The sequence below is a fragment of the Citrobacter sp. Cb028 genome (assembly GCF_030336705.1).
GTDB classification, from domain to species: domain Bacteria; phylum Pseudomonadota; class Gammaproteobacteria; order Enterobacterales; family Enterobacteriaceae; genus Citrobacter; species Citrobacter braakii.
Map to the genome: position 1 here is coordinate 974,423 of NZ_JAOWCZ010000034.1, position 57,671 is coordinate 1,032,093.

Annotated in this window: 51 protein-coding genes and 1 pseudogene (1 of these 52 cut by a window edge); 30 read left to right on the forward strand and 22 right to left on the reverse strand. The window is 50.4% G+C overall.

Going from position 1 to position 57,671, the window contains the following annotated elements; all coding sequences use genetic code 11:
- Positions 1 to 132: 132 nt before the first annotated feature.
- The 8 genes from hinT to OGV75_RS14350 all read left to right on the forward strand — a co-directional run bounded on the left by hinT (position 133) and on the right by OGV75_RS14350 (position 6,177).
- Positions 133 to 492 carry a purine nucleoside phosphoramidase gene (gene hinT / locus OGV75_RS14315; RefSeq protein WP_016156204.1) on the forward strand — a complete coding sequence of 120 codons (360 nt, stop codon included), beginning with the start codon at positions 133 to 135 and terminating at the stop codon, positions 490 to 492.
- Between the two features lie 2 nt (positions 493 to 494).
- Positions 495 to 869, forward strand: coding sequence for a YcfL family putative periplasmic lipoprotein (locus OGV75_RS14320; protein ID WP_019076489.1), 375 nt, complete (start codon positions 495 to 497; stop codon positions 867 to 869).
- A gap of 13 nt (positions 870 to 882) precedes the next feature.
- On the forward strand, positions 883 to 1,524 hold the full coding sequence (gene lpoB, locus OGV75_RS14325) for a penicillin-binding protein activator LpoB (RefSeq protein ID WP_016152673.1): 642 nt from the start codon (positions 883 to 885) through the stop codon (positions 1,522 to 1,524).
- Positions 1,505 to 2,329, forward strand: coding sequence for a thiamine kinase (thiK, locus tag OGV75_RS14330; protein ID WP_053390188.1), 825 nt, complete (start codon positions 1,505 to 1,507; stop codon positions 2,327 to 2,329). The genes lpoB and thiK overlap by 20 nt, the downstream gene beginning before the upstream one ends.
- 10 nt (positions 2,330 to 2,339) lie before the next feature.
- Complete coding sequence (gene nagZ / locus OGV75_RS14335) at positions 2,340 to 3,365, forward strand: beta-N-acetylhexosaminidase (protein WP_286480822.1); 1,026 nt, start codon at positions 2,340 to 2,342, stop codon at positions 3,363 to 3,365.
- A 21-nt stretch (positions 3,366 to 3,386) separates the two neighbouring features.
- Complete coding sequence (ycfP, locus tag OGV75_RS14340) at positions 3,387 to 3,929, forward strand: alpha/beta hydrolase YcfP (protein ID WP_003030817.1); 543 nt, start codon at positions 3,387 to 3,389, stop codon at positions 3,927 to 3,929.
- A 236-nt stretch (positions 3,930 to 4,165) separates the two neighbouring features.
- On the forward strand, positions 4,166 to 5,470 hold the full coding sequence (ndh, locus tag OGV75_RS14345) for an NADH-quinone dehydrogenase (RefSeq protein ID WP_016152676.1): 1,305 nt from the start codon (positions 4,166 to 4,168) through the stop codon (positions 5,468 to 5,470).
- Between the two features lie 167 nt (positions 5,471 to 5,637).
- The gene (locus tag OGV75_RS14350; RefSeq protein ID WP_003030814.1) at positions 5,638 to 6,177 is read left to right on the forward strand and encodes a glycine zipper 2TM domain-containing protein; all 540 of its coding nucleotides are present in this window, start codon (positions 5,638 to 5,640) and stop codon (positions 6,175 to 6,177) included.
- 57 nt (positions 6,178 to 6,234) lie between these two features.
- Here OGV75_RS14350 and OGV75_RS14355 read toward each other — a convergent pair whose 3' ends face one another.
- Complete coding sequence (locus tag OGV75_RS14355; RefSeq protein WP_019076496.1) at positions 6,235 to 8,415, reverse strand: TonB-dependent siderophore receptor; 2,181 nt, start codon at positions 8,413 to 8,415, stop codon at positions 6,235 to 6,237.
- Positions 8,416 to 8,670: 255 nt separating this feature from the next.
- Positions 8,671 to 9,306 (reverse strand): TetR family copper-responsive transcriptional repressor ComR, encoded by a 636-nt coding sequence (gene comR / locus OGV75_RS14360; RefSeq protein ID WP_016156207.1) that lies wholly within the window; start codon positions 9,304 to 9,306, stop codon positions 8,671 to 8,673.
- Positions 9,307 to 9,549: 243 nt separating this feature from the next.
- On the opposite strand from comR, the gene bhsA reads away from it, so the two are divergent.
- Entirely contained in the window at positions 9,550 to 9,807 is a 258-nt protein-coding gene (bhsA, locus tag OGV75_RS14365; RefSeq protein ID WP_029139491.1) for a multiple stress resistance protein BhsA, read from the forward strand.
- An 85-nt stretch (positions 9,808 to 9,892) separates the two neighbouring features.
- Here bhsA and ldtC read toward each other — a convergent pair whose 3' ends face one another.
- The 3 genes from ldtC to OGV75_RS14380 form a co-directional block, all read right to left on the reverse strand.
- The gene (ldtC, locus tag OGV75_RS14370; protein WP_049041343.1) at positions 9,893 to 10,858 is read right to left on the reverse strand and encodes a L,D-transpeptidase LdtC; all 966 of its coding nucleotides are present in this window, start codon (positions 10,856 to 10,858) and stop codon (positions 9,893 to 9,895) included.
- A 148-nt stretch (positions 10,859 to 11,006) separates the two neighbouring features.
- A complete protein-coding gene (gene mfd, locus OGV75_RS14375; RefSeq protein WP_286480823.1) occupies positions 11,007 to 14,453 on the reverse strand; it encodes a transcription-repair coupling factor in 3,447 nt (1,148 codons plus the stop codon).
- A gap of 118 nt (positions 14,454 to 14,571) precedes the next feature.
- Positions 14,572 to 15,636, reverse strand: coding sequence for an acyltransferase family protein (locus tag OGV75_RS14380; protein WP_046274783.1), 1,065 nt, complete (start codon positions 15,634 to 15,636; stop codon positions 14,572 to 14,574).
- A gap of 261 nt (positions 15,637 to 15,897) precedes the next feature.
- On the opposite strand from OGV75_RS14380, the gene lolC reads away from it, so the two are divergent.
- The 5 genes from lolC to cobB all read left to right on the forward strand — a co-directional run bounded on the left by lolC (position 15,898) and on the right by cobB (position 20,925).
- On the forward strand, positions 15,898 to 17,097 hold the full coding sequence (gene lolC, locus OGV75_RS14385) for a lipoprotein-releasing ABC transporter permease subunit LolC (protein ID WP_003030806.1): 1,200 nt from the start codon (positions 15,898 to 15,900) through the stop codon (positions 17,095 to 17,097).
- Positions 17,090 to 17,791, forward strand: a complete 702-nt coding sequence (gene lolD, locus OGV75_RS14390) for a lipoprotein-releasing ABC transporter ATP-binding protein LolD (protein ID WP_003832278.1) — start codon at positions 17,090 to 17,092, stop codon at positions 17,789 to 17,791. The genes lolC and lolD overlap by 8 nt, the downstream gene beginning before the upstream one ends.
- A complete protein-coding gene (gene lolE, locus OGV75_RS14395; protein ID WP_016152683.1) occupies positions 17,791 to 19,035 on the forward strand; it encodes a lipoprotein-releasing ABC transporter permease subunit LolE in 1,245 nt (414 codons plus the stop codon). The genes lolD and lolE overlap by 1 nt, the downstream gene beginning before the upstream one ends.
- Before the next feature lie 141 nt (positions 19,036 to 19,176).
- Positions 19,177 to 20,088, forward strand: coding sequence for an N-acetylglucosamine kinase (nagK, locus tag OGV75_RS14400; RefSeq protein WP_016152684.1), 912 nt, complete (start codon positions 19,177 to 19,179; stop codon positions 20,086 to 20,088).
- A 15-nt stretch (positions 20,089 to 20,103) separates the two neighbouring features.
- Complete coding sequence (gene cobB, locus OGV75_RS14405; RefSeq protein WP_016152685.1) at positions 20,104 to 20,925, forward strand: Sir2 family NAD+-dependent deacetylase; 822 nt, start codon at positions 20,104 to 20,106, stop codon at positions 20,923 to 20,925.
- 51 nt (positions 20,926 to 20,976) lie between these two features.
- On the opposite strand, the gene potD is transcribed toward cobB, so the two are convergent.
- Complete coding sequence (potD, locus tag OGV75_RS14410; RefSeq protein ID WP_286481016.1) at positions 20,977 to 22,023, reverse strand: spermidine/putrescine ABC transporter substrate-binding protein PotD; 1,047 nt, start codon at positions 22,021 to 22,023, stop codon at positions 20,977 to 20,979.
- 27 nt (positions 22,024 to 22,050) lie between these two features.
- Positions 22,051 to 22,830, reverse strand: a complete 780-nt coding sequence (gene potC, locus OGV75_RS14415; protein ID WP_286480824.1) for a spermidine/putrescine ABC transporter permease PotC — start codon at positions 22,828 to 22,830, stop codon at positions 22,051 to 22,053.
- 238 nt (positions 22,831 to 23,068) lie between these two features.
- On the opposite strand from potC, the pseudogene OGV75_RS14420 reads away from it, so the two are divergent.
- Positions 23,069 to 23,176: pseudogene (locus OGV75_RS14420) on the forward strand (antitermination protein Q); the annotation flags it as partial.
- A gap of 139 nt (positions 23,177 to 23,315) precedes the next feature.
- Here OGV75_RS14420 and OGV75_RS14425 read toward each other — a convergent pair.
- Positions 23,316 to 23,528, reverse strand: coding sequence for a KTSC domain-containing protein (locus OGV75_RS14425; protein ID WP_016152687.1), 213 nt, complete (start codon positions 23,526 to 23,528; stop codon positions 23,316 to 23,318).
- Between the two features lie 552 nt (positions 23,529 to 24,080).
- Here OGV75_RS14425 and cspE point away from each other — a divergent pair.
- From cspE to OGV75_RS14440, 3 genes are all read left to right on the forward strand, one after another.
- On the forward strand, positions 24,081 to 24,293 hold the full coding sequence (gene cspE / locus OGV75_RS14430) for a transcription antiterminator/RNA stability regulator CspE (protein WP_005127641.1): 213 nt from the start codon (positions 24,081 to 24,083) through the stop codon (positions 24,291 to 24,293).
- 428 nt (positions 24,294 to 24,721) lie between these two features.
- Positions 24,722 to 24,910 carry a cold shock small protein YmcF gene (ymcF, locus tag OGV75_RS14435; protein WP_071600303.1) on the forward strand — a complete coding sequence of 63 codons (189 nt, stop codon included), beginning with the start codon at positions 24,722 to 24,724 and terminating at the stop codon, positions 24,908 to 24,910.
- 342 nt (positions 24,911 to 25,252) lie between these two features.
- Positions 25,253 to 25,423: a hypothetical protein gene (locus OGV75_RS14440; protein ID WP_223307937.1), complete on the forward strand. Its 171-nt coding sequence runs from the start codon at positions 25,253 to 25,255 to the stop codon at positions 25,421 to 25,423.
- Between the two features lie 203 nt (positions 25,424 to 25,626).
- On the opposite strand, the gene OGV75_RS14445 is transcribed toward OGV75_RS14440, so the two are convergent.
- Positions 25,627 to 26,712, reverse strand: a complete 1,086-nt coding sequence (locus tag OGV75_RS14445) for an FUSC family protein (RefSeq protein ID WP_046274781.1) — start codon at positions 26,710 to 26,712, stop codon at positions 25,627 to 25,629.
- A 1,340-nt stretch (positions 26,713 to 28,052) separates the two neighbouring features.
- Between OGV75_RS14445 and cspG the strand changes: the two genes are divergently transcribed.
- The 4 genes from cspG (at position 28,053) to OGV75_RS14465 (ending at position 29,148) form a co-directional block, all read left to right on the forward strand.
- Positions 28,053 to 28,265: a cold shock protein CspG gene (cspG, locus tag OGV75_RS14450; RefSeq protein WP_016152690.1), complete on the forward strand. Its 213-nt coding sequence runs from the start codon at positions 28,053 to 28,055 to the stop codon at positions 28,263 to 28,265.
- Between the two features lie 10 nt (positions 28,266 to 28,275).
- Complete coding sequence (gene ymcF, locus OGV75_RS14455; RefSeq protein ID WP_100250067.1) at positions 28,276 to 28,464, forward strand: cold shock small protein YmcF; 189 nt, start codon at positions 28,276 to 28,278, stop codon at positions 28,462 to 28,464.
- A gap of 73 nt (positions 28,465 to 28,537) precedes the next feature.
- The gene (locus OGV75_RS14460) at positions 28,538 to 28,768 is read left to right on the forward strand and encodes a hypothetical protein (RefSeq protein ID WP_019076503.1); all 231 of its coding nucleotides are present in this window, start codon (positions 28,538 to 28,540) and stop codon (positions 28,766 to 28,768) included.
- A 206-nt stretch (positions 28,769 to 28,974) separates the two neighbouring features.
- Positions 28,975 to 29,148: a GnsA/GnsB family addiction module toxin gene (locus OGV75_RS14465; RefSeq protein ID WP_016152691.1), complete on the forward strand. Its 174-nt coding sequence runs from the start codon at positions 28,975 to 28,977 to the stop codon at positions 29,146 to 29,148.
- 261 nt (positions 29,149 to 29,409) lie between these two features.
- On the opposite strand, the gene OGV75_RS23550 is transcribed toward OGV75_RS14465, so the two are convergent.
- The gene (locus OGV75_RS23550; RefSeq protein ID WP_350185928.1) at positions 29,410 to 29,526 is read right to left on the reverse strand and encodes a YnaM/YnfT family protein; all 117 of its coding nucleotides are present in this window, start codon (positions 29,524 to 29,526) and stop codon (positions 29,410 to 29,412) included.
- A 318-nt stretch (positions 29,527 to 29,844) separates the two neighbouring features.
- Between OGV75_RS23550 and OGV75_RS14470 the strand changes: the two genes are divergently transcribed.
- The gene (locus OGV75_RS14470; RefSeq protein WP_175299807.1) at positions 29,845 to 30,009 is read left to right on the forward strand and encodes a YnfU family zinc-binding protein; all 165 of its coding nucleotides are present in this window, start codon (positions 29,845 to 29,847) and stop codon (positions 30,007 to 30,009) included.
- A gap of 156 nt (positions 30,010 to 30,165) precedes the next feature.
- Positions 30,166 to 38,748 (forward strand): glycoside hydrolase family 94 protein, encoded by an 8,583-nt coding sequence (locus tag OGV75_RS14475; protein WP_286480826.1) that lies wholly within the window; start codon positions 30,166 to 30,168, stop codon positions 38,746 to 38,748.
- 19 nt (positions 38,749 to 38,767) lie between these two features.
- Here OGV75_RS14475 and OGV75_RS14480 read toward each other — a convergent pair whose 3' ends face one another.
- Positions 38,768 to 39,001: a YnaE/YdfK family cold shock protein gene (locus OGV75_RS14480; RefSeq protein ID WP_029139493.1), complete on the reverse strand. Its 234-nt coding sequence runs from the start codon at positions 38,999 to 39,001 to the stop codon at positions 38,768 to 38,770.
- Positions 39,002 to 39,154: 153 nt separating this feature from the next.
- Between OGV75_RS14480 and OGV75_RS14485 the strand changes: the two genes are divergently transcribed.
- Positions 39,155 to 39,331 (forward strand): YnfU family zinc-binding protein, encoded by a 177-nt coding sequence (locus tag OGV75_RS14485; protein WP_213083733.1) that lies wholly within the window; start codon positions 39,155 to 39,157, stop codon positions 39,329 to 39,331.
- A gap of 502 nt (positions 39,332 to 39,833) precedes the next feature.
- Here the strand turns inward: OGV75_RS14485 and potB are convergent.
- The gene (potB, locus tag OGV75_RS14490) at positions 39,834 to 40,697 is read right to left on the reverse strand and encodes a spermidine/putrescine ABC transporter permease PotB (protein WP_016150058.1); all 864 of its coding nucleotides are present in this window, start codon (positions 40,695 to 40,697) and stop codon (positions 39,834 to 39,836) included.
- Positions 40,681 to 41,817 (reverse strand): spermidine/putrescine ABC transporter ATP-binding protein PotA, encoded by a 1,137-nt coding sequence (potA, locus tag OGV75_RS14495; protein ID WP_016152695.1) that lies wholly within the window; start codon positions 41,815 to 41,817, stop codon positions 40,681 to 40,683. Before potA ends, potB begins: the two co-directional genes overlap by 17 nt.
- A 250-nt stretch (positions 41,818 to 42,067) precedes the next feature.
- Between potA and pepT the strand changes: the two genes are divergently transcribed.
- Positions 42,068 to 43,294 carry a peptidase T gene (gene pepT, locus OGV75_RS14500; RefSeq protein WP_019076507.1) on the forward strand — a complete coding sequence of 409 codons (1,227 nt, stop codon included), beginning with the start codon at positions 42,068 to 42,070 and terminating at the stop codon, positions 43,292 to 43,294.
- A gap of 104 nt (positions 43,295 to 43,398) precedes the next feature.
- On the opposite strand, the gene roxA is transcribed toward pepT, so the two are convergent.
- The 7 genes from roxA to znuC all read right to left on the reverse strand — a co-directional run bounded on the left by roxA (position 43,399) and on the right by znuC (position 50,765).
- Entirely contained in the window at positions 43,399 to 44,520 is a 1,122-nt protein-coding gene (roxA, locus tag OGV75_RS14505; RefSeq protein ID WP_016152697.1) for a [50S ribosomal protein L16]-arginine 3-hydroxylase, read from the reverse strand.
- Between the two features lie 92 nt (positions 44,521 to 44,612).
- Entirely contained in the window at positions 44,613 to 46,076 is a 1,464-nt protein-coding gene (phoQ, locus tag OGV75_RS14510; RefSeq protein WP_046274777.1) for a two-component system sensor histidine kinase PhoQ, read from the reverse strand.
- Positions 46,076 to 46,747 carry a two-component system response regulator PhoP gene (gene phoP, locus OGV75_RS14515; protein WP_003846709.1) on the reverse strand — a complete coding sequence of 224 codons (672 nt, stop codon included), beginning with the start codon at positions 46,745 to 46,747 and terminating at the stop codon, positions 46,076 to 46,078. Before phoP ends, phoQ begins: the two co-directional genes overlap by 1 nt.
- A 394-nt stretch (positions 46,748 to 47,141) precedes the next feature.
- On the reverse strand, positions 47,142 to 47,531 hold the full coding sequence (locus tag OGV75_RS14520) for an Arm DNA-binding domain-containing protein (protein ID WP_316340086.1): 390 nt from the start codon (positions 47,529 to 47,531) through the stop codon (positions 47,142 to 47,144).
- A gap of 135 nt (positions 47,532 to 47,666) precedes the next feature.
- Positions 47,667 to 48,524, reverse strand: coding sequence for a protein YibB (gene yibB / locus OGV75_RS14525; protein ID WP_046276027.1), 858 nt, complete (start codon positions 48,522 to 48,524; stop codon positions 47,667 to 47,669).
- Positions 48,525 to 49,227: 703 nt separating this feature from the next.
- Complete coding sequence (znuB, locus tag OGV75_RS14530; protein ID WP_016152760.1) at positions 49,228 to 50,013, reverse strand: zinc ABC transporter permease subunit ZnuB; 786 nt, start codon at positions 50,011 to 50,013, stop codon at positions 49,228 to 49,230.
- The gene (gene znuC / locus OGV75_RS14535) at positions 50,010 to 50,765 is read right to left on the reverse strand and encodes a zinc ABC transporter ATP-binding protein ZnuC (RefSeq protein WP_016152761.1); all 756 of its coding nucleotides are present in this window, start codon (positions 50,763 to 50,765) and stop codon (positions 50,010 to 50,012) included. Before znuC ends, znuB begins: the two co-directional genes overlap by 4 nt.
- A gap of 78 nt (positions 50,766 to 50,843) precedes the next feature.
- Between znuC and znuA the strand changes: the two genes are divergently transcribed.
- The 3 genes from znuA to lpxM all read left to right on the forward strand — a co-directional run bounded on the left by znuA (position 50,844) and on the right by lpxM (position 54,214).
- Complete coding sequence (gene znuA / locus OGV75_RS14540) at positions 50,844 to 51,788, forward strand: zinc ABC transporter substrate-binding protein ZnuA (RefSeq protein ID WP_019076521.1); 945 nt, start codon at positions 50,844 to 50,846, stop codon at positions 51,786 to 51,788.
- A 15-nt stretch (positions 51,789 to 51,803) separates the two neighbouring features.
- Entirely contained in the window at positions 51,804 to 53,123 is a 1,320-nt protein-coding gene (gene mepM / locus OGV75_RS14545) for a murein DD-endopeptidase MepM (protein WP_047359311.1), read from the forward strand.
- A 119-nt stretch (positions 53,124 to 53,242) separates the two neighbouring features.
- Positions 53,243 to 54,214 (forward strand): lauroyl-Kdo(2)-lipid IV(A) myristoyltransferase, encoded by a 972-nt coding sequence (lpxM, locus tag OGV75_RS14550; RefSeq protein ID WP_053389210.1) that lies wholly within the window; start codon positions 53,243 to 53,245, stop codon positions 54,212 to 54,214.
- A gap of 46 nt (positions 54,215 to 54,260) precedes the next feature.
- Here lpxM and pyk read toward each other — a convergent pair whose 3' ends face one another.
- The gene (pyk, locus tag OGV75_RS14555) at positions 54,261 to 55,703 is read right to left on the reverse strand and encodes a pyruvate kinase (protein WP_046276423.1); all 1,443 of its coding nucleotides are present in this window, start codon (positions 55,701 to 55,703) and stop codon (positions 54,261 to 54,263) included.
- 118 nt (positions 55,704 to 55,821) lie between these two features.
- On the reverse strand, positions 55,822 to 56,691 hold the full coding sequence (locus tag OGV75_RS14560) for a MurR/RpiR family transcriptional regulator (protein WP_019076523.1): 870 nt from the start codon (positions 56,689 to 56,691) through the stop codon (positions 55,822 to 55,824).
- Between the two features lie 368 nt (positions 56,692 to 57,059).
- On the opposite strand from OGV75_RS14560, the gene zwf reads away from it, so the two are divergent.
- Positions 57,060 to 57,671 carry the beginning of a glucose-6-phosphate dehydrogenase gene (zwf, locus tag OGV75_RS14565; protein ID WP_003034896.1) on the forward strand. 864 nt of this gene lie beyond the right edge of the window, so 612 of the gene's 1,476 nt are visible here — the first part of the coding sequence; its start codon is at positions 57,060 to 57,062; its stop codon lies beyond the right edge, outside the window.

Consider the following 57,671-nt stretch of genomic DNA (forward strand, 5'->3'; position numbering starts at 1 on the left):
AGGGCTTTTTGCTTAAAAAATCGAGGGTTAAAGTTGAAAGAGCGTGAGTAACTCGCTCATACTCTATACTCGCAGAGTGACCCGGCGTAGCATGGCATAACGCTTGGGCTGTTAATGAAAAAGGAAAACGTCGTGGCAGAAGAAACTATATTCAGCAAAATTATCCGTCGTGAAATTCCGTCAGATATCGTGTACCAGGATGAACTGGTCACTGCGTTTCGTGATATTTCCCCTCAGGCACCTACGCACATTCTGATCATTCCTAACGTCCTGATCCCGACCGTCAACGATGTGACGGCGGAACACGAGCAGGCGTTGGGTCGCATGATCACCGTAGCGGCGAAAATCGCCGAGCAGGAAGGCATTGCTGCGGATGGGTATCGTTTAATTATGAATACCAATCGTCACGGCGGTCAGGAGGTGTATCACATTCATATGCACCTGCTGGGTGGACGTGCGCTGGGTCCAATGCTTGCGCATAAAGGTCTGTAAGCATGACCAGAGGATGCATTGCACTTTCACTGAGCTTGCTGCTACTGGCTGGCTGTCGGGCACATCCTGAAATTCCGGTAAGTGATGAACAGTCGCTGGTGATGGAATCAACGATTCTGGCGTCGGGCATTACAGCAGAACAACCGACGTTAACCACGTCTGATATTCAGGCCTCAGCATCCTCGCGACTTTATAACGAAAGACAAGAACCCGTTACCGTTCATTATCGGTTTTACTGGTATGACGCCAGAGGACTGGAAATGCATCCTCTGGAAGCGCCACGCAGCGTGACTATCCCGGCTCATTCGTCGGTGACGCTGTACGGCAGCGCCAATTTTTTGGGGGCGCACAAGGTTAGACTTTATCTTTATTTGTAAGGGGTGAATCTTGATGATCAAAATGAATCGCTACGCACTGATTGCCGCGCTGGCGATGTTTCTCTCTGGCTGTGTGGCGCAACGTGAGCCCGCACCAGTAGAGGAAGTAAAGCCAGTGCCGGAACAGCCCGCGCAGCCGCAACAACCGGTGCCGGTTGTACCAACGGTGCCAAGCATACCGCAGCAGCCGGGTCCGATTGAGCACGAGGACCAAACGGCGCAGCCGACGCCACGTCAACGTCACTATGACTGGAACGGAGCTATGCAACCGATGGTCGGCAAAATGCTGCAGGCTGACGGTGTCAAAGCGGGAGGCGTTCTGCTTGTTGATAGCGTGAATAACCGGACCAACGGCTCGTTGAATGCCGGTGAAGCTACCGAGACCTTGAGGAACGCGTTGGCGAATAACGGCAAGTTTACCCTGGTTTCCGCCCAGCAGTTGGCTGTCGCCAAACAGCAGTTAGGTTTGTCGCCGAACGACAGTCTGGGAACGCGCAGCAAAGCGATTGGTATCGCCCGTAACGTTGGCGCACAGTATGTGCTCTATTCCAGCGCCTCCGGCAACGTCAATTCGCCGGCCCTGCAAATGCAATTAATGCTGGTACAAACTGGCGAGATAATCTGGTCAGGTAAAGGTGCCGTACAGCAACAATAACCGGCTGACGCGCGACGAGGTGTTGTCGCGCTATTTCCCGCAGTATCATCCCGTCGTAGCCAACCAGAGCGGCCTGAGCGGCGGGAGCTGCATCATCGAACACGATACCCACCGCTTAGTGTTGCGCTGTCATCACGACCCTGACGCGCCGGAATCGCATTTCTTACGCCACTATCACGCGTTAAAGCACCTGCCTGAAAGCCTTGCGCCGCGCCCCCGCTTTTATATACGTGGGTGGATGGCGGTCGACTTTTTTCACGGTAAGGTAGAATCCAGATTGCCGGACGCCGACGAACTCGCTGGCTTATTGTATCATCTGCACCAACAACCCCAATTGGGCTGGCGAATCAGTCTGCTGCCGCTACTCGAACAGTACTGGCAGTGTGGCGATCCGGCGCGTCGCACGCCATGCTGGTTGCGAGCGTTGAAGCGGCTCAGGAAAAGCGGTGAGCCTCGACCTTTGCGTTTGGGACCTCTGCATATGGATGTCCACGGTGACAACATCGTACGTACAGCATCAGGGCTGCGGCTGATTGACTGGGAATATGCCGGAGACGGTGACATCGCTCTGGAGCTGGCGGCGGTTTGGGTCAACGACGAATCTCAGCACCAACGGCTGGTTAGCGCCTACGCCCAACGAGCGCACATTGAACAAAACGCGCTGTGGCGGCAGGTCAGACGATGGCGGCCCTGGGTCATAATGCTGAAAGCGGGGTGGTTTGAGTATCGCTGGCGACAAACCGGCGATCGACAATTTATCAGGCTGGCCGATGAAACCTGGCGGCAGCTAATAATGAAAGGATAAGGAGAGCAGTGTGGGCCCAGTAATGTTGGATGTCGAAGGGTATGAGCTGGACGCTGAAGAGCGTGAGATTCTGGCGCATCCGCTGGTAGGTGGGTTGATCCTCTTTACCCGAAATTATCATGACCCGGAACAGTTGCGTGAATTAGTGCGCCAGATTCGCGCGGCATCACGCAATCATCTGGTGGTGGCGGTAGATCAGGAAGGCGGCAGGGTACAGCGTTTTCGCGAAGGATTTACGCGTCTGCCCGCGGCCCAATCCTTTGCGGCGCTGCACGGTCTGGAAGAAGGCGGCAATCTGGCTCAGGACGCCGGATGGCTAATGGCCAGCGAAATGATCGCAATGGATATAGATATAAGTTTTGCGCCGGTGCTGGATGTGGGGCATATCAGCGCGGCGATTGGCGAACGTTCTTACCATGCCGATCCGCGGAAAGCGCTGGCTATGGCGACCCGCTTCATTGACGGTATGCATGCTGCTGGCATGAAAACTACCGGTAAACATTTCCCCGGGCATGGGGCAGTGACGGCGGATTCGCATAAAGAAACCCCAACCGATCCACGTTCAGAAGCCGAAATTCGTGCAAAAGATATGTCCGTGTTCCAGACGTTGATTACGGAAAACAAACTCGATGCCATTATGCCTGCGCATGTCATCTACAGTGACGTGGACCCGCGTCCGGCGAGCGGTTCGCCACACTGGCTGAAAACGGTGCTGCGTCAGGAGCTTGGTTTCGATGGCGTCATTTTCTCCGATGATTTGTCGATGGAAGGGGCGGCGATTATGGGAAGCTATGCGGAGCGTGGTCAGGCATCGCTGGATGCGGGTTGCGATATGATCCTGGTCTGCAATAATCGTAAGGGAGCGGTCAGTGTGTTAGATAATCTGTCGCCGATCAATGCAGAACGTGTTACACGTTTGTATCATAAAGGTTCATTTTCACGTCAGGAACTGATGGACTCGGCACGCTGGAAGACGGTAAGCACCCAGCTCAACCAGCTTCATGAGCGCTGGCAGGAAGAGAAAGCAGGTCATTAACGCAAGTTTGGCGAGGATGCGATGATTATCTATTTACACGGTTTTGACTCTAACAGCCCGGGCAACCACGAAAAGGTGTTGCAGCTACAGTTCATCGACCCGGATGTCAGGCTGATTAGCTACAGTACGCGGCATCCTAAACATGACATGCAGCATCTACTGAAAGAAGTGGACAAAATGCTGCAGCTTAATGTGGACGACCGTCCGCTGATTTGTGGCGTGGGGCTCGGGGGATATTGGGCTGAACGGATTGGTTTTCTGTGTGATATTCGTCAGGTAGTGTTTAATCCCAACCTGTTCCCGTATGAGAACATGGAAGGAAAAATCGACAGGCCTGAAGAGTATGCCGATATCGCGACAAAATGCGTGACCAATTTCCGCGAAAAGAATCGCGATCGCTGCCTGGTGATCCTGTCACGTCATGATGAAGCGCTCAATAGTCAGCGTTCGTCAGAAGAGCTGCATCACTTTTACGAGATAGTCTGGGACGAAGAGCAGACGCACAAGTTTAAGAATATCTCCCCGCATTTGCAGCGCATCAAAGCGTTCAAGACGTTAGGTTAATCCTCAATGAACGTGTAAAAAACCAGCCTTCGGGCTGGTTTTTTTGTTCTTAAAGTTCGTGTTGTCTATCTTTTCAGCATCAAAACTTGATACACATCAATTTTGGTATGACCAATGCACCGTTCGTGTTATTCTCACTCTCGAAGAACATTTTCATTATCGTAACTTGTTGTTAATTAAAGGCTATGTCTATAACTTTTAATTAACAATTGGTTAATAAATTTAAGGGGGTCACGTTGACTACACCATTAAAAAGAATCGTGATTGTCGGCGGCGGTGCTGGCGGACTGGAAATGGCGACACAGCTGGGTAAAAAGCTGGGACGCAAGAAAAAGGCCAAAATCACGCTGGTGGACAGAAACCACAGCCATTTATGGAAACCGTTACTGCATGAAGTCGCGACGGGTTCCCTGGACGAAGGCGTGGATGCGCTGAGCTATCTGGCGCATGCCCGTAACCACGGTTTCCAGTTTCAGTTGGGTTCGGTGGTGGATATCGATCGCGAAGCGAAAACCATTACTCTTGCCGAGCTGCGCGATGAGAAGGGCGAGCTGCTGGTTCCTGAGCGCAAAGTCCCGTATGACACGCTGGTGATGGCGTTGGGTAGTACCTCCAACGATTTCAATACGCCGGGCGTCAAAGAAAACTGCATTTTCCTGGATAACCCGCATCAGGCGCGTCGTTTCCACCAGGAGATGCTGAATCTTTTCCTGAAGTACTCCGCGAATCTGGGCGCTAACGGCAAAGTAAATATCGCCATTGTCGGCGGCGGTGCGACGGGGGTTGAACTCTCAGCCGAGCTGCACAATGCGGTAAAACAGCTGCACAGCTATGGTTACAAAGGGCTGACTAACGAAGCGCTGAACGTTACGCTGGTAGAAGCCGGTGAGCGTATTCTGCCTGCGTTGCCGCCACGTATTTCCAGTGCTGCGCATAATGAGTTAACCAAACTGGGCGTACGCGTACTGACCCAGACGATGGTAACCAGCGCTGATGAAGGCGGACTGCATACCAAGGATGGCGAGTACATTGAAGCCGATCTGATGGTGTGGGCTGCGGGGATCAAAGCGCCAGACTTTATGAAAGACATTGGCGGTCTGGAAACCAATCGTATTAACCAACTGGTGGTTGAGCCGACTCTGCAGACCACGCGCGATCCCGACGTGTACGCGATTGGCGACTGCGCTTCCTGCGCTCGCCCGGAAGGTGGTTTTGTGCCGCCGCGCGCTCAGGCTGCGCACCAGATGGCAAGCTGCGCAATGAACAACATTTTGGCGCAGATGAACGGCAAGCCGCTGAAAGCGTATCAGTACAAAGACCACGGCTCTCTGGTTTCACTTTCTAACTTCTCTACCGTGGGTAGCCTGATGGGTAACTTGACCCGTGGTTCGATGATGGTAGAAGGGCGTATTGCGCGCTTTGTGTACATCTCACTGTACCGCATGCACCAGATTGCTCTGCACGGTTACTTTAAAACCGGTCTGATGATGCTGGTTGGCAGCATTAACCGGGTGATCCGCCCGCGTCTGAAACTGCATTAATACGGCTTATGGCGTCGGATGTTTGTACTTATCCGGCGCCTTCCTTCAGAGTTCTCCGAATCATCCTGCCTTCGCTCCTCCTCGTGCTATTTTCATCCGTAATCTGATTGGCATTCCTTACCTTCTGTTGCAAAGTTGTTGCTAATAGCAAAAAAGGAGGAAGTCCCGTGAATAAATCTATGTTGGCGGGTATAGGGATTGGCGTAGCTGCTGCGCTGGGTGTTGCAGCGGTGGCCAGTCTTAACGTTTTCGAGCGTGGCCCACAGTATGCACAAGTTGTCTCTGCAACACCGATTAAAGAGTCGGTAAAAACACCGCGCCAGGAGTGTCGGAACGTGACGGTCACGCACCGTAAGCCGGTACAAGATGAAAACCGTATCGCGGGTTCCGTGCTGGGTGCGGTTGCTGGTGGCGTTATCGGCCATCAGTTTGGCGGCGGACGCGGTAAAGATATTGCTACCGTGGCCGGTGCTTTAGGCGGCGGCTATGCAGGTAACCAGATCCAGGGTTCGATGCAGGAAAATGATACTTACACTACCACGCAGCAGCGTTGTAAAACGGTGTATGACAAATCTGAAAAAATGCTGGGCTACGACGTGACGTACAAAATTGGCGATCAGCAGGGGAAAATCCGTATGGATAAGGACCCCGGCGCGCAAATTCCGTTGGATAACAACGGACAGTTGGTACTGAATAACAAAGCGTAAAATAGCATTATCCTGAACATTAGCCCCCCATTCGCTCAGGCTGGGGGGCTTTTTTTATCAGAAGGTTAAGGCGTAGTTCAGACCAAACGTGCGGCCCCGGCCCTTGTATTCATACAGTGACGGGCTACCGTAGGTTGGGCTGTACAGCAGTGGCGCACGTTGTCCCCACAGCGTGGTGTACTCTTCATTCAGCAGGTTTTCCACGCTAAAGGTCAGTTTACCCAACGGGAGCTGATAGCTGCCGATAAAGTCCATCGTGTTATAGCCGTCCAGCTTATTGCCGCTGGCGTCCGTCAGATCAAATGTTTGCTGGCTCTGTACGCGCAATGTCCACGGTTCAGGTGCCCAGCCGACCCACGCGGTGGCTTTGGACGGGGAAGCCAGGGTGACATCCCATTTCTGCCACTTACCGTTTTGCTTCACTTCCGATTTAATGACGTTGAAGTTGCCGCCCAGACTCCAGTCCGTATCCGCAATGAAATAATCCACCGCACCTTCAAGGCCATAAATGCGGCGATCGTCGGGCTGGACGTTAATGGTCATATCGCTGCGGTTGATAACGATCGATTTATCCGAAGTGGAGTAGTAAGCGGCCAGCTGCGTGCGCAGACTGTCGCCAGTGTAGCGCCATCCCAGTTCGTAGGAGTTAACTTTAATCCCCTCCAGGCGTGAATCCGCCACGTTGACGCTGCGCTGGAGCTGGTAATGATCGCCAACCAGGGAATAGGTGCCGTTACCGTAATATTTCCCCGGGTCCGGAAGCTCCACGCCCTGAGAGAAGTTAAACCATGTCTGCTGACGGTCGGTCAGGTGGGCGAGAATACCGGCGTTAAACAGGAAATTATCGTAATCGGTTTTACCGCCAGGAATGGTATCGGCGGAGTTTGCCAGGCCGGTGGCAATTCCCTGTTGTTGGGCATAGCCCACGAAATCATCCACCCTGTTTTCGGTCCATTGATAGCGCACACCGCCGCTGAGGGTAAAGATGTCGTTAATGTCATAGCTGTTCTGCAGGAAAGGCGCGAAGTTGGTGATGCTGTAACCGGGGTAACGCCCGGTGGTATAAGCGGTTCGGTTGTCCATACCGCCGGAGGGCAGGGACCAGGCCAGATCGAAGAATTTCTGATTGGAATCGAAGGTTTCGTGATCGGCATCGACACCCCACGTCAGCTCCCAGTTGTCCATCAGCTGGCTGTTGAGGGTGATTTTGGCACCAAACTGGTCTGTGTCCTGCTGCGATGCGGAGAAACTGGTGACCTTGCCTTTGCTTAGCGTAGGGAAGGGGTAGAATTTTAGCGATTCGTCACGGTAATAGATTTGGCTGACCAGGTTCTGGCCGAAGAAATCCGCGTCTGAATACTGCAGGCTGATCAGATGACGCTCGGTGCCGGGAATACGATCGGAATTCAGTCCGCTGCTGGTATAAGCCTTACCGTTTCCCGTCACGGCGGACATGTTCTCGCCAAGATCCAGTCCGTAATCGTCGTCCCCCTGGCTCTTATAATACTGCGTAACCAGTTGTAACTGACGGTTGTCGTCAAGCTCAATCGTTCCGGTGCCCATCACGTCAAGACGATCGGAGTGCTGCAGGCCGGTTTGGGTGTTATCCAGCAGCAGGGCATCGTGATTGCCGTCATACCAGCCGCCAAACCGTTGATACGCGACGGACATGCGCCCGGAAGCGCGATCGGTTCCTCCGCTCACCGCCGCGGCAACGCGTTCATCATGATCGTTACTGTTATTGAAGCCGCTTTTACTCCCCAGTTCGAGTTCTACTTCACGCTCCGGCTGGCCTTTTTTGGTGACAATGTTGATTAACCCACCGGTACTGCCGCCGCCATACAGTGAGGTTGCACCTGAGATGACTTCAATGTGTGCGATGTTAAACGGGTCAATAGAATCCAGTTGGCGACTGTCAGTACGCGAGGAGTTCAGACGGACACCGTCTATCAGTACTACGATGGCACGACCGCGCATATTCATGCCGTAGTTTGTGCGCCCCTGGCTGCTGACATCGATTCCTGGGATTAACTGAGCAAGAACATCTTTGAACTCTTTCCCCCCCTGAACCTGCTGTTCAATCTCGCTTCCTTCAATAACCCAGGTCGTTTGCGCCATTTCTGCCACGGTGCGTTGACTACGGTTGGCACTGACGATGAGGTTATCTTCCTCAGCCGCGATGGCTGGGAGAGTTAAAGACAACAAGAGAGGATTGAGCACCCAGAGACGCTTATGCATTTGTATTCCTTTTAAAAAAGAGTCGAGCTGTTTTTGTTATGGCGGTAGAGAAACCGATGGTTACATTGTGAAACAGGCGTTAAAACAAATGCGAATATTGCTGATAATAATTGTTGTTATCAATACATTTTACAAAAAATGATCGGATAAGATGATGAAAACACTGAATAATGTAGGGGTAATCCGCGGAAATCTAACCGGGGGCTTAATCAGCTCCCGGTGGTGTCAGTACTGCGGGGAAATAGCGGGAAAGGGTTAAACTTTGATAAGTTCAGGCCACAGTCGCAGAGTCGTGTGTGCGATCTGCATCAGTTTTTCAAACGTTGCGCCTTCACGGGCGCTGATCGACATACCCTGTAAAATACAGTTCAGGTATTCGGCCAGTTTTTGCACGTCGCAATGGGCCGGAATTTCGCCTCGTTGCTGACGCTGGTGAAGGAACTGGGTAAGCGTCTGTTCCTGCATGGCATGGCGGGATTTCACCGTGTGCGCAATATCCCGGGAAGAGGCCGCCAGTGTCGCGGATGTGTTAATCATGAAACATCCCGCCGGGGTGTCTTTACTGGTAAAGCAGGTTGCTATTGCGGTGAAATAGTCTTCCAGCGCGCACTCAAGACTTTTTTCTTCACAAAATAACTGGGCTTCATGTTTCGCCGCGAAGCGGGTGATGTAGCGGTCCAGTACGGCACGAAACAACCCCTCTTTATTGGTGAACTCCGCATACAGCGTGGGCGCTTTTGCGCCGGTTGCTTCTACCAGATCGGCGAGCGATGTCGCTTCATACCCGTGCTGCCAGAAGAGTGTCATGGCCTTATCAAGCGCGGCTTCCCTGTCGAACACTTTTGGTCGGCCACGGCTTTTTTTAGCACAACCTGTCATTTCAGTTGTCATGGCGCCGATGTACCTTTGTTGGGTTTATTGAATAACCATTATAAAAATATTCGACTGCACACTCCAGCGGATTAGCGATAAAAATAATTTAACGCTATTGATATGAAAAATAAGGTCTTTGTATTTTATATAACGATCATTACAAAAAAATGTTGACGTGTGACCTGGATCACATCTATGATTTACCTATCGATCGTTAAGTTAATCTTTGCGACACACATTCATCTGCTAAAGGTCACTATCATGAAAAACGTAAAAACTCTGTTTGTTGCTGCTGTTCTTAGCTCACTCTCATTTGCAAGCTTTGCTGCCGTTGAAGTTCAGGCCACACCTGCGGGCCAACAGAAAGTCGGTACTATTTCTGCGAATGCGGGGACTAACTTAGGTTCTCTGGAAGATCAACTGGCGCAGAAAGCGGATGAGATGGGGGCGAAGTCTTTCCGTATTACTTCTGTTACCGGTCCTAACACCCTCCACGGGACTGCAGTTATCTACAAATAAGATTTAACCCATCGCAATGCCACTGCGAGTTAAATAAAAAACCCCCGCGGAATAAAATCCAGCGGGGGTTTTTTATGCGCTGAGTTTACAGCGGTTGTTGAGCAACGTCGTGATGACGGGTGACATCGACCGGCATGCCTGAGCGAATCTCCATCGCATGTTCCATGACGGCAGGGTCCGTTTGCGCCGCATTCTTAAACGTCTGCATGGATGCGTTCAGCACGATCGGCAGCAATTGCGGGTCGTCATTGATTTTTTCGGACAACGGCTGGTGTACTTCAACCAGGCGCACGCCGTTAGGTTCAACAGATGCTTTGATTGGCGTATTGATAATATTGACCTTGGTTCCTGGCTTCACCTGACGGAACAGGGTTTCGATATCACCGTCGCGTAGACGAATACAGCCGGAACTGACGCGCATTCCGATGCCAAAGTCAGCATTAGTTCCGTGCAGCAGATACACGCCGCCGTATGCCGCTAAGCGAATGGCATGATGGCCCATCGGGTTATCCGGCCCGGCAGGCACTACGGCAGGAAGGTCGATCCCGTTCGCTTTGTATCGCGCGCGGATATTTGCCGTAGGCGTCCAGGTTGGGTTGGCACGTTTATCAGAGATGGTGGTTACCATTGTGGGCGTCAGCGTGTCACCGCCTAACTGGCCAATACCAATAGGATACACGGTCACCGAATTTGTCCCTGGCTGGTAATAATAAAGACGCAGTTCGGCGAGGTTGATAACAATGCCTTCGCGTGGCGCGTCCGGCAGCAGGGTTTGTAACGGAATAGTCAGCACGCTGCCCGGACGTGGTACGTAAGGGTCAACGCCGGGGTTGGCCTGTAGCAGCGCCAGAAAGCCGACATTGTATTTTTTCGCAATCGCTTCCAGAGAACCGCCATTGTCTTCGACAACGTGAACGGCATTCTGACCCACCACGCGGCTTCCCGGTGGCGGCAGCGGCCAGGTGTTTGCCTGGGCCGGAAGCGCTAACGCGAAGGTCGCGGCAAGCGTAAAAAATGCTAACCAACGAGAGAGTCGTTTATTGTTTAACATCACCATAAATCCATTGTTTTTACGTGGTTTTTATTATGTAAAAGTAAACAAGAATTATGGCGGTTTGCAGTGTCGGGAAGTGCAGGGAAGTGCAAAGAGTTTGTAAATTCATCAGGCCGGGTGAGTGGAGGACTCACCCGGCTTGATGCTAGGCTACGGCGTTCTCTTCAAGCTGGCGCATAAACTGGCGAACCCAGTCGATCCGTGCTTTACGCTCGCCCAACTCCTGCATGAATTTCAGGCGTGTTGGACCATCCAGACGGAAGTGCTGCGGTTGTTTTTGCAGTAAACCAATTAGCCAGACCGGGTTAACATGGTTTTTCTCGGCAAACTCAATAGTACCGCCTTTTTCATTGCCTTCGAGCTTTCTGATCCCCAGTTTCTGCGCCTGCTGGCGTAAACGGGCAATATCCAGCAACGTCCGGGCCGGGTCGGGCAGCAGGCCAAAACGGTCTATCAGCTCGACCTTAATTTCTTCCAGCTCGGTTTCGCCTTTTGCACTGGCAATGCGCTTGTAGAACGACAGTCGCGTGTTGACATCCGGGATATAGTTATCCGGCAGAAGGGATGGCATGCGCAGTTCGACTTCGGTTTGCTGGCTGGTGAGATCTTCCAGCGACGGTTCACGCCCTTCTTTGAGCGCATCGACAGCGTTTTCCAGCAGCTCCATATACAGTGAGAAACCGATACTTTCCATGGAGCCACTTTGATCTTCGCCCAGCAGTTCCCCAGCGCCACGAATTTCGAGGTCGTGGGTCGCCAACGCAAAACCTGCACCTAAATCTTCCAGCGAGGCGATGGCTTCCAGGCGTTTTTGTGCGTCGGTGGTCATCGCTTTTGGGTGCGGCGTTAGCAGCCAGGCGTATGCCTGATGATGTGAGCGTCCCACACGACCCCGTAGCTGATGCAATTGCGCTAAACCGAAGTGGTCAGCTCGTTCAATGATGATGGTGTTGGCAGTAGGAATGTCGATCCCGGTTTCGATAATGGTGGTACACACCAGCACGTTAAAACGCTGGTGGTGGAAATCGTTCATCACGCGTTCCAGTTCGCGCTCGCGCATTTGCCCGTGGCCGATACCAATGCGCGCTTCCGGCACCAGTTCCGCTAATCGGTCAGCGGTTTTCTGGATATTTTCGACGTCGTTAAAGAGATAATAAACTTGTCCCCCGCGCATAACTTCACGCAGGATAGCCTCGCGTATCACCAGGTTGTCATATTCGCGCACGAAGGTTTTGACCGCCAGACGACGAGCGGGTGGTGTGGCGATGATCGACAGATCGCGCATGCCGCTCATCGCCATGTTGAGCGTGCGTGGAATTGGCGTTGCTGTCAGAGTCAGAATATCCACATCCGCGCGCATTGCCTTGATACGCTCTTTGTGGCGAACGCCGAAACGGTGCTCTTCATCGACAATCAGCAGCCCCAGATCTTTTAGCTTCACATCCGCTTGCAGCAGTTTGTGAGTGCCGATGAGAATATCGATTTTACCTTCGGCAACCTGCTCCAGAATCTGCGCTTGCTCTTTGGCGCTACGGAAACGGGACAGCATCTCAATGCGTACCGGCCAGTTGGCAAAGCGGTCGCGGAAGTTGTCGAAGTGCTGCTGAGCGAGCAGAGTGGTCGGTACCAACACGGCAACCTGCTTGTGATTCTCTACGGCGAGAAAGGCGGCACGCATCGCGACTTCGGTTTTACCAAAGCCGACATCGCCACACACCAGGCGGTCCATGGCCAGCGGTTGACACATATCGCTGAGTACCGCGTTGATCGCCTGTGCCTGGTCCGGCGTGGTTTCAAACGGGAAGCTGTCGCAAAACAGCTGGTACTGTTCACGGTCATGCTTAAAGGCAAAGCCTTCTTTCGCTGCGCGCTGGGCATAAATATCCAGCAGCTCTGCCGCGACATCGCGGACTTTCTCAGCGGCTTTCTGTCGGGCGCGTGACCAGGCATCACCGCCCAGTTTATGCAGCGGCGCATTCTCTTCCGCGCCGCCGGCGTAGCGGCTGATCAGATGCAGCGACGACACCGGCACGTACAGTTTGGCGTCGTTGGCATAGGTGAGCATCAGGTATTCACCGGTGATGCCGCCCGCTTCCAGCGTGGTCATACCGGCATAGCGACCCACGCCGTGCTCCAGATGCACCACTGGCTGACCGGGATGCAGCTCCGCGAGGTTACGAATTAACGTATCCGGGTTGATGGTGCGACGAGAATCCTGGCGGCGGCGCGCCACGCGTTCACCGAGCAGATCGCTTTCACAAATCAGCGCCAGATTGCGTTTGCTATCGATGAAGCCGTGCTCGGCTGAGCCAATCATCAGATAACGACCGTTGTCTACGGCTTCGTCGAGTCGCAATATCCGCTTCGGCGCGACTTTGATGCGGGCGAGCAGTTCGCCTAGCGCTTCCCGGCGTCCTTCACTTTCCACCGAGAAAATTACCGGACCGGTAAAGCCTTCAAGGAATTTACGTAATGCATCTAACGGTGCTTTTTGCTGTGCCTGAACGGCGATATCTGGCAGCTTCTGGAACCCGAGGTTGGTATTCGCCGCTTTCTTCGGCAGACTCTCGGTTTTCAACTGAACACGCGGCCAGCGTTTAAGTTCAGAAAACAGCTCATCAACCCGCAGCCACAGCGATTCCGGTGGCAGAAGCGGGCGCATCGGATCAACGCCGCGATTCTCAAAGCGTGACAGGGTATCGGCCTGGAAGCGTGCTGCGCTGGTCTCGATATCGCCGGTATTTACCAACAACGTATTGGCGGGGAAGTAGCTGAACAGCGGCGGCAGCGGCTCGCTGAAAAACAGCGGCTGCCAGTATTCAATCCCCGTAGGTAACGTGCCTTTGCTGACCTGTTGATAAATATGCTCGGCGTCGCGTTTTACCTCAAACGTATCACGCCACTGACTACGGAACAGCTCAATGGCCGTTTTGTCAGTCGGGAATTCGTGTGCGGGCAGCAAATTAATGGCATCGACTTCTTCCAGCGTGCGCTGAGTGTCAGTATCAAACAGACGCAGGCTGTCGATTTCGTCATCAAAGAAATCCAGACGATAAGGCAATTCGCTGCCCATCGGGAACAGATCTAACAATGCGCCACGCGTGGCGTATTCGCCGTGTTCCATGACCTGATCAACATGGCGATAGCCAGCACTGTCCAGTTGTTCGCGCAAGGCGTCGCGCGAAAGCCGCTGGCCTTTTTTCATGACCAGCGCATGACCGTGCAGATAGCTGTGCGGACAGACACGCTGCATCAGCGTATTTACCGGAACGATCAGTACGCCGCGCTGCATGGCGGGCAGTTGATACAGCGTGGAGAGCCGTGAGGAGATAATCTCCTGATGGGGAGAAAAGCTGTCATAGGGAAGCGTTTCCCAGTCGGGCAGGTTCATCACCATCTGGTCAGTAAACTGACGAATCTCATCATGCAGACGCAAAGCATTTTGCATGTCCGGCGCGATCAGCACCACTGGACCCGCGTGACGTTCGGCGATTTCGGCGACCAGCGTTGCGCAGGCGGCACCCGTAAGCTCACCCAACTGGCGCTGATCGGAAGCGCCCGTTGGGAGCGTGTAACGATGTTGTTCAGGCATTCGGTTGTCAGGATCTCGTTTAGATATACATCTGATAAGCAATGTTCTTTATTATCCGTGATCGTTTCTCATAAGCAAATTGATTCGCCCCCGAATGGGGGCAAAAAGCGCGAAGGGGTTAGCGCGAGGCGAGCGATAAAGAGGGCGGGGAAAAGAGCAGATCGGCCACGGTTTTTTGTGAAATCTTACGCACCAGCAGGCCAAACAGGGTGCACAGCAGCAGACAGGCGAACGGATACACCAGTAGCAGGGCCAGCTCCGCGTATGCAGGCCAGGCGGCATGATTGATTTTGGGGATAAGCGTTAAGCTGAACAGCTCAACCAGAATACGGTGAGTGGTGTAGATGGCGATGGTATTGGCGCCAATCACGCTTAACGGACTGGATGCGCGCATGCCAAAGTGGAGCTCGAACTGATAAAACAGCTTCATGATCAACACAATGGAAAGGAGAGAAAGCAATAGCGAGACATTTGCCAGCCACGCGACGACGGCGACGATTGTGCAACCCAGAACAATGACCGCATGACGGCGCAGGGGCACCTCCTTGATCCACGCCATCAGCGTTGCGCCAAACCATGCGCCGAGGCTATACCAGGGCAAATTGCGAATCACGCTGTTCATTCCCCACCACGGGGTCGGGAAAAAATTGATCGCCACGCTCAGCGCCACAAATAACGCTAACAGCGGCATCGCCCAACGGCTGAAAATTTTACACAGAACAAAATAGACAATCAGCGCGTACAGATACCACAGGCTGGTGCTGGCGGTCAGCATCCCGTGGGTAAAATCCGCAATCGAATCCGCATAAGCGGCGTTGGCGGCATGGGTCAGATCGCGCTGCGGGGCGAGCCAGTTATTGAGCGCCACCAACGCCAGCCATTGCACCACTCCCCAAAGCACAAGCACCCAGGCGATACTCCAGATCCGTTTATCCACGCAGGTTGTCCACGGGACGTTATCGATGTAGCGGCGGATCAGATACCCCGAAATAAAGAAAAACACCGGCATGCGAAACGGTGCCAGGTACAAATTGAGGTAAATCCAGCATTTGCTCAACACCTCTGACAGTGGATGCTGAAAAGTGGTGAGGTGCGGGTAAAATGTGATCACCGAGTGGTAAATCACTACCAGGCAAATGCATAACCCCTTGATTTGATTAATCCATAGTTCTTTTTTATTCATTGAGACGGCGCATCCATATTGATTGCAATAGCCTGCCATCCTGCGCAACCCGCCGTGCGCTGTAATGCGTAACTGTCTGCATTTTGTTTTTTTAGGATAAAGGTCAGGGATTAGGGTTGCAGGGGAGAGGGACAACTTTAGCGGTTTGATTTATTTATACTTTTAAGAATAGTGCTGACGAACACTTACGGTTCAGTCATTTACCCATTCCGCTTTCGCTTATATACTCGTGACTTTGCTAACAGCAACCAGACGGATTTCATGTACCAACCTGTCGCTCTATTCATCGGCCTGCGTTATATGCGTGGGCGTGCAGCAGATCGCTTCGGTCGCTTCGTTTCCTGGCTCTCCACCATTGGCATTACTCTCGGGGTAATGGCGCTGGTTACGGTGTTGTCGGTGATGAACGGTTTCGAGCGCGAGCTGCAAAACAATATTCTTGGCCTGATGCCTCAGGCCGTCCTCTCGTCTGAACAGGGTTCCCTAAACCCGCAACAGCTACCGGAAAAAGCGGTGGTGTTGAACGGCGTCAACCGCGTCGCACCGATAACCACAGGGGATGTGGTACTGCAAAGTGCGCGTAGCGTGGCAGTCGGCGTGATGCTGGGTATTGACCCGGCGCAAAAAGATCCATTAACGCCATATCTGGTCAATGTGAAGCAAACAGATCTGCAGCCGGGTAAGTATAATGTCATCCTCGGAGAGCAGCTTGCCGGGCAACTGGGTGTTAATCGTGGCGATCAAATTCGCGTGATGGTGCCCTCAGCCAGCCAGTTTACCCCCATGGGGCGTCTGCCGAGCCAGCGTCTGTTTACGGTAATTGGCACCTTCGCCGCCAACAGCGAAGTCGACGGCTACCAGATGCTGACCAACATCCAGGATGCATCACGTTTGATGCGTTACCCGGTGGGCAATATTACCGGCTGGCGTCTGTGGCTGAACGAACCGTTAAAGGTTGATACGCTGAGCCAGCAAACGCTGCCGCAAGGCACCAAATGGCAGGACTGGCGCGAGCGCAAAGGGGAATTGTTCCAGGCCGTGCGTATGGAGAAAAACATGATGGGGCTGCTGCTTAGCCTGATCGTGGCGGTGGCGGCATTTAATATTATTACCTCGCTGGGTCTGATGGTAATGGAGAAGCAAGGGGAAGTGGCGATTCTACAAACGCAGGGGCTGACGCCGCGGCAGATAATGATGGTGTTTATGGTTCAGGGGGCCAGTGCCGGGATTATCGGCGCGCTGCTGGGCGCGGTGCTGGGCGCATTACTCGCCAGTCAACTGAACAACCTGATGCCAATTATCGGTGTGCTTCTGGATGGGGCTGCGCTGCCGGTCGCCATTGAGCCGCTGCAGGTTATCGTCATTGCGCTGGTGGCGATGGCCATCGCGTTGCTGTCTACGCTTTATCCTTCCTGGCGCGCTGCCGCCACTCAACCCGCTGAGGCTTTACGTTATGAATAAGATCCTGTTGCAATGCGACAACCTGTGCAAACGCTATCAGGAAGGCACAGTGCAGACCGATGTACTGCACGATGTCAGTTTTTGCGTCGGTGAAGGTGAGATGATGGCGATTGTCGGCAGCTCCGGTTCCGGTAAGAGTACGTTGCTGCATCTGTTAGGCGGGCTGGATACGCCAACTTCCGGCGATGTCATTTTTAGCGGTCAGCCGATGAGCAAACTCTCGTCGGCGGCGAAAGCGGAACTGCGCAATCAGAAGCTGGGCTTCATTTATCAGTTCCACCATCTGCTGCCGGACTTTACCGCGCTGGAAAACGTGGCGATGCCGTTGCTGATCGGCAAGAAAAAACCGGCTGAAATCACCGAGCGCGCACGGGATATGCTGAAAGCAGTAGGGCTGGACCATCGTGCCAGCCATCGTCCGTCTGAACTGTCAGGCGGTGAGCGCCAGCGCGTGGCCATCGCTCGTGCGCTGGTGAATAACCCGCGCCTGGTACTGGCGGATGAGCCAACGGGTAACCTTGATGCGCGTAACGCGGACAGCATTTTCGAGCTTCTGGGTGAGCTGAACCGCTCTCAGGGCACGGCATTTTTGGTGGTGACACACGATCTGCAACTGGCGAAGCGCATGAGCCGCCAGCTTGAAATGCGCGATGGTCGCCTGACGGCTGAACTGAGCCTGATGGGAGCTGAGTAATGGCTTCGCCTTTATCGTTATTGATTGGTCTGCGTTTTAGCCGTGGTCGGCGGCGCGGCGGCATGGTCTCGCTGATTTCCGTGATTTCCACCGTTGGCATTGCGTTGGGCGTCGCGGTGTTGATCGTCGGCTTAAGCGCCATGAACGGATTTGAGCGTGAGCTTAACAACCGTATTCTGGCCGTGGTGCCGCACGGTGAGATTGAAGCCGTGAATCAGCCGTGGAACAACTGGCAGGAAGCGCTCGACAAGGTACAGAAGGTACCAGGCATTGCTGCTGCGGCGCCTTATATTAACTTTACCGGGCTGGTGGAGAGTGGGGCGAACCTACGCGCAGTGCAGGTGAAGGGCGTTGATCCGCAGCAGGAGCAGCGTTTAAGCGCGCTACCCTCGTTTGTGCAAAACCACGCATGGGATAATTTCAAAGCGGGTGAGCAACAAATCATTATTGGTAAGGGAATTGCCGATGCGCTGAAGGTGAAGCAGGGCGACTGGGTATCGATTATGATCCCTAACGCCAGTGCGGATCATAAGTTACAGCAGCCCAAACGCGTGCGTTTGCACGTCACGGGGATCCTGCAACTGAGCGGTCAGCTCGATCACAGTTTTGCCATGATCCCAATGGAAGACGCGCAGCAATACCTGGATATGGGATCCAGCGTTTCCGGGATCGCGCTGAAAGTGAACGACGTGTTTAACGCTAATAAGCTGGTGCGAGACGCGGGTGAAGTCACCAATAACTATGTGTACATTAAGAGCTGGATCGGTACTTACGGTTATATGTATCGCGATATCCAGATGATCCGCGCCATTATGTATCTGGCGATGGTGCTGGTGATTGGCGTGGCCTGTTTTAATATCGTTTCCACGTTAGTGATGGCGGTAAAAGACAAAAGCGGCGATATTGCGGTATTAAGAACCCTGGGGGCTAAAGATGGCCTTATCCGTGCCATTTTTGTCTGGTACGGCCTGCTGGCGGGGCTGTTCGGTAGCCTGATAGGCGTCGTCATTGGGGTAGTTGTCTCGCTGCAACTGACGCCGATCATTAACGGGATTGAAGCTCTTATCGGCCATCAGTTCCTGTCCGGCGATATCTATTTCATTGACTTCCTGCCATCGGAATTACACTGGCTGGATGTGATTTACGTGCTGGTGACAGCACTCGTGCTGAGTCTTTTGGCAAGTTGGTATCCGGCGCGTCGCGCCAGCAATATTGATCCTGCGAGAGTACTTAGCGGCCAATAACAATATATACACGAAAGCATTCATGCGGCGGTAAGGCGGCAAACCGAAATCTCCATGAGCATAGATAACGATGTGACTGGAGGGTGAGTGCGCAGCCAACCCCAAGGCATCTTGAAGGATGACGTGTATCAAGGAGCGGTGATGTATTACGGATTTGACATCGGCGGAACCAAAATTGCGCTGGGCGTATTTGATAAGCAACGTCGTTTGCAATGGGAAACACGCGTCCCTACGCCTCGCGACAGCTATGACGCTTTCCTTGATGCGGTCTGCAATCTGGTGACGGAAGCGGACCAGCGGTTCGGCGTTAAAGGTTCGGTAGGCATCGGCATTCCTGGCATGCCGGAAACGGAAGACGGCACGCTGTATGCGGCCAACGTTCCTGCTGCCAGTGGTAAGCCGCTCCGCGCCGATCTCAGCGCTCGCCTTGACCGCGATGTGCGTCTGGATAACGATGCTAACTGTTTTGCCCTCTCCGAAGCCTGGGATGACGAGTTCACCCAATATCCGCTCGTGATGGGGTTGATCCTCGGCACCGGTGTTGGCGGCGGTCTGGTGCTTAACGGGAAATCCATCACCGGACGCAGCTATATCACCGGCGAGTTTGGTCATATCCGTTTGCCAGTCGATGCGCTGACGTTGATGGGCTTTGATTTCCCATTGCGCCGCTGCGGGTGCGGTCAACTGGGATGCATCGAAAGCTATCTTTCCGGCGGTGGATTTGCGTGGTTGTATCAGCATTACTACCATCAATCGCTGGATGCCCGGGAAATTATCGCGCTGTGGGAGCAGGGTGATGAACAAGCACGTGCCCATGTTGAACGCTATCTGGATTTGCTGGCGGTGTGCCTTGGGAATATCCTGACTATCGTCGATCCTGATTTGGTGGTGATTGGCGGAGGCTTGTCGAATTTTACCGCTATTACGACGCAACTGGCGGACCGACTGCCACGTCATCTGCTGCCGGTTGCCCGGGTGCCGCGTATTGAGCAGGCGCGGCACGGTGATGCGGGCGGGATGCGCGGAGCCGCTTTCCTACATCTTACCGATTAATACAAAGAGGTTGTTATGCTGTCGCGCCGGGGTCATCGGTTAAGCCGCTTTCGTAAAAATAAACGCCATATGCGCGATCGCCTGCGTCAACGAATCTTTTTCAGAGACAGAGTGGTGCCTGAATTGATGGAAAAACCAAGAGTGCTGGTACTGACGGGAGCGGGAATCTCCGCTGAGTCAGGAATTCGAACCTTTCGCGCGGCGGATGGTCTCTGGGAAGAACATCGGGTAGAGGACGTTGCGACTCCGGAAGGATTTAGTCGTAATCCGCAACTGGTCCAGTCGTTTTATAACGCCCGTCGTCATCAGCTGCAACAATCAGAAATCCAGCCTAACGCGGCGCATATCGCGCTGGCAAAACTCGAAGCCGAGCTGGGCGACCGTTTTTTACTGGTGACGCAGAACATTGATAACCTGCATGAACGTGCGGGCAGCCAGAACGTAATCCATATGCACGGCGAACTGCTCAAGGTTCGCTGTTCGCAAAGCGGGCAGATTCTGGAGTGGACTGGCGATGTGACTGCGGAAGATAAATGCCATTGTTGCCAGTTTCCGGCGCCGCTGCGCCCGCACGTGGTGTGGTTTGGTGAAATGCCGCTGGGCATGGATGAAATTTATATGGCACTGGCAATGGCCGATGTGTTCATTGCGATTGGTACATCGGGCCATGTATACCCGGCAGCGGGGTTTGTGCATGAAGCTCGACTACATGGGGCGCATACGGTAGAGCTAAATCTCGAACCGAGCCAGGTAGGAAGCGAGTTTGAAGAGAAGTATTACGGTCCGGCAAGCCAGGTGGTGCCTGAGTTTGTTGAGAAATTATTGAAAGGACTGTGATTTTTTTGCCCGATACGCGCAGCGCTATCGGGCATTCCTTACAACGCTGAATTAACGTCCTGCTTTCAGCTTCTGATAATACTCTTCATAGATAGCGCTGGCGGAACCGACATCGTTCTGCCATTCCCCTTTGTTGATGGTTTCTGCATCAGGGTAGAGGGTTTTATCGTTCGCGACTTCAGGGCTTAACAGCTTACGTGCTGCCAGGTTTGGCGTCGGATAACCGATGGTTTCCGCGACTTCTTTCGCCACGTCCGGGCGTAGCAGGAAGTTAATCAGCTTCAGCGCAGCTTCTTTATTTTTTGCGTTCGCTGGAATAGACAGGCTGTCCATCCAGAAAATCCCACCTTCTTTCGGCCATACCACTTCCAGCGGAGTACCTGCCTGACGCGCAACATACGCGGAGCCGTTCCACACCATCCCCAGATTGACTTCGCCTTCCATATACGGGTTGGCCGGGTTGTCAGAGTTAAATGCCGCGACGTTAGGCATCAGCTTCTTCAACTCGTTATAGGCGGCTTCAATCTCTTTAGGATCGGTGGTATTGCCGGAGTATCCCAGCTTGCGCAGCGCCATCTGGAACACTTCACGCGCATCATCCGTTAACAGCAGGCTACCTTTGTACTCCGGTTTCCACAGATCGGCCCAGCTGGTTACTGTTTTCGGGTCGATGGCATCGCTATTGATGCCAATGGCCGTCGCACCCCAGATATACGGGATAGAGTAGTCATTGTTGGGGTCGAATGGCTTGTTGAGCATTTCCGGATCGAGGTTGTGGAAGTTGGTCAACGTCGACTTGTCGATCTTCTGGATCATGCCTTCTTTGCGCATTTTATCGACGTAATAGGTGGACGGAACCACCAGATCGTATGCGCCGTCTTTATAGGTTTTGAGCTTGGCGTACATGCTTTCGTTCGACTCGTAGGTCGAATAGATAACCTTAATGCCGGTCTCTTTGGTGAACTGCTCCAGCAGTCCAGGCGGGACATACTCGGTCCAGTTATAGAAATAGAGCGTGTTGTTGTCATTAGCGTGAGCGGCGCTCATGCCCAGTGCCAGAGCACCCGCCGCGAGCAGGTGGCGTGACCATTTTTTCATCATTTAACGTCCCCTGAATTAAGGGCCTTAGCGGCCCTTGGTTTTATCACGTGCAATAAGCTGGCTGGCAATCACCATAACCAGCGACAGAACCAACAAAATGGTCGCCAGCGCGTTCACCTCTGGTGATACGCCGACTTTTACCATGGAGTAGATTTTTAACGGCAAAATTTCATAACCAGGCCCGGTAACGAAGGACGACACGACGACATCATCCATCGACAACGTAAAGCTCAGCAACCAGCCGGCAGCCACTGCAGGCATTGCCAGAGGCAGTATAATCTTGCGCAGAATAGTCACTTCACTGGCGCCGAGATCTTTGGCGGCTTCAAGCATTCGTACATCAAAACCTTTCAGACGTGAGTAAACCGTCACCACCACAAAAGGTAGACAAAAAGTGATATGCGAGAACAGCAGTGACCAGAAACCCAGTTGAATGCCGATCAGCATAAACAGCACCAGCAAAGAAATCGCCATTACGATATCCGGCGACATCATCACCACGAACAGCATGCCTCTGACAAACGGTTTACCGCGAAAACGGTAGCGGTACAGTGCAACCGCTGTGAGTGAGCCGATCAGCGTGGCAAACGTGGCGGATAGCACCGCCATCGTCAGCGAGTGTTGCGCAGCCTGTAGCAGGCTGTCGTTGTTCATCAGCAGGCCGTACCATTTAGTGGTAAAACCCTGCCAGTTGATGCCAAAGCGCGAGCTGTTAAAGGAGTTCACAATCAAAATAATGATTGGAATATACAGATACGCGTAGATGGCGGTCATAAAACCGCCTCTGAGCAGCCGACCGATCATTCGCGTTTCACCTTCTTGTTCAGAAGGCGCGATGTTTTCAGAGTATTGAAAATAATCAACTTTTTCTCTTCTCCAAAATCTCTCCAAAACTTCCCGCCAAAACAGATAGCCAAAAAGAAGCAGCTATCACTAAGGCCGCGAATTTTACAACAATTTTTAGGATGATCGGGAAAAAAAGGCCATTTAAATGACCAGCTTTACTCATTGCTGACTGCGAGTGGCGGTATAGCAATCGGTTCAGGGAACAATTAGCGCACGCTACCGCTGTAGTGGTAAAGGGGAGGTACTTGACTGCAAAGCCACGAAAGAGCATGGCGTCCCAGTGTTTGAAACCTGTGAACGCTGCAGGGAGCATGCTTAACGAAGGGTAACGAAATTGACGGGAATAGTGGTTTTTGGGATATCAATTTCCTGGCCCGGTGGTAACAAAAAACAGAAAACACCAGAACGGCGTTTTACGCTATCTACAGCGTAAATTTCTTGAATCACCCTGTTTTACGACACAAGAATTTACCTTTAATGACACCGTCAAAGAAACGGCCTTTAGATTGCACCGTGAGAAAAGAGTTATAGATGCTTTCAGGAACGCCCACATACTGGAAAGTTGAAGAATTTACGAACCCTATCTCCAGAATCTTTTCTAATGGGTAGTAACCAATAAATTTTATTTTTGATGAAATCATTGCCTGTCGTTGCATTTTTTCTCCTTCAAATTTTTTAATTTTCCTTCTCTGATAATACACTGATATGAAACAAAAGGAGCATAGTTTTGTAAATGTTATGGCTGTTTCAGAATTTACTGGTTGGATGAAATGATTTTCTTTGTTGCTTTAATTTCCTCAGTTGCGAAAAATAGCACGAAAATTCGTTGCTGGATTTTTACGGATTGAAATGGGATTTCCTTTAAGTGACTGATAAATATATTTTATTTTATTTTTCGTTATCCAGGGGACGACCGGCTGTATGTTATTGCGGGTGAACAGAACTCTTTGATTATGCTGTCTCAGTTTCCATTTCTAAGATTTTGCGAAAAATTAAATGAAAAAATAACTTGCTATTGTTTGTGGGGTGTGTGATTAATGAGGGGTTGGTTAGGTACACAGACCCATTAAAGCGGTTTAGTAAAGCAGTTCTCATCTCAAGCGTTATCCACAGATAATCCTTTCTTTTGAGCCTTCTTATCGTTACTAATTAGATTGTGTGCGAAGCCCTTTTCGCCGTAAGGCTACATAGAATTTAAGGAATTACCTGTGTCTAATAAAATGACTGGTTTAGTAAAATGGTTTAACGAGTCTAAAGGTTTTGGTTTTATTACCCCTGACAATGGTAGTAAAGATGTGTTTGTACACTTCTCTGCTATTCAGAGTGGTGGCTTTAAAACGCTGAATGAAGGCCAAAAAGTTGAGTTCAGCATTACTGCTGGTGCAAAAGGGCCGTCAGCTGAAAACGTTGTAGCTGCCTGATATTTTTCCTGATGTAAACTGATATACGATAGCGAAGACGGTGAATGCCTGAGTAGATATATTAGTTTTTCAGAAACTCAACATCTGTCGACATAAAGCTGAACAGATGTTTGAGTCTAATCATTGGGTAGAACAGTTGAAATGATTATTTTATGAATGTCATTTGTTGTTTTACCTCTGTAGTTTTTCTTGCACGCTTAAGTGCATTCGTAAAAGCTAACAACATCCCAAAAATCGCTGGTGCTATAATATAAAGAAAATTATATTATTTTAGATTCCTCATGTGAACTGATAAGAAATATTTATTTTTTATTGCTTTTAATAGTGAGTTGTAACCTGATACTGAAAACCAAGAGAAATTATTAGTTAAATAGATCTTTTGGATATCACTGCGGTAGTGAGTGTTGTAGCAAATAAAGGCTAACATCATGACCGACCATATTTATTTTAAGTGCCCTTGTTGTCATGGGTCACAGTACAGAACTTCCCATTTTGATGTGACTGAGAAAAATCCCTTTGGTGCAAAGTGTATTTTTTGTAAATCATCAATGATCACACCAGATAACTATGCGCCATATACTTCCAGTAAATCAAATGAACAGGTGTTGCGAAAGTAACATTTGGCTCTGACCTTCCAGTTAAGGCGGCAAGATTCATTATCATTGCCAGGCACTGGTTTAAGTCCAACAAGGGCCGTCAGTCAGCTACTACCTCATCGAATTGAGCGGGCGACTTTTGAACTTGCAGGAGACGAGGGTTTGATCCTCTATGGTTACACCATGAATAAAAACCTCGTTCTAACGGGGTTTTGTCATTTCAGGGTTATCCGTGCAACATACAAGTAAGTTGGGCAAAGAATTGTATTTTTTGTTTTGCTATTAACATCATGTCTGATGTGTAACGGTATTACTAATAACCATATAAAGGGCAACGCATTGAGAATCATACAAAACCATATTATGGCCCAGGAAATTGGTGAAACAGTTATCCAGCTACTTGAAAATGGCAAAAGGGTTACGACAGGGAATATCATTGATTTGATCGAACGGAAAAGTCATGCCTTGCACGGTCAAAAGGCCGATGAGATAAGAGAAATATTGATATTTATCAGGAAAAAATCTGTTCTGTAAACGAGTTATAAATCACCTACGGTGCTCACGGATTATGGTTTCTCAATCAAAGACCTACTGAGAGGCATCCAGCCTGGTAGTGCAAAACTCTTCTTTTCTGGCCCACACAATAGAATGGGCCTTTTTCATTACTAAAAGATAGGTTGTGATATCTGGACGGTGTGAGGCAATAATGATTACATATTTGTCGATTGACATTGAAATTAATTATTTTCTGTAAGCGCTTTTGTGATTAGGGTTGATAGTGCTTCAAGTTGGATAGCAAGCTGAATGCTCAACCAAACATATCCGTGAACGGCGCTTTCAATGATTTCCTCGCCCTCATTGGCGAGTAAAAGACAATGCAACTCTTTAGTAATTTCGAGAAGATGCTCGCTATTTGATGCTATCGGCGTTGGGTTTCCTTCATGCAAGGCATGTGCGAGGGTGTTGAGGGTGCTACGGGTCATTTGTTCCATATCTGACAGCGTGTGAGTATTCAATATGAGAAATCGACTGCCACGGGATGCCCAGTGGGCATTTATCTGAAATTTTTGCGCCGCTATCATATCGCGGGTTATCGATTGAATATCTTCAAGTAGACTCTTCGCAATCTTTGTTTCTTTATTTACTGGTGTAATAAGGCTGCGCATTTTTACTACATTATTCAGCGCTCGCGTTTGAAGTTTGGCCATTCTCGGGGGCGCAAGAACGTTTCGGGAGACTCCCGCAGTTGTTATTTTTAGATAATCAGAAAGAAAGTCAGCAAGTTGTATACGCCAGTTAATGAATGCTCTTTGGGGAAAAATGCTGGTAAACAACATCGCCAGAATGCATCCTATAATAATGTTGGTGCTTCGCCACAATGCTGTTTGTAAGTCTCCTGCAGGAGCGCTGCTGACAACCGCCAGCGTGATACCAATCAATAATGCGGCATAGGGACGTTTACTCATGGCCAGAAAGCCACAAAGGAAAGCTGCGCATCCACACCACAGCATCATCATAGTGAGAGAGTACATTTCAATGTGTAATGCGATGATCCCCAAAATCGCACCCCCTACAGTTCCCGCCATACGTTCAAGTGCCCTGGGTATCACATTGCCCATGTAACTAATTGGTCCCATGACCACAACCAGTGTAATCAGGGGCCAGGAGTGGTCTGGTAAATTCAACATTCTTATCAGTAAGAAAGTTATAACAAATGCTAAAGCAATACGGATCCCATGAACTACACGATAGTTGCGGTAAATCTTAAGTTCTAAAGGACTTATCGGTTTATTCCGTTCAATGGGAAAAATATTGTTTTTCATTGGTTAAAATCTTTAACATAGACAGAATTATAAAGAATGTTCAGATATACACTGAAAAAATAATCTCGTCTTACTTTTTTAACTTATAAAAAAGGAGGGCGATGCCTGACATAGGTTATTGTTAATCAATTGCTAATGCAGTAGCGAAAGAAGACGTAATTTTTGATGCCCACATTATCTGTGGATTTGCCATTATGGTGGTAAGCGGTTCTACACATATTGAGTGGCCTCTGACTTAAATTCAACATGTTGACTTTGACAGATGTTAAAAAGTTGTGGGCTTCCAAAATACTGGTTAGCATGTTTAAAACGTTTTCTTTTACAGGTTGTTATAAGGCTAAGCAAAACAGGTCAGATGGTTTCTGTGCACGGCTTTATATCAGCAACGGTATCATTATATTTATAACATATGCACTTTGATGAGCTAAGGCCCGGACCAAAGCTCATGAGATATAAGTTCTGGCTACATTAGATAGACGCAGTACACAACCTATTCATGTGTTATCGAAAAGCAACTACGTAAACAGAAAGTGCAAGTGCGAGAAATATCCAGTATTGAGAATGGTAATGGAAAAGTTTGAGCATAAATATCCTCCACAGATTCGTTTCCTAATTAATGGCAGATTTAAATGTCAACAACAAACAAAAAAGCATGGGCATTGATTGTTTGATTGTTTCATATTGTTTCAGTGGTGCGCTATGACGGTGCGTTTGCACCAACAATAGGATTCTTGCATTGCTATGGTGAGCTTAGTGTCAGCCGGGTATTAAGACGCGATCAATCCACTGATAAATATAACCCAGGCAGCCATATGCGGCTTTTTCTATCCTGTCTGTCACTCTTTGCCGGCTGCGCACCGATGCAACAAATCTTGCCCTCGTCTGCATGCCGCAAAGCACACCGGAAATCTTGCCGTTCCTGCCAAAAGCAAAACAGCCGGAGCTGACGTTGTAATTCTCTCTGACATGCTCGGAAATTTCGTGGTAGACGCTAAATATTATGCTGAGATGGAGGAAATACGACTCTTCCGTGAGTCAAAATCCCTGAAAACTTAGGGTGATAGATAAAGGTCTTAAGCAGCATGACATAATTTTCGATTTAAGCTATTTAAATTCATTTTTTTGATAAGAATCATGTGCGATTTCCCTATAAAACTAAATCTTGCTATGTTTGGTTAATCATGCGTTAATGAATTCTTGGTTTGTAACGAATTTATCTAAAGCAGTCGCTGTAATAATTTTATTTCTTGTTCCTGTTGAGATTTCCTTGCTAGCTTCTCTCTCTGATGATTTTTTTCGGACCATTCTGCCCAAGGGCTTACTCAAGAAAGGTAATAATTATGTCTAATAAAATGACTGGCTTAGTTAAATGGTTCAATCCTGAAAAAGGTTTTGGGTTTATCACCCCTAAAGATGGCAGTAAAGATGTGTTTGTACACTTTTCTGCTATCCAGAGTAATGATTTCAAGACGCTGAATGAGAATCAGGAAGTTGAGTTTAGTGTTGAACAGGGACCTAAAGGCCCCTCAGCAGTTAATGTCGTGGTTGTATAAGGTAACTGTTATTACACATCATATTCACTTCAGATGCCCGTGTTGCCACGGATCTCAGTACAGAACGTCGAGCTTTGATGTTACTGAAAAAAATCCTTTCGGAGCAAAATGTATTTTTTGCAAATCGATAATGATTACATTTGACAATGTTGCGCTATACATTCGTTCTGGTCAGACTTCGTTAGATTTTAGAAAATAAAGTTCAGGTTCCTTATGGAGCCTTTTTTGTATGCTAAACCGTTCATCTTTGTACGAACCATCACGGTATCATTATGAAAAAAGTAATCGTTTTTTTTAACTCAGAACCGGCAGTTGTTGTATCCGTAATGAAGGGAATTACTTCGATAATGCGTGAGTTTCCCAATGGGGAAAAAGCACACCTGTCCGTGATGTCAGCAGGATTTCCATCTCTGACAGGAGACCATAAAATAGTTTATGTTGCCTCTGATCGCGATGTCAGTTCCGAAGAGATTCTCGAGGCAGCATCGAAGCTTTTGAAGTGACATCTGATTGTTTCTTTACCGACCGAGATAGTAGTCCAGTGGTTTGCAGATGTTTTGCGCTTTTCTTGTATGAAGATTGTACTGCAACCTCTTGATTATTGAGTCTTTCCATTCTATCTTTTAAACATGTCAGCGCTGTTATAAGTGCTCCACGGGGAATGTTACATACTTGGCGTTGATACGTTAGAGATCAAGAGAGGTAAATAATGAACGTCGAAGAGTTAAAAACAAAAACTGAAGCGGATATTTCTGAATTCATTACAAAAAAAATTGTTGAACTCAAAAAAAAGACAGGAAAAGAAGTTTCCGACATCCAGTTTACTGCTCGTGAAAAAATGACTGGGCTTGAAAGCTATGATATTAAAATTACATTGATCTAATCGTTAAAAACCCAGCTTGAATGAAAAGCATTATCTTAAAAGGTAATGCTTTTTTATTGCTGTCAAAAAATTTGGATGTTGTCAAAACCTTCATTTTTAATCATAGAGACAAGTCCTGACTTTTTAATGGGGCCTGTCCGATGCCAGCCCGCGCTATCGGGCTACTGCTGGCTCAGGGCAGGGAATGCACTTGTCGGAAATTTCGTGGTCAGTGTGTATCACATTGAGGGGAGTGGGATGACGTAGTAGCCTGCGAATGCGTTAATTATCATTTCGGTCGGGATTGTTAGATAACCCAACTCCTACTTTTACCGCAGCAAACAACATAATGCACAGAGCGGTAATGACGGTAAATACCAATGAAAGGCTGGTAATCATAAATTTTCTTCATTTCAGATGGATTTGATTATTAGACTAAGGCATAAAGGAAAAGTTCAAGGTAAATATCATAGTATTTCCCGGAAAAAATATCGAAGCGGGTGATTGTATACCAGAGCGGGCTGCAGGGAGCCGTATCCAAGAGTGGCGGATCAACGGTCTCAACGGCCCCTGTGGCTGCAAATATCTATCTTGGCAAACGTCGTCATCTACCCTGTGATATCCCCCTTTTGGATAAAAAATAGGAAGATAAATTAAATGGTTAAATTTTATCCAAACGTGGTACAGTGAATCTCATTCATCGAAAGGGTAATCATCATGTCTCTCATCGATTACGCAATGAAGTACCTCGGCGGCGTATCGACGACTACTGTCATCTGCCCGGCCTGCGGCTTACGTTCATCCCAATCTATTTCTAAAATTCGCCTTAAGCAGACAATGCTGTGCCCTGGCTGTAAAACACTGTTTGTTTCACCACGATAACCCTGACACTTAGTTGCACCTAAACCTGGTGTTCTATACTTAAGTCAAATCCCGGCAGCTGTTAAATCCCTGATGCCTTACGCCCATCCTGAGAGAACGTTTCTGAACTGATTTCGCAACTGCTCCTGCATGCTAACTCTGCATCAGAGCAATGCTATGAAAATGAACCCCAGGGCGTGGTTTAACCGCTCCCATATTCCGATGAATGCTACCGAAAGCGTAACGTTTTCGGCGAACGATCCTGCCGGTGAAAGCACTCTGCAGTCAGAACTCTTTTCGACCACCCAGATGGAACGCTACGGTCAGAAGCTCGCACGGACCCATAAATTATCGCCGGATAAACATCCTTATTATCTTCTAAAAAGACTCGGCGAGAATGAGGCCATCATTACCCAAAGCTGTTATGAGCTTAACGCGGGTAAAAAGACCAGCATCATGCCTGCCGGGGAGTGGTTGCTGGACAATTATTATCTGATTGAGGAACAAATCCGCACTGTCCGCCAGCACTTGCCGAAAAGCTTTGGTAAAGGTCTCCCGTCGCTGATGTCGCCGCTGAATTGCCCACGAATTTACAATATTGCATCAGAGGCCATTGCTCACGGTGACGGGCGCTGGGATGCTGCCAGCCTGACCAGCTATCTCACCGCCTATCAACAGGTGACCCCGCTGACATTAGGTGAAGTCTGGGCGTTACCGGGAATGCTGCGCCTGGCGCTGATTGAAAATCTTCGTCGTATCAGTATCGAAGTGATCAAAGCGCAGCAGGACAGAGCGCTGGCTGATATGTGGATAACAAAGATTTTCGGATGTGCAGAGAATGCCCCTGGCGATTTAATCATGGTGGTTGCCGATATGGCACGCTCCCGACCTACGTTAACCAGTGCGTTTGTCGCAGAGCTGGTGCGGCGTCTGCAGGGGCATGGCAATGCGCTGTCGTTACCTCTGACCTGGGTTGATCAGTGCCTTCGGGAACAGGGGATCACCACCGACGTTCTCATACATAATTTCAATCAACAGCTTGCCGCCAGCCAGCTATCTGTCAGTAACAGCATCGCGGGTCTGCGATTACTGAGTGAAACGGATTGGGCTGATTTCGCCGAAACGATAAGTGTCGTCGAACAGGCATTACGCAATGATCCTGCCGGTATCTATCCTCGGATGCACTTCAATACCCGGGATCATTATCGGCACGTTGTTGAGGTACTGGCCAGAGACAGTGGTCTCAGCGAGCCTGAAGTTGCTGACAGGGTGCTGACCCTTTCAGGAAACAGTGCTCCCGATACACTGGAACATCATGTTGGTTATTATCTCGCAGGCGAAGGTCGGCAGGCGCTGGAAATTCATCTGTTAGCAGACACCTCAAGGCTCATGCGCTTGCGGCACAGTTTCAACAGAATAACCCTGCTGTCATGGCTTGGAAGCCTGGCGTTGTTGACAACCGCAATGACCGCGGCAATTTTGCACGAAACAGCCATGCAGGGCGCAGACTGGCTGTTAATCGCGGTGATATTCCCTCTGATTATCGCTGTAACTCAGTTGATGAGCGATTTACTCAGTGACGCCACCACCCGTTTTCGCGTTCCTCGCCCCTTGCCGCGGATGGATTTCTCAACCGGCATTCCCCCTGACAGCGCCACCCTGTTAGTCATCCCCTGCATGCTGACCAGCCACGCAAGTTTCAGCCAACTCCTCACCAGTCTTGAAGTCTGCTGGCTGGGGAATGAAAACGAAAATCTCAGGTTTGCGCTGCTCACTGATTTCGCTGATTCTGCAAATGAACCCTCGCCGGAAAGCCAGATGCTGCTCAGACAGGCGATCGCCGATACGCAGGCGCTGAATCGCCGCTATCCCTCCAGCCGCCCACGTTTTTACCTGCTACACCGCCAGCCTGAATGGAACCCCGCGGAAGGAACGTGGATGGGCTATGAACGCAAGCGGGGAAAACTGGCGTTACTGAACAGCTGGTTGCGCCATCCGGGGACACAATTCGTCAGCGTTGCAGACATGCCTGCTAACCTTTTACCGGGCCAAATTAAATACGTCATTACCCTGGACAGTGATACGGTGCTGCCGCGCGATACGGCGCACAAACTGGTCGCGACGATGGCGCATCCGCTGAATACGCCAGAGTATGATCCGGTACGCCAGAGGGTTATCAAAGGATTTGGCATTTTACAACCCGGCCTTGCGGAGGAGATACCACGCAACGGTCAGGGACGTTACGCCGCCATGCGCAGCAGCATACCGGGCAATAATCCCTATTCGATGATGTCTTCGGATATCTATCAGGATCTTTTTGGGGAAGGATCGTTCGTGGGCAAAGGGATTTACGATGTTGACATTTTTATGCAGGCCACGACCAACACCTGCCCGGAAAACCTGGTTCTCAGCCATGATCTACTCGAAGGATGCTATGCACGTTCGGGTCTGCTGAGTGAGGTGTTACTCTATGAACAGTACCCGAATAATTATCTGTCGGATGTTGCACGTCGTTCACGCTGGATCCGGGGTGACTGGCAACTGCTTAACTGGCTGAAACCACGTGTCAGAAGAGCCGATGGAACCCGGGCCAGGAATCCGCTGACCGCGCTTTCTTACTGGAAATTACTCGATAATCTGCGTCGCAGTCTGGTCGCCCCCTCATTACTGGTATTGCTGTTCTTCACCCTGCTAGGGGTACCTAATCCGGTTTACTGGCTGGGCGTACTGTCGCTGATATGGCTGTTGCCAACCATCCTCTGCATCACCCATGACCTGCTGCATAAACCTCTGCGTCGCCGCCTGAAGCCGCATCTGTTACTGGTAGGGGCGGGCGCGCTGAAGCGTTTGTCAGGTATCGGCCTTAATTTTGCGATACTGCCGCATGAAGCCGGATATTCGCTAAAAGCGATCGCCGTGACGTTATGGCGATTGGGGTTCAGCAGGCGTCACCTCAGCCAGTGGGTCAGCCACAGCCAGGACAGCAATCAGGCCGGACCCACTGTCGCGCGTTTTTATCAGGCGATGTGGCTGAATGTTGCATGTGGTGTGATGCTGATAATACTGACCGGACAATTTGCTCCACAACTGCTGGGGATTGCGTTGCCGATCGGTTTGTTATGGTGTGCGGCACCGCTGCTGATGAGCTGGCTGAGTCGTCAGCCTGCGCGTAAGGTGTTTTCGCCCAATCCGGAACAAAAACAGCTGTTGCGCCAGACAAGCCGTGAAATCTGGGCGTTTTTTGAAACCTTTGCCACAGAAAAAGAGAACTGGCTTCCGCCTGATAACTACCAGGAAATACCGCAGCCGACGGTGGCCCATCGAACTTCTCCTACCAATATTGGCCTTTCCCTCATGGCTAACCTGACGGCATGGGACTTTGGCTACCTGCCCGGCGGGGAAGTGCTCCGGCGCGTGTCGCTCACGCTCGACACAATGGATAAAATGGAGCACTACCGGGGCCATCTCTACAACTGGTATGACACTCGTACGCTGGCCCCCCTCAGCCCACGCTATATCTCAAGCGTTGACAGCGGCAACATGGCAGGGCATTTGTTGACTCTGCGTGCAGGGCTGTCCGCCATGCGTCATCAGCCAGTTTTAAACCGCCAACAGATACTGGCAGGGCTGAACGATACGCTGGATATTCTGGAAAAACAGTGGGGTCAGAACCCGCCTGACAGCTTGCGGTTGCTGCGAAAACACTGTCTGAGCGCGGTGACGCTCTCTCCGCAGACATTCTTCAGCGAGCTGAAAAATATGCGCACCCAGTGCAATCACCTGAACACGCTATGCCATCAGGGATCTCCTCTTCAGATGCGTTGGGCAGGACATCTGGAGCATCAACTGGTTCAGCTTTGCCATGAGTGGACGCTGCTGCTTGGTTGGTTACCTGCCTCCTGGAACGAACAGACGCTGCCGACTTTATGCGAGCTTGCCCGCGCAACATTTACAGGTGTAGGAACCCCCCCGGCGTCAGCGACGGAGCAGGCCCGGATGCGACTCAATATTATCACTGAACTTGAACAACGGCTGGATGAGCATGCCCGGATGGATTTCGCCTTTCTGTACAGCGAAGCAACCAGTCTGCTCAGTGTTGGCTATAACTGTGACACGAATATGCCTGACAAGAGCCACTACGATCTTCTGCCGTCTGAAATCCGCCTGACCAGCTTTCTTGCCATTGCCACTAATCAGCTACCTCTTAAAAGCTGGTACGCGTTGGGACGACTGTTCACCACCATTGACAATGAAACCGCCCTGATGTCATGGAGCGGGTCAATGTTTGAATACCTGATGCCGAATCTGGTAATGCCCACCTGGCCTGGCAGCCTGCTCGATGAAATGAGTCAGTCGGCGGTTATGCGCCAGATTCATTGGGGGAAAGAACGCGGAGTACCGTGGGGCGTTTCAGAGTCTGGTTATCATGCTTTTGATGTTCAGCATAATTATCAATATCAGGCATTTGGTGTGCCGGGTCTCGGCCTGCGCAGGGGGCTTGCTGATGACATGGTTGTCGCCCCTTACGCCACACTGCTGGCGTTGATGGTCTCCCCACAGAAAGCCTGTGAGAACCTGATCAGGCTGCAAAAAAATGGCGCACATGGTGAATACGGTTTTTATGAAGCGCTGGACTATACTCCCTCACGCCTCGCAACCGGTCAGCTCTATGCGGTGGTTCAGTCCTGGATGGCGCATCACCAGGGCATGGCGTTTCAGGCGCTGGCTCATGTGCTACTTGACGCCCCGATGACTGAACGCTTCATGTCCAGTACGGTCTTCCGCTCAGCGAGCCTGCTGTTACAGGAACGCGTGCCGGATGCAGTTGATCTGTACAGTCCGCGCCGTCATTTTGAATCTCATGAGGGCAGGGTCAAACCCGTTCGCTATGAACCCCGTATTTTCTATGGCGTGGACACGCCGGCCCCGGATATTCAACTGCTGTCCAACAACCATTATCATCTGATGTTGACCACGGGCGGCGGCGGCTATAGTCGCTGGAATAATATTGCGCTCACGCGCTGGCGCAGTGATACCACCCGCGATAACTGGGGAGCATTCTGCTATATCCGCGATATACAGACGGGGAATGTGTCGAGCAATACCTGGCAACCGACAGCCCACACCAGCGGGCATGACGAGGAAGTGATATTCACCGATGCGAGTGCTGAATTCAGACGCACTTTTGATGGGCTCAGCGTCAAAACTCAGGTTGTGATCTCCCCGGAGGATGATATTGAGTTGCGACGGCTCACACTGATTCATCGTGGTCGCCAGCCTCGCTCTCTGGAACTGACAACCTATGCCGAAGTAGTACTGGCACCTGAAGCCAGCGATCTGGCACACCCGGCATTTAGCAATTTGTTTATTCAGACGGAACTGGATCCTGAGCGTGACGCTATTCTTTGCCACCGGCGCCCGCGTTCTCCGGGTGAAGCGAGTCCCTGCCTGTTTCACATGATGGTGGTGCATGGCGATAACCGTCATAACGTTTCGTTTGAAACAGACAGGGCAAAATTTCTTGGTCGTGGCAGAAACCCTGCGGATGCCCAGGCAATAAAGGCAGGCGGGGCGCTCAGCAATACGTCGGGGTCAGTGCTGGATCCGATCCTGGCAATACGCCACGCCATCACTCTGCAGCCGGGGCAGCCGGTCACGATTGATATCATTTATGGCATCAGCGAAACCCGCCAGCAGAGCCTGGCGTTGCTGGAAAAATACCGCGATTACCCTATCGCTGATCGCGTCTTTGAACTGGCCTGGTCTCACAGTCTGGTGGTATTACGCCAGATGAACGCCAGTGAAGATGATGCCACTTTGTTTAATCGTCTTGCCAGCGCGGTGCTTTACCCTGTCCAGGAGCTGCGCGCCGAAGGCCAGGCGATCAGCCGCAACCGGCGTGGTCAGTCCGGTCTGTGGGGCTGGGCAATTTCAGGCGATCTGCCGATAGTGCTGCTCAGTATTACCAGCGAGGAAAGTATTGCCTCAGTGACCACACTGATTCAGGCGCACCGTTACTGGAGACAGAAAGGACTGGATGTTGATTTGGTTATCCTGAATAACAGTCCCGGCGGCTACCAGCAGGGCTTACAAAATCAGATTATGGACTTAATTTATGCCGGGTCTGAAGCCAGTCTGCTGGACAAAACGGGCGGTATTTTTGTTCGTAATGGCGAGCATCTCTCTGCTGAGGATAAGTTGCTTTTGATGAGCGTGGCCTGTCTTTATCTTGATGACCGCACAGGCAGTATCAATGAGCAGCTTAATCAGCGTACTCATACCCTGAAACCTCAGGCCAGAGCACTCATTCCACGAGCTGTGCGCGAGCGTAATCAACATACGGACTGGAGCCCCGATATCAGTCAGTTATGCCATTTCAATGGGTACGGTGGATTTTCTCAGGATGGTCGGGAATATCAGATTGTCCTGCGGGAAGATGCGCAGACACCGGCTCCCTGGTCAAACGTACTGGCAAATGCCCGTTTTGGCACTGTGATTTCAGAGGCGGGACAGGCCTACTCCTGGTACGAGAATGCACATGAATACCGCTTGACACCGTGGGAGAACGATCCGGTGAGCGATCGCAGCGGCGAGGCGTTTTATCTGCGCGATGAAGAGAGTGGTGAGTGTTGGTCACCGACGGCTTTACCTGTTCGCGGACATGGTGATTACCTGACCCGCCATGGTTTTGGTTACAGCGTGTTTGCCCATCGAGAGAGTGGTATAGACAGCGAGCTGACGGTTCTGGTTACCGAAGAGGCGCCGGTTAAATTGGCGCTCCTGACGCTCAGTAACTCTTCGGGGCGGACACGAAAACTTTCCGTCACCGGCTATGTGGAGTGGACGCTCGGAGGAACACGAACTCGTTCAGCCCCTCACATTGTGACACATGCGGCCAGACCGCCTGGCGGCTGCGGAGTGCTGGCGAACAACTTTTATGGCGATAACGGTAGCGGTCGTACTGCCTTTTTTGCCGTCAGCGGTAATGACTGTTCGTTGACCGGGGACCGCCGGGAGTTTATCGGTCGTAATGGTTCTCTGCACGCCCCGTCGGTCATGAAGCTACGCAGGCTTTCAGGTAAAACGGGCGCCGGTCTGGATCCCTGCGGGGCAGTACAATCGGCGGTTACATTAATTGATGGCGATCAGAGGACGTTTATTTTTATCCTCGGCGCAGAGGAGAATCATATTCGAGCTCAGGAGACGCTTGCCCGTTATATGAATGAGGAGACGGTCCGCGAGGAGCTGAACCGGGTTCACAACCACTGGCACAATGTGCTTGATAAAATTGTGGTTAACACCCCCGACACATCGGTAAATTTACTGGTGAATGGCTGGCTATTGTACCAGACGGTAGCCTGTCGCCTGATGGCTCGCAGCGGTTACTACCAGTCCGGCGGCGCATTTGGTTTTCGCGATCAACTGCAGGATACGCTGGCGCTGAGTCATGCTGATCCGAACCGGATGCGAGAACAGATAATCCTGTGTGCATCACGGCAATTTATTGAGGGTGATGTACAGCACTGGTGGCACCCGCCACACGGCAACGGGGTGCGCACGCGCTGTTCCGATGACTATCTGTGGCTTCCGCTTGCCGTTTGCCACTATGTTGAAACGACGGGGGATATGGATGTACTGGAAACACGTATTCCTTATCTGGAGGGACGTCCGCTTCAGCCTGGTGAAGAGTCTGCCTATGATACGCCGGTGATCAGCGGTACCGAAGAGACTCTCTGGTTACACTGCGTCAAAGCCATTAAGTATGGACAACAGTTCGGGGAGCATGGTCTGCCGCTGATGGGGGCGGGTGACTGGAATGACGGCATGAATCGGGTGGGGATCGAAGGCAAGGGTGAAAGCGTCTGGCTGGGCTTCTTTCTGTTCGACATTTTGCAGCGGTTTGCGGCGCTGGCTGATCGCAGGCTGGATGAAAGCGTCGCCTCAATGTGCCGTTCACAGGCTGTGCGCCTGCAAAGCAATCTCGAAGCCCACGCCTGGGATGGCGAATGGTACCGGCGTGGATATTTTGACGATGGTACTCCCCTGGGGTCGAAAGCATCACAGGATTGCCGGATTGATGCGATTGCCCAGAGCTGGTCAGTATTGTCCGGGGCCGCTAGCCCGGGACGGTGCGCAAAGGCCATGCAGGCGCTGGATAAGCACCTTGTGGATAGCGAGGGGGGACTGATAAAACTATTAACGCCGCCTTTCGATGGGCACGGTCCAAATCCGGGTTACATACAGGGCTACCTGCCTGGTGTGCGGGAAAACGGAGGGCAGTATACACATGGCGCTATCTGGGCTGTGATGGCATTTGCCCGAATGGGGAATGCCGAACGTGCCTGGCAACTCTGGTCCATGCTCAGCCCGATAAATCATACTCTGAATGCGAACTCAGTCGGGATCTATAAAGCCGAGCCTTATGTCATGAGCGCTGATGTTTACAGCGTCGCTCCCCATATCGGACGTGCCGGATGGAGCTGGTATACCGGTTCATCAGGCTGGGCCTGGCGTTTACTTACCGAGGAATTACTGGGGATAAAACGTTCCGGTGCTGACCTTACGGTTCATGCCCGGTTGCCGGATGGGTGGCCGTCTTTTTCTATGACTTATCAATATGGCGAAAGCCATTATCAGATTAGTGTCTCACGCGGCGATGCAGAATATCGCGTTACACTGGATGGTGCTCTCCTCCCTGATGACAGAATACCGCTGCGGGATGATGGACAAAACCATACGGTTGAGATTATTCAGAACTGACACTGAGTCCAGACGCGCATTAACGTCTGCCGTTAATGCGCTGATTATCCCTGAGAACCTCAATCGCTGTCTGCATGGCGATTTTGTCATCTCGTTTTTTTTGCTTGTCCTGCATGACCTGAAGGTATTCCAGCAAAGTTCGGGTATTAATAGGTCGGCCCTGTTTGCCCACTGCCAACACGGCTTCGCCAAGAATAATTTTCACAGGTGGCAACTGGGCCGGGTACCAGTCAAGGGTGTCTTCTGATTTCATGATAAATTTCTCACGGAAGGGTATTATATCATAAATCAGACGTTTAATTTTCAATATCTGATATCCTGATTTAATCATAAATTAACATAACTTAAGCCAGTTATTTTTATATTAAGGCGTATAATAATTACTGTGTTCCTCAGAGAATTATTTATGTCTTATACAAAAGGACTCAGGCACTTTAAAGAAAGACCGGTGCATGTTGCCTGCCCGGTATGCGCATACAGAGCCGATCAGAAAGCAGGTAAACTAAGAAAAGATGCGGTTCTGGAGTGCCCTGCCTGCGGGCTGTTGTTCAGACCATCAGAATGCTGGTGTATCGGCGGCTGATCGGCTTCTGCCACCTAACGTGAGTGATGTTGGGAAATGACAATATTGCTCCTGTACTGCAGTTTGAGAGGATATGATGATGAAATCTAAAAAATCTATTTTTATTGAAGGACATATCCTTTCGAACAGCTGTCATGGGCAGGTCGGTCAATCTTTCTGTATCCACAGGGCCAGGTTTAATAATGGTAAATATGCGATTATCCGGGAAGCATCCGGAATATGTTTCAAGCCTGGCGAAATTATTCAACGAAACGATTGCGAGTGGTTTTATAACCTTACCAAAATTCGCCTTCTCTCATTTGAGTACCTTGAAGATGATGAATCCAGAAGACAATTTCTTGAATATCGATAATAAATTCATGCGTATCAATACGGCATATTTTTGCGGTTTTACAATTTCTTTCTGATTTTACAAATCTTATCCCCGTTCGTGACCTGGCATGCAGTTTACTTGAGGGTAAACTGCATGCCATGATCATTTTAACTTTTTGAGTAATATCGGTTAACTATCAATGTCGCTAACCTTCTTGTTCAGCAAGCGGGAGGCGCGCCAGTAGATCAGCAGCATCAGACCCATGACGATGGTCAGCGTAATGCTGGTGGCAGCACCGAACGGCCAATCGCGGATGTTCAGGAACTGAACTTTAATCACGTTGCCAATCAGCAGGTTTTTCGCCCCGCCCATTAAGTCGGAAACGTAAAACAGCCCCATTGCGGGCAGCATAACCAGCAGGCATCCGGCGATAATTCCCGGCATCGTTAACGGAATAATGATGCGGGTGAAGGTCTGAAGTTTACTGGCGCCCAAATCGCGCGCGGCTTCCAGCAGCGGTTTATCGAGCTTTTCAATGCTGGAATAGAGCGGCATCACCATAAACGGCAGCAGGATGTACACCAGGCCGATAATCACCGCGCTGGGGGTAAACATGATGCGAATGGGGGTATCGATAACGCCGAGCCACAACAGAAATTCGTTGAGGTAGCCCTTGGTGCTGAGGAATATTTTGAGTCCGTAGATGCGAATAAGCGAGTTGGTCCAGAACGGAACAATCAGCAGGAACAGCAGCAATGGACGCACTTTTTCCGGCAGTTTCACCAAAAACCAGGCAAACGGATAGCCGAGCACCAGACAGGCGAGCGTGGCAATCAGCGCCATATTGAGGGAGTGAACCAGTACCTCAAAATAGAGCGGATCGAGCAGGCGTGTATAGTTTTCCAGCGTAAAGACCATTTTGACGAAATTGGCGTCGTCGCGGGTCAAAAAGCTGGTGCCGATGATCATCAGGTTGGGCAGAAAGACAAATAACACAAGCCAACCGACAATGGTGACGATCACCACACTCTGGAATTTACTTGTGTTCTTCATCAGCCAGTACGACCTCCCAGCTTTCTACCCAGTTAATCGCCATTTTCTGGTCGAGAGAGTGGTCAAAGTCAGGATCGTCTTCGTTGAAGAATTCACTGACCATCACCATCTTGCCATTTTCCAGTTCCACAACCGACTCCAGCGTCATGCCCTTGTAGTTGCGTTCACGTACGTAGCCGATCAGGCCTTCGATATGATTGTCGTCGTTGATTTCATCAACGCGCAGATCTTCAGGGCGTAACAGGACGTGCAGCTTCTGCCCGGGAATCACCGCGAAGTTGACATAAATATTGCACTCGCGACCTTCAACGTTAGCACGAACGCGCTGTTCGTCCAGACGTTCTATCACCGTCGCGTTAAACATATTGATCTCACCGATAAACCCGGCGACGAACAGATTTTTCGGCTCTTCGTAGATTTCGCGCGGCGTACCGTCCTGCTCAATCTTGCCATCGCGCATCACCACGATACGGTCTGACATGGTCAGCGCCTCTTCCTGATCGTGAGTGACAAAGACAAAGGTGATACCAAGCTTACGTTGCAGCGCTTTCAGTTCGTTCTGCATCTGCTTGCGTAGTTTGTAGTCCAGCGCAGAGAGAGATTCGTCTAACAGGAGTAAACGGGGTTTATTGACCACCGCTCGGGCAATCGCTACGCGCTGCTGCTGTCCACCGGAGAGTTGATGCGGTTTTCGCTGGGCGAACTCTTCCAGCTGCACCATGCGTAGAGCTTCGGTAACGCGGGGAGGAATGTCGGCTGCGGGCGTTTTTTGCATGCGTAAGCCAAAGGCCACATTCTCAAAAACGGTCATGTGGGGAAATAACGCATAGCTTTGGAAGACGGTGTTCACGTAGCGGTTTTCCGCAGGAACGTGAGTGATGTCCTGGTTGTCCAACATGATATGACCGGAATCAACCGTTTCCAGACCGGCAATCAGGCGAAGAACGGTTGTTTTACCGCAGCCAGAGGGGCCAAGCAGCGTGAGAAACTCGCCATTATTGATGGTCAAATCCAGGCTGGAAATCACCTCTTTGCCATCGAAACTTTTGCGAATTCCCGCTAATTGCACCAGTGGAGAAAGCGAACGCGGTTGTTTATTCAATTTTTTACTCTGTCCCATGTAAACGCAACGGATGGCTGACCGCTGCGGGGTTCGTGGTTAACCACCTTGATGACTCTTAATGAGGGCCGTTATTCTACGGCAAACCATGGTAATCGCCAATCCTTGTTGCGAATTACTGACTTAGCCCTATAGTCAGAGGGGATGTCAGGGCGAAATATTCTCACTTGCGGGGATAAAAGTGACCTGACGCAATATTTGTCTTTTGTTGCTTATTGATAATGTTGTCACAAAAAGTGAGGGTGACTGCATGGATAAACTACTTGAGCGTTTTTTACACTACGTGTCGCTGGACACCCAATCAAAATCGGGCGTGCGGCAGGTACCCAGCACCGAAGGACAGTGGAAGTTATTACAACTGCTCAAACAACAGCTCGAAGAGATGGGGCTGGTTAACATTTCACTGAGCGAAAAGGGGACGCTGATGGCCACGTTGCCCGCTAACGTTGCTGGCAATATTCCCGCGATCGGCTTTATTTCCCATGTGGATACCTCACCGGATTTCAGCGGTAAAAACGTTAATCCGCAAATCGTTGAAAACTATCGCGGCGGCGATATTGCGTTAGGCATTGGTGATGAAGTTCTGTCGCCGGTGATGTTCCCGGTGCTGCATCAACTTCTGGGTCAGACGCTGATCACCACAGACGGTAAAACGTTGCTGGGTGCGGATGATAAAGCTGGCGTGGCGGAAATCATGACCGCGCTGGCGGTGCTCATCCAAAAAGATATTCCGCACGGTGATATCCGCGTGGCCTTTACGCCGGACGAAGAGGTTGGTAAAGGGGCGAAGCATTTTGACGTTGCGGCATTTGATGCGCAGTGGGCCTATACCGTTGACGGCGGTGGCGTGGGAGAGCTGGAATTTGAAAACTTCAACGCCGCGTCGGTTAATATCAAAATTGTCGGCAACAATGTGCATCCCGGTACCGCAAAAGGGGTGATGGTGAATGCGCTGTCGCTGGCTGCTCGTATTCATGCTGAGGTTCCGGCAGACGAAAGCCCGGAAACGACGGAAGGCTACGAAGGCTTTTATCATCTGGCGAGCATGAAAGGGACGGTCGATCGGGCGGATATGCACTACATCATCCGTGATTTTGACCGCAAGCAGTTTGAAGCGCGCAAACGCAAGATCATGGAGATCGCCAAAAAGGTCGGCAAAGGGTTACACCCGGATTGCTATATCGAACTGGTGATTGAAGACAGCTACTACAATATGCGCGAAAAAGTGATTGAGCATCCGCACGTGCTGGATATCGCCCAGAAGGCGATGCGCGATTGCGATATTGAGCCGGTGCTGAAACCTATTCGTGGCGGCACCGACGGCGCGCAGCTGTCGTTTATGGGGTTACCGTGTCCGAATCTGTTCACCGGAGGCTACAACTATCATGGTAAACATGAGTTTGTAACTCTGGAAGGAATGGAAAAAGCGGTACGGGTGATTGTACGTATTGCGGAATTAACCGCAAAGCAGCTGTAAATTTATCGATAGATGCCGGATAGCGCTTTGCTTTTCCGGCCTACAGTATTTCACTCCAAAAGGCCTGATAGGACGCGCTAGCGTCGCATCAGGCACCGTTCGTATTATCCTTCGAAGAACCAGTATCCGCTGTTAACCAGTGCGGCAAGCATGGCAAGGAAAGATGGATCTTCCAGCGCATCCTCAAAGTTCTCGGCCGTCAGAACAATATGGCTGGCAAGCGCTTCCAGGGCAGGGCGATGCGGGGAATCAATTTTCTCACCGTTGGCGTAGACGTCATCGCCGATGCGCAATACGCGCAATCCGCCCAGACGCACTAACACATCCCCTTGCTTCAGGGCATCGTAAATTTCGTCTGGCTGATACGGCGGCTCCGGTGGAGCAATATCCAGCTCATGACGAGACTGAGATATAAACTCGCCAAACCACTGCTGGAAATGTTCCGGCTGATTAATCAGTCCGAGCATCATTTCACGCAGCTTGTCCATTTCCTGCGGCAGAACGTCAGCCGGATGATCGCGCGGCGGCAGGTCAGGATCGCTGTAATACGTGCTGCCCAGCTCACGTTGCAAAACGTAATCGGCGAACCCGCTGATCAGTTCGCGAGTATTCGGCGCGCGGAAACCGACCGAATAGTTCATGGCGTTTTCCAGCGCATAGCCTTCGTGCGGGAATCCTGGTGGAATGTACAGGATATCGCCGGGTTCCAGCTCTTCATCGATGATGGCTTCAAACGGGGCGACCTGCAGCAGGTCCGGGTGAGGGCAGTGCTGCTTCAACTGCAGTTTTTCGCCCACGCGCCAGCGACGTCGACCGGTTCCCTGGATGATAAACACATCGTACTGATCAAGATGTGGGCCAACGCCGCCGCCGGGTACGGAGAAGGAGATCATCAGATCGTCGATTCGCCAGTCCGGCAGTTCGCGAAACGGACGCATCAGCGCGGCGGTGGGTTCATGCCAGTGATTGACCGCCTGTACCAGCAGCGACCAGTTGTTCTCGCCGAGATGATCATAGCTTTCGAACGGACCGTGGCTAACCTGCCATTTACCGTCCTGGTGGCTGACGAGTCGGCTGTCGACTTCGCTTTCCATTGCCAGTCCAGCCAGTTCGTCAGGAGAGAGTGGATCAATAAAGTTGTTAAACCCGCGTTTTAAGACCACCGGGCGTTTCTGCCAGTGGCGTTCAAGAAAATCGGGCCAGTTAAGTGTGAGTTGGTATTCCATAATGAGCATCCCGCAGGCTGGTATCTGCAACCGATTATAACGGATACTTAACCGCAAGCGGGAAATCAGTACATATTTATTACATGCGGCGATTACTCGTCTTTTTGCCCCGGCTGCTGGCGGCCAAAAATAACTTCCATGCGCGCGCCACCCAGCAGGCTATCGCCTGCAATAATCTGCCCGTCATACTGTTCGGTGATTTCTCGCGCCACCGCCAGTCCAACGCCTTGCCCTGGTCGTAACGTATCGACACGTTGTCCACGGTCAAACACCACTTCCCGTTTGCTTTGCGGAATACCTGGACCATCATCTTCAACCAGAATGTGTAGCTGATCTTCGGACAGATGCGCTGAAATCTCGACAAACTCCAGACAATATTTACATGCGTTATCCAGCACGTTGCCCATCACTTCGACAAAATCGTTCTGTTCGCCCACAAAACTGATTTCGGGTGAGATATCGAGATTTATGTTGACGCCTTTACGCTGATACACCTTATTTAGCGCCGAGGTGAGTTTATCCAGCAACGGCGCGACTGGATGCAGTTCGCGGCTAAGCAGCACGCTGCTGCCACGCATGCTGGCGCGATGCAGGTAATAGCCAATCTGCTGGGAAATACGGCTGATTTGTTCCAGCATGATGGGTTCCGCGTCGCTCACGTTCATTTTTTCATTACGCATCGAGCGGAGCGTACTCTGTAATACCGCCAGCGGTGTTTTCAGGCTGTGGGTGAGGTCTGTTAACGTCGTACGGTATTTGTCGTAGCGCTCGCGTTCGCTTTTTAAAAGTCGATTAAGATTGCGGACCAGGCTGGTCAGTTCGCGCGTGGTGGCGGGGTTTAGCATCTCTCGATGATGTTCCTCAAGCTCACGGACTTCACGCGCCAGCGATTCGATAGGCCGCAGACTCCACCAGGCGGCTACCCATAACAGCGGAATGACCAGCAATAGATTGGCGACCAGCACATAAATAAACCAACTCCAGACCATATACGAGCGCTTTAGCTCAATAGGAATGGTATCGACAACCACAATGGTCAACTGTGGCATTCTGGCAGTGGCGGGGTAGACGTTCACGGCGACCGAGTGGGTCATTTCGGCATCGTCGTCATCTTCTCTGACTTCTTTTAGCTGCTGCTGAGCGGAGTGATCTTCGCCCAGTAAGGTGCTGGTGGCATCTACATTGGCTTCAATCTCATGAAAACCGTTCGCTTTTAGCCATTCCGGTTGGATACTGTGCGTCAGCCAGGGAACATTGCGCTGCGCCCACAACAACTCACCGTCTTCGTTATAGATCAGCGACATTGTTGGGCTTTGCATATCGAGATTCTCAGGCAGCTCGACGTTTATCTTACCGTTCTCCCATTTTGCCAGGGTATAGAACAGGTTACTTTCACCCCGCAGCAGGCGGAACGTTGTTTTATCAAAGCTGACGCTGTAGCCCACCAGGGCAACCATGCCGTAGGCCAGCGAAAGCACCAATACCACGCCCGCGGTTGCCAGTAAAAAGCGCAACCGCAGTGATAACGGGAAAAAATGACGCAATAATTTATTCATTAGCGCAGTTCAAAAAGATATCCCTGGCCACGCACGGTGGTGATGACATCATCCGGGTATTGCGCCTGTATTTTTTTACGCAGACGCCCCATCAGAACATCAATGGTGTGGCTTTCACGCAGCTCGGCATCCGGGTAAAGCTGCAACATGAGCGAATCTTTACTGACCACTTTACCGTTGTTACGGATAAGTGTTTCCATAATGGTGTATTCGAACGCCGTGAGCTTGATAACTTCATCATTGACGGATAACTCGCGCCGAGAGAGGTCCACCTGGAAAGGAGGAAGAGAGATAATCTGCGATGCCAGACCGCTGTTGCGACGCATAAGTGCCTGCATGCGCGCAGCCACCTCTTCGATATGAAACGGTTTGGTGACGTAATCGTCGGCTCCGGCGCTGAGTACTTCCACCTTGTCTTGCCAGCCTTCACGCGCGGTTAACACCAGAATCGGCAACGAAACCTCATTGCTGCGCCAACGGCGGATCAATGACAAACCGTCTTCATCGGGGAGTCCTAAATCAACGATCGCGATATCCGGCAGATGTTCATTCAGATAATAGTCCGCTTCCTTCGCATCTTCTGCATCATCCACCTGATGCCCTAAATCCTGTAACTGAACCTTGAGGTGGTGGCGTAATAAAGCATTATCCTCGACAACCAGTACGCGCATCATCGTTTCTCCCTAAAATAACGGTATAAATAGTTTAACGCTGATTATGAAGATTGAAAGCAGCGCTATGAAATTAAACAATATCTTCCCATGCGAGGGCGCATATCTCGCCTGGCCTCATCCTTGTATGTACGGCAACAATGATGATTAATGCCTGGCTACGGGGAAGGGCGGCTATCAGTACCTGGTACTCATGAATTAAAAGTGGGTCGGGTCCATTTTTAGATAACTTGAGTCGCGACACTCCTTCATAAGGAGCATGCAATATAAACTGGCTTCGGTTTGCGAGCTTAAGCATTTCTGATAAAACTGCCATCTGTTTATTGACTGTTGAGGGCGCGCGGCCCTGTCTGGCCAGATTCGGCATTGCCGGGTTAATAATTGTCCCGGTCAGTCACTCCTTTCGGTAATGCAAAATGTCGGCATGCTCAATATCTACCAGACGGGCATTTTCTGCGATTACACGCTGTAACGTATTTACGACCGAAGTAAGCGGTAGCAGCGTTGCACCAGATACCTCTAAGGCTTTGGTGTCTGTAAAAAAATCACTCAGCTCTTTAAACGTGGTGATTTTTTTGGCTGTGATGAACTTCTTAAGCGTTTTGGGTTCCGGGAAACGTTCCGCATAGTCGAACTTACCGAACTGTATTTCGCTTGTTCTGAGCGCGCGAAGATTTCCAGCTTTTTTGATGTTGTTGCTGTTCACTGTCCAGCCCCGAAGGACTTCGCGGCAACGTATGCCGCGATAGGTAAATATGATCCGTTTAAAATGAACGATACCAATCGTATTTTTACCGAATCAACCCCGAGGATGCTCAAAACATCATCTGGCCTGAATCTCCATTGACTATATTACAGACTTATGTAAAACGATGCCGAGACTGATTAGAATCAGCATTGTTCATACATCAGCTAAAGATTATTTTCCTATTAGAGAGACTTTTAATCTTCTTGATAAAGTAATTAAATCTTTCCTTCCGAATAGTTTAAACAGATTAAACCAGCGGTTCTTACCCAAGTAATTTAGTTTTATTAATTGGGGGTTGTAATGGTAGCACATTATAAAAATACCCTGATCGTCATCAACTATGTTATTTTTGAGGGTTTTTATTTGACACTGACAAACTAGTTTGTAAAATTCCTTCCATTTTTTTTGTGTTGCTACGATTGCCCCACCAATAATATAGGAGCGATTGTTAATCATGTGGTCAAAAACCTGATGGATAGTTTTGACTGTCAGGCCTTTTTTAACTGTAAAGAAATTAACTTTGTTTCGGTCGAAAGGATAATCCCATCGAGATAACCCTCTGGTTACTTCTGCACTACGGCAGTAACCAAAGTCAACCCATGCAACCATATCATTATTTACAAGATTTAACTCTATAGCTCTGTTGACAAAATATGTTTTCAGATTGCAAACCAGTGCATAGTCTGGGGACCAGTATTCGGGATTAATCAACTGGCGAGTTTCAAGCTTGCTTATGAATTCGACATCTTTTTGAATCTGCGAAATTATTTTTTTAATATGTCGAAATTTTTTATTAATATCTAAAGCCACTACAACAGTGTTTTTCCCGTGTCTAATTTTTTCAACTTTGGGTTTAAGTTCACTGGATGTAAAAATGACCATATCATTATCTAATTCAGACAGGTTTTTAAAATACTGAATATAGGTATCAGATGTTCTCTCTAAATGAGGAGAGAAACCTTTATTACTCGTCCAGTCTCCTCGTCCTATATCGAAAAACGCTGTAACTATGGTAATAGATGAATTCATTTTCATACAACCCGTGTTTTATACCTATCCAATAACTACTAAAATGTTGAATACATATTTATTATGTCTGTCATATGGAGGCATTCTATCAGTATCAACATGAGGCGGGAAGCATCATGTGATATTTAAAATGAAAAACAATGGGTTGCACTTATCGAATTTTTGAGGATTTCAACGGATATACCAAACAACAGGTTAGCACAATGTATTATTTAATGATAAATAATACATGGCGGTATTATTTGCTTTGCAACTGTCTGTTTTTTATAATATATGATAACCATAGGTTGCTGAATTAAATAAAACAGTATTCCTTCCATGATATTTGGAGTAATAACGGACATCATTAAAGATGACTAGGCTGGCCAATTGATAGTGAGCAGAAATGAGAGTTGCTGCAACCACGGTGTAAACAAGAGTATGATTGCGTCTCACAGGTTAATGTTCGTTAGTGCGAGTAATGATGCCACGATGTAGCGATATTGAAATGGCCTGGCATGCTTAGATACATGGAGAACCGAATGCCCGGAAGACTGTCACCACACAGTGGTTCGTCCAGGAACTGATCAAGGTTAAATGGAACTGGACGATGAAACACGCTAACGACTGGATCGAGTGGTATGTGGCAATGTTATTCAGGATGGGTCGTTCATGAAATAAAAAGCCGGATAAGGTGATAGCCTCCATCCGGCTAAAATACGCATTAGCTCGCCTGTTTTTTCATCATGCTGAAGATAAACAGCAGCGCAGCACACAGCACCACGGAAGGACCTGCCGGGGTGTCATAGAAGGCCGAGAAGGTCAGCCCGCCTGTAACCGCTATCATTCCCACACCAACGGCAACCCCTGCCATCTGTTCTGGCGTACGGGCAAAGCGACGGGCGGTTGCCGCAGGGATAATAAGCAGCGAGGTGATAATTAACGCCCCGACAAATTTCATCGCCACGCCAATAGTTAATGCTGTGACCAGCATCAGCAGAAGCTTAACGCGTTGCAGCTTCACGCCATCCACAAATGCCAGATCCGGACTGATGGTCATCGACAGCAGGTTGCGCCACTGCCAGAACAAAATCGCCAGAACGATAACCACCCCAATGGCGATGGAGATAAGATCTTCTGGCGTCACGGCGAGCAAATCACCAAACAGATAGGCCATCAGATCTACACGGATGTTGGACATCAGGCTGACGACAACCAGCCCTAATGACAGCGCACTGTGGGCCATAATGCCCAATAAAGTATCGATCGCAAGGTGAGGGCGCTTTTCCAGCCATACCAGACCGCCTGCCAGCAACAAGGTGACGACGATGACCGCATAGAAAGGGTTTACATCCAGCAGCAGGCCAAAGGCGACCCCCAGTAGCGAAGCGTGGGCCAGCGTATCACCGAAATAAGACATTCGACGCCAGACCACAAACGAGCCGAGCGGGCCAGCGGCACAGGCCAGCATGATCCCGGCTAACCAACCGGGTAATAACAATTCAATCATGAGTGACCATTTCCCCGGCGTAAGACGATACGACCCTGTAAATCGTGGCGGTGATTATGATTATGACGGTAAATTCCGAGTTGTTCGGCACCGCGTTGTCCGAACATTGAGATGAATTCCGGGTGCATGGAAACCACTTCCGGCGCACCAGAACAACAAATATGATGGTTCAGGCACAGTACCTCATCGGTTTTTGCCATCACCAGATGCAGGTCATGAGAAACCATCAGTACGGCGCAATCCAGTTCACGTCGCAACTGGTCGATAAGATCGTACAGTGCGACTTGCCCATTGACATCCACGCCCTGGGTTGGCTCATCAAGCACCAGTAGCTGAGGTTTATTCAATAAAGCACGGGCCAACAGGACGCGTTGCGTCTCCCCGCCAGAGAGTTTTTGCATCGGCGCATTCATCAGATGTCCGGCCTGAACACGCTTCAGTGCCGGAAGGATATCTTCTTTTTTGGTGCCGGGACGTAGGCGCATAAACCGACTTACCGTCAGCGGAAGCGTCGTATCGAGGTACAGTTTTTGCGGCACATAGCCAATCCGCAATCGACCATTACGCTTGATAACTCCCTCATCAGCCTCTACCAGCCCTAATACAACGCGCACCAGCGTAGATTTCCCGGCACCATTTGGGCCGAGAAGCGTCAATATTTTACCGGGTCGAAGTTCAAGCGATACGTCAGAGAGGACGCGGCGTTGACCATAAGAGACCGAGACATTTTCCAGTGAAACCAAAGTCGTCATATCAATTTTAGTCTTGCAGAAGTTATAGAATGTTATAATATCACAATTCTCACATTCATTACGATGATTGGTCGCATTATGTTACATAAAAATACGCTTCTTTTCGCAGCATTATCCGCTGCTCTTTGGGGTAGTGCAACACAGTCGGCAAATGCCGCTGTCGTGGCCTCTCTTAAGCCACTGGGGTTTATCGCTTCAGCCATTGCTGACGGGGTTACTGACACCCAGGTTCTGCTGCCTGACGGGGCTTCCGAACACGATTACTCATTACGTCCTTCAGACGTAAAACGCTTACAGGGCGCGGACTTAGTCGTTTGGATTGGACCTGAGATGGAAGCGTTTATGGAAAAATCAGTCAAGAATATTCCTAACGCAAAACAGGTAACGATTGCGCAGCTCAATGACGTGAAACCGTTACTCATGAAAGGTGCTGACGACGATGATGACGATCATGGACATAATGATGCCGGCAGTGAAAAAAGTGACGAGCATCACCATCACGGCGATTACAACATGCATCTTTGGCTTTCCCCAGAGATAGCACGGGCCTCAGCGGTTGCAATCCATGAAAAATTAGTGGAACTTATGCCGCAAAGTCGAGCCAAACTTGACGCCAACCTGAAGGATTTTGAGGCACAATTAGCCGCAACCGATAAGCAGGTAGGTAACGAGCTCGCGCCGCTCAAGGGAAAAGGTTACTTCGTTTTTCATGACGCCTATGGCTACTACGAAAAACACTACGGACTAACACCGCTTGGTCACTTTACCGTGAACCCTGAGATTCAACCTGGTGCGCAGCGTTTACATGAAATAAGAACACAGTTGGTTGAGCAAAAAGCAACCTGCGTTTTTGCTGAGCCACAGTTCAGGCCAGCGGTCGTTGAAGCCGTCGCGAGAGGGACATCCGTTCGAATGGGAACGTTGGATCCGCTCGGAACGAATATCAAACTGGGTAAAACAAGCTATTCAGCGTTTTTGAACCAATTAGCCAACCAGTATGCGAGCTGCCTGAAAGGAGATTAATGAGGAAGTGATTACGTGCAACAGATAGCCCGCTCTGTCGCTCTGGCATTTAATAATCTGCCGCGGCCCCATCGCGTTATGCTGGGGTCGCTTACCGTACTGACATTGGCCGTCGCTGTCTGGCGGCCCTATGTTTACCATCCTGATTCTGCACCTATCGTCAAAACTATCGAGCTGGAAAAAAGCGAGATTCGTTCACTATTGCCTGAGGCCAGCGAACCTATCGATCAGGCCGCTCAGGAAGACGAAGCTATCCCACAGGACGAACTGGATGACAAAACGTCTGGTGAAGCCGGCGTGCATGAGTATGTTGTCTCCACGGGCGATACGCTGAGCAGTATTCTGAATCAGTACGGCATCGATATGGGTGACATCAGCCAGCTCGCGGCTTCCGACAAACAACTGCGTAACCTGAAAATTGGTCAGCAACTTTCCTGGACGTTAGGCGCGGAAGGTGATTTGCAGCGCCTGACCTGGGAAGTCTCCCGTCGTGAAACCCGTACTTACGATCGCACCGCGACAGGTTTTAAAATGAGCAGCGAAATGCAGCAGGGCGATTGGATTAACAGCCGAATCAAAGGCACCGTGGGCGGAAGTTTTGTCGCCAGTGCCAAAGATGCCGGACTGACCAGCTCTGAAATCAGCGCAGTGATTAAGGCCATGCAGTGGCAGATGGATTTCCGCAAACTGAAAAAAGGCGATGAGTTCTCGGTACTGATGTCTCGCGAAATGCTGGACGGTAAACGTGAGCAAAGCCAACTGCTGGGCGTACGCTTGCGTTCTGAAGGCAAAGATTATTACGCAATCCGTGCTGAAGACGGTAAGTTCTATGACCGCAACGGTACCGGACTGGCGAAAGGCTTTATGCGTTTCCCGACGGCTAAGCAGTTCCGCATCTCTTCCAACTTTAACCCGCGTCGTCTGAACCCGGTGACCGGACGCGTTGCGCCGCACAAAGGTGTCGATTTTGCGATGCCGCAGGGGACGCCGGTGCTGTCGGTGGGTGATGGCGAAGTGGTTGTAGCGAAGCGCAGCGGCGCAGCCGGATACTATGTTGCGGTTCGTCATGGTCGCACCTATACCACGCGTTATATGCACCTGCGTAAGTTGTTGGTCAAACCAGGACAAAAAGTGAAACGTGGCGATCGTATCGCGCTGTCTGGCAATACCGGGCGTTCAACGGGTCCGCATCTGCACTACGAAGTCTGGATCAACCAGCAGGCAGTGAATCCTCTGACGGCGAAACTGCCGCGCACAGAAGGCCTGACCGGCTCGGATCGTACCGATTACCTGGCACAGGTGAAAGAGGTTGTTCCTCAGTTGCGTTTCGATTAATTAACACGCTGACAGAGCCGGTACGCTATGCGTGCCGGCTTTTTTATTTTGTACGGCGCATCGCGCGCCGCTACACTATCAGCAGATCTACTTTTCGCCGTACCAGACACTGGAAGAGCATGGAAACGAAAAAAAAGAATATTGAATATATCCCCGAGTTTCACAAATCATTTCGCCATCCGCGCTACTGGGGCGCATGGCTTGGTGTGGCGGCGATAGCAGGTATTTCGTTAACGCCAGCATCATTTCGCGATCCAATTCTGGCAAAGCTCGGAAGAATGGCCGGGCGGCTGGGAAAAAGCTCGCGTCGCAGAGCACTGATCAATTTATCCCTCTGCTTTCCTGAGCGCAGCGAAGCTGAGCGTGAAGCTATTGTCGATGAGATGTTTGCGACTGCGCCTCAGGCGATGGTTATGATGTCGGAACTCGCCCTACGCGGCCCGGAAAAAATTCAGCATCGGGTTGACTGGCAGGGGCTGGAAATCATCGAAGAGATGCGTCGCAACGATGAAAAAGTGATTTTTCTGGTTCCTCATGGTTGGGGCGTAGATATCCCAGCGATGCTGATGGCTTCCCAGGGACAGAAAATGGCTGCGATGTTCCACAATCAGGGAAACCCGGTATTCGATTATGTCTGGAACACGGTACGCCGTCGTTTCGGTGGTCGTTTGCATGCGCGTAATGATGGCATCAAACCGTTTATTCAGTCTGTACGTCAGGGATATTGGGGATACTACCTGCCGGATCAGGACCATGGCCCTGAGCACAGCGAGTTTGTGGATTTTTTTGCTACCTATAAAGCCACGTTACCGGCGATTGGCCGCCTGATGAAGGTGTGTCACGCCCGTGTGGTGCCGCTGTTCCCGGTATACAATGGGAAAACGCATCGCTTAACGATTCAGGTTCGTCCTCCGATGGATGACATCCTGACGGCGGATGACCACACCATTGCCAGACGAATGAACGAAGAAGTGGAAATCTTTGTGGCGCCGCATCTCGAGCAATACACCTGGATTCTAAAACTGCTTAAGACGCGTAAACCTGGTGAAATTGAGCCTTATAAGCGTAAAGATCTTTATCCGAAGAAATAAAAAAAAAGCCTCTCAAACGAGAGGCTTTTTTACATCAAACGGGGCGTTACTCGACGGTCAGAATACGCGTGGTATTCGTTGAGCCAATGGTGCTCATGACATCGCCTTGCGTCACAATGACCAGGTCGCCGGAAACCAGATAGCCTTTATCGCGCAGCAGATTCACAGCTTCATTGGCGGCAACGACGCCGTCAGTTTCGCTGTCAAAGTGAACTGGGGTGACGCCGCGATACAAGGAAGTAAGATTCAGCGTACGTTCATGACGAGACATCGCGAAAATCGGCAGACCAGAACTGATACGTGAAGTCATCAGCGCAGTACGACCGGATTCCGTCATTGTGATGATAGCGGTGACCCCTTTCAGGTGGTTAGCGGCATACATCGCTGACATGGCAATCGCTTCTTCAACGTTATCAAACTGCACGTCAAGGCGGTGTTTAGAAACATTGATGCTCGGGATCTTCTCAGCACCCAAACAGACGCGTGCCATAGCCGCGACGGTTTCAGCTGGGTACTGACCTGCTGCAGTTTCTGCAGAGAGCATAACGGCATCGGTACCGTCGAGGACGGCGTTAGCCACGTCCATCACTTCCGCACGGGTCGGCATTGGGTTGGTGATCATCGATTCCATCATCTGCGTGGCGGTAATGACCGCACGGTTCAGCTGACGTGCGCGGCGAATCAACGCTTTCTGAATACCTACCAGCTCAGGATCGCCAATTTCAACGCCCAGGTCGCCACGCGCCACCATCACCACGTCGGAGGCAAGGATGATGTCATCCATCGCATTCTGGTCGCAGACGGCTTCTGCACGTTCTACCTTGGCGACAATTTTCGCATCGCAGCCAGCGTCTCGCGCCAGACGGCGGGCATAGTTCAGATCTTCGCCGCAGCGCGGGAAGGAGACGGCCAGATAGTCAACGCTGATTTGCGCAGCGGTGACGATGTCGGCTTTGTCTTTTTCGGTCAGGGCTTCAGCAGAGAGACCGCCGCCCAGTTTGTTAATGCCCTTATTGTTGGACAGCGGGCCACCGACGGTAACTTCGGTGAAGACTTTCATGCCCTGAACTTCCAGCACTTTAAGCTGTACGCGACCGTCGTCGAGCAGCAGGATATCGCCTGGGACGACGTCAGCAGGCAGTCCTTTATAATCAATACCGACTTTTTCTTTGTCGCCTTCGCCTTTGCCGAGGTTGGCGTCTAACAGGAACTTGTCGCCAACGTTAAGAAATACTTTACCTTCTTTAAAGGTTGATACGCGGATTTTAGGTCCCTGCAGGTCACCCAAAATAGCTACATGACGTCCCAGTTTTGCGGCAATTTCACGGACCTTATCCGCCCGCAGTTTGTGATCTTCTGGAGAGCCGTGAGAAAAGTTCATACGTACGACGTTCGCACCCGCGGCGATAATCTTTTCAAGGTTATTATCGCGGTCAGTTGCCGGGCCTAACGTGGTAACGATTTTGGTTCTGCGAAGCCTTCTGGACATGTAATACTCCGTTGACTGAAACAACTTGGTGTTGCGTGAACATTAATCCGGTCGTTCTCAAATATTAACGGTAAATGAACGACCCGGATGATAAAAGGGTAGAACATTGTTATTGCTTTTAGCGGTCATCACTCTTGATGAGTAATTCTTTATCAAAACGCGATTCCTTGAGCGCTTCCTTGACACGCTTCAAGTTATCTCTAAATTTTGCCCCACGGCGCAAAGTAAATCCTGTAGCCAGCACATCTATCACGGTCAGTTGAGCAAGTCGAGAGACCATGGGCATATAAATGTCAGTATCTTCCGGTACATCGAGAGTAATTGCCAGCGTTGCTTCACGCGCCAGTGGCGTGCCGGGAGAGGTGAGGGCGATAACCATGGCGTCATTTTCCCGCGCCAACTGCGCCAGTTCCACCAGACTTTTGGTTCTTCCGGTATGAGAAATAAGCACAATGACGTCATCGTCGCTACAATTCATGCAACTCATGCGTTGCAGAACAATATCGTCGGAATAGATTACCGGTACGTTAAACCGGAAAAATTTATTCATTGCGTCATGCGCCACTGCGGCAGAAGAACCGAGGCCAAAGAAGGCAATTTTTTTCGCCTGAGTTAATAAATCTACTGCCCGGTTTACCGCTGCGTTATCCAGAGACTGGCGGACGTGGTCGAGGCTTGCCATCGCTGACTCGAAGATTTTCCCCGTGTAAGATTCTACGCTGTCATCCTCATCCACATTGCGATTAACATATGGGGTGCCATTTGCCAGACTTTGCGCCAGATGCAGTTTAAAATCAGGGAAGCCGCGGGTATCCATGCTGCGACAGAAACGGTTCACCGTCGGTTCGCTGACATTGGCTTCCACAGCAAGTGTGGCGATGCTTGAATGGATTGCCCGCTCGGGAGAGGCAAGAATAATGTCGGCAACTTTACGCTCTGACTTGCTCAACTGTTCCAGTTTTAACTGGATTTTTTCCAGCATATTCATGATGTAGGTAGACTCATGGGTCATGGGCAAAAACGATTTCAATGATACGGAGAAATCGGGGCATAATTTCGTGTATAGATATTACCCCTGCTAATGCAGCAACGGGGCAAAATGGACAGAATAGTTGTTGTTTTTTTTCATTACATGATCGGAGTCGGGTTTTCTTACGTCTTCAGGGGTACGAAAAAAGATGACTTTTTTGTCCAATTTGCGACGGCAAACGCCCATAAAGCGACTGTTCGCGGTAACAGCACGGCTGGATAAGCGTTTACGGTTTCCGGATTCACGTAAAAGCAGTACAGTGCACTGTAATAAAATTACAACCAGTGTCTGGCAAAAGCACCAGGCACTTAATTGAGGAGAATGACATGGCGGTAACGCAAACAGCCCAGGCATGTGATCTGGTCATTTTCGGCGCGAAGGGCGACCTGGCGCGGCGGAAATTGCTGCCTTCCCTGTATCAACTGGAAAAGGCCGGCCAGATTAACCCGGAAACCCGTATCATTGGGGTAGGGCGTGCCGACTGGGACAAAGCAGCCTATACCAAGGTTGTGCGTGAAGCGCTCGAAACCTTCATGAAAGAAAAAATCGACGAAGGTTTGTGGGAGACTCTCAGCGGTCGTCTGGAGTTTTGTAATCTGGACGTCAATGACACCGCCGCGTTTAGCCGTCTGGGCGAAATGCTGGATCAAAAATCACGTACCACCATTAACTATTTCGCGATGCCGCCAAGCACCTTTGGCGCGATCTGCAAAGGCCTGGGTGAAGCAAAGCTGAATGCTAAACCAGCCCGTGTTGTGATGGAAAAACCGCTGGGTACGTCGCTGGCAACATCCCGTGAAATCAACGATCAGGTCGGCGAGTATTTCGAAGAGTGTCAGGTTTATCGTATCGACCACTATCTTGGCAAAGAGACGGTCCTGAATCTGCTGGCACTGCGTTTTGCCAACTCCCTGTTTGTGAACAACTGGGATAACCGC

What these genes read in the sequence shown, in the direction of transcription:
- znuB (WP_016152760.1), bottom strand. Translation starts at nt 50,013, where the DNA reads ATGATTGAATTGTTATTACCCGGTTGGTTAGCCGGGATCATGCTGGCC.
- OGV75_RS14475 (WP_286480826.1), top strand. Translation starts at nt 30,166, where the DNA reads ATGAAAATGAACCCCAGGGCGTGGTTTAACCGCTCCCATATTCCGATG.
- bhsA (WP_029139491.1), top strand. Translation starts at nt 9,550, where the DNA reads ATGAAAAACGTAAAAACTCTGTTTGTTGCTGCTGTTCTTAGCTCACTC.
- pepT (WP_019076507.1), top strand. Translation starts at nt 42,068, where the DNA reads ATGGATAAACTACTTGAGCGTTTTTTACACTACGTGTCGCTGGACACC.
- OGV75_RS14460 (WP_019076503.1), top strand. Translation starts at nt 28,538, where the DNA reads ATGAAAAAAGTAATCGTTTTTTTTAACTCAGAACCGGCAGTTGTTGTA.
- ymcF (WP_071600303.1), top strand. Translation starts at nt 24,722, where the DNA reads ATGACCGACCATATTTATTTTAAGTGCCCTTGTTGTCATGGGTCACAG.
- yibB (WP_046276027.1), bottom strand. Translation starts at nt 48,524, where the DNA reads ATGAATTCATCTATTACCATAGTTACAGCGTTTTTCGATATAGGACGA.
- OGV75_RS14440 (WP_223307937.1), top strand. Translation starts at nt 25,253, where the DNA reads ATGGCCCAGGAAATTGGTGAAACAGTTATCCAGCTACTTGAAAATGGC.
- OGV75_RS14425 (WP_016152687.1), bottom strand. Translation starts at nt 23,528, where the DNA reads ATGCAACGACAGGCAATGATTTCATCAAAAATAAAATTTATTGGTTAC.
- OGV75_RS14485 (WP_213083733.1), top strand. Translation starts at nt 39,155, where the DNA reads ATGTCTTATACAAAAGGACTCAGGCACTTTAAAGAAAGACCGGTGCAT.
- pyk (WP_046276423.1), bottom strand. Translation starts at nt 55,703, where the DNA reads ATGTCCAGAAGGCTTCGCAGAACCAAAATCGTTACCACGTTAGGCCCG.
- lolE (WP_016152683.1), top strand. Translation starts at nt 17,791, where the DNA reads ATGGCTTCGCCTTTATCGTTATTGATTGGTCTGCGTTTTAGCCGTGGT.
- potD (WP_286481016.1), bottom strand. Translation starts at nt 22,023, where the DNA reads ATGAAAAAATGGTCACGCCACCTGCTCGCGGCGGGTGCTCTGGCACTG.
- cobB (WP_016152685.1), top strand. Translation starts at nt 20,104, where the DNA reads ATGCTGTCGCGCCGGGGTCATCGGTTAAGCCGCTTTCGTAAAAATAAA.
- znuA (WP_019076521.1), top strand. Translation starts at nt 50,844, where the DNA reads ATGTTACATAAAAATACGCTTCTTTTCGCAGCATTATCCGCTGCTCTT.
- OGV75_RS14445 (WP_046274781.1), bottom strand. Translation starts at nt 26,712, where the DNA reads ATGAAAAACAATATTTTTCCCATTGAACGGAATAAACCGATAAGTCCT.
- nagK (WP_016152684.1), top strand. Translation starts at nt 19,177, where the DNA reads ATGTATTACGGATTTGACATCGGCGGAACCAAAATTGCGCTGGGCGTA.
- OGV75_RS14465 (WP_016152691.1), top strand. Translation starts at nt 28,975, where the DNA reads ATGAACGTCGAAGAGTTAAAAACAAAAACTGAAGCGGATATTTCTGAA.
- OGV75_RS23550 (WP_350185928.1), bottom strand. Translation starts at nt 29,526, where the DNA reads ATGATTACCAGCCTTTCATTGGTATTTACCGTCATTACCGCTCTGTGC.
- phoQ (WP_046274777.1), bottom strand. Translation starts at nt 46,076, where the DNA reads ATGAATAAATTATTGCGTCATTTTTTCCCGTTATCACTGCGGTTGCGC.
- OGV75_RS14560 (WP_019076523.1), bottom strand. Translation starts at nt 56,691, where the DNA reads ATGAATATGCTGGAAAAAATCCAGTTAAAACTGGAACAGTTGAGCAAG.
- OGV75_RS14320 (WP_019076489.1), top strand. Translation starts at nt 495, where the DNA reads ATGACCAGAGGATGCATTGCACTTTCACTGAGCTTGCTGCTACTGGCT.
- phoP (WP_003846709.1), bottom strand. Translation starts at nt 46,747, where the DNA reads ATGCGCGTACTGGTTGTCGAGGATAATGCTTTATTACGCCACCACCTC.
- OGV75_RS14470 (WP_175299807.1), top strand. Translation starts at nt 29,845, where the DNA reads ATGTCTCTCATCGATTACGCAATGAAGTACCTCGGCGGCGTATCGACG.
- OGV75_RS14480 (WP_029139493.1), bottom strand. Translation starts at nt 39,001, where the DNA reads ATGAAATCAGAAGACACCCTTGACTGGTACCCGGCCCAGTTGCCACCT.
- ycfP (WP_003030817.1), top strand. Translation starts at nt 3,387, where the DNA reads ATGATTATCTATTTACACGGTTTTGACTCTAACAGCCCGGGCAACCAC.
- mfd (WP_286480823.1), bottom strand. Translation starts at nt 14,453, where the DNA reads ATGCCTGAACAACATCGTTACACGCTCCCAACGGGCGCTTCCGATCAG.
- lpxM (WP_053389210.1), top strand. Translation starts at nt 53,243, where the DNA reads ATGGAAACGAAAAAAAAGAATATTGAATATATCCCCGAGTTTCACAAA.
- cspG (WP_016152690.1), top strand. Translation starts at nt 28,053, where the DNA reads ATGTCTAATAAAATGACTGGCTTAGTTAAATGGTTCAATCCTGAAAAA.
- OGV75_RS14355 (WP_019076496.1), bottom strand. Translation starts at nt 8,415, where the DNA reads ATGCATAAGCGTCTCTGGGTGCTCAATCCTCTCTTGTTGTCTTTAACT.
- ldtC (WP_049041343.1), bottom strand. Translation starts at nt 10,858, where the DNA reads ATGTTAAACAATAAACGACTCTCTCGTTGGTTAGCATTTTTTACGCTT.
- lolC (WP_003030806.1), top strand. Translation starts at nt 15,898, where the DNA reads ATGTACCAACCTGTCGCTCTATTCATCGGCCTGCGTTATATGCGTGGG.
- znuC (WP_016152761.1), bottom strand. Translation starts at nt 50,765, where the DNA reads ATGACGACTTTGGTTTCACTGGAAAATGTCTCGGTCTCTTATGGTCAA.
- comR (WP_016156207.1), bottom strand. Translation starts at nt 9,306, where the DNA reads ATGACAACTGAAATGACAGGTTGTGCTAAAAAAAGCCGTGGCCGACCA.
- roxA (WP_016152697.1), bottom strand. Translation starts at nt 44,520, where the DNA reads ATGGAATACCAACTCACACTTAACTGGCCCGATTTTCTTGAACGCCAC.
- potA (WP_016152695.1), bottom strand. Translation starts at nt 41,817, where the DNA reads ATGGGACAGAGTAAAAAATTGAATAAACAACCGCGTTCGCTTTCTCCA.
- OGV75_RS14380 (WP_046274783.1), bottom strand. Translation starts at nt 15,636, where the DNA reads ATGAATAAAAAAGAACTATGGATTAATCAAATCAAGGGGTTATGCATT.
- potC (WP_286480824.1), bottom strand. Translation starts at nt 22,830, where the DNA reads ATGATCGGTCGGCTGCTCAGAGGCGGTTTTATGACCGCCATCTACGCG.
- potB (WP_016150058.1), bottom strand. Translation starts at nt 40,697, where the DNA reads ATGAAGAACACAAGTAAATTCCAGAGTGTGGTGATCGTCACCATTGTC.
- lpoB (WP_016152673.1), top strand. Translation starts at nt 883, where the DNA reads ATGATCAAAATGAATCGCTACGCACTGATTGCCGCGCTGGCGATGTTT.
- lolD (WP_003832278.1), top strand. Translation starts at nt 17,090, where the DNA reads ATGAATAAGATCCTGTTGCAATGCGACAACCTGTGCAAACGCTATCAG.